The sequence below is a fragment of the Neisseria iguanae genome (assembly GCF_003013245.1).
Lineage (GTDB): Bacteria > Pseudomonadota > Gammaproteobacteria > Burkholderiales > Neisseriaceae > Neisseria > Neisseria iguanae.
Genome location: NZ_PXYY01000010.1, coordinates 1 through 48,737, shown reverse-complemented (window position 1 = coordinate 48,737; position 48,737 = coordinate 1). Strand labels below are relative to the sequence as shown.

The 48,737-nt window shown below is 50.1% G+C and carries 39 protein-coding genes and 4 pseudogenes; 30 read left to right on the top strand and 13 right to left on the bottom strand.

The features are described from left to right. A pseudogene (locus C7N83_RS14515) lies at positions 1 to 331 on the top strand (IS1595 family transposase); the annotation flags it as partial. Between the two features lie 644 nt (positions 332 to 975). Here the strand turns inward: C7N83_RS14515 and C7N83_RS14155 are convergent. Both C7N83_RS14155 and C7N83_RS03045 read right to left on the bottom strand, forming a co-directional pair. Further along, positions 976 to 1,191, bottom strand: coding sequence for a hypothetical protein (locus tag C7N83_RS14155; protein WP_146135081.1), 216 nt, complete (start codon positions 1,189 to 1,191; stop codon positions 976 to 978). Between the two features lie 148 nt (positions 1,192 to 1,339). Beyond that, positions 1,340 to 2,524 carry a phosphoglycerate kinase gene (locus C7N83_RS03045; RefSeq protein ID WP_106740543.1) on the bottom strand — a complete coding sequence of 395 codons (1,185 nt, stop codon included), beginning with the start codon at positions 2,522 to 2,524 and terminating at the stop codon, positions 1,340 to 1,342. A 222-nt stretch (positions 2,525 to 2,746) separates the two neighbouring features. Here C7N83_RS03045 and C7N83_RS03040 point away from each other — a divergent pair, with 222 nt between their 5' ends. From C7N83_RS03040 to C7N83_RS16525, 3 genes are all read left to right on the top strand, one after another. Then, positions 2,747 to 4,066, top strand: coding sequence for a M16 family metallopeptidase (locus C7N83_RS03040; protein WP_106740541.1), 1,320 nt, complete (start codon positions 2,747 to 2,749; stop codon positions 4,064 to 4,066). Positions 4,067 to 4,113: 47 nt separating this feature from the next. Beyond that, entirely contained in the window at positions 4,114 to 5,415 is a 1,302-nt protein-coding gene (locus tag C7N83_RS03035; protein ID WP_106740540.1) for a M16 family metallopeptidase, read from the top strand. A gap of 149 nt (positions 5,416 to 5,564) precedes the next feature. Continuing rightward, a complete protein-coding gene (locus C7N83_RS16525) occupies positions 5,565 to 5,699 on the top strand; it encodes a hypothetical protein (RefSeq protein ID WP_281256728.1) in 135 nt (44 codons plus the stop codon). Positions 5,700 to 5,846: 147 nt separating this feature from the next. On the opposite strand, the gene C7N83_RS03025 is transcribed toward C7N83_RS16525, so the two are convergent. Together C7N83_RS03025 and C7N83_RS03020 are read right to left on the bottom strand one after the other, a co-directional pair. Further along, the gene (locus C7N83_RS03025; RefSeq protein ID WP_106740537.1) at positions 5,847 to 6,317 is read right to left on the bottom strand and encodes a CYTH domain-containing protein; all 471 of its coding nucleotides are present in this window, start codon (positions 6,315 to 6,317) and stop codon (positions 5,847 to 5,849) included. Positions 6,318 to 6,332: 15 nt separating this feature from the next. Beyond that, complete coding sequence (locus C7N83_RS03020) at positions 6,333 to 6,758, bottom strand: CopD family protein (RefSeq protein ID WP_106740535.1); 426 nt, start codon at positions 6,756 to 6,758, stop codon at positions 6,333 to 6,335. Positions 6,759 to 7,007: 249 nt separating this feature from the next. Between C7N83_RS03020 and C7N83_RS03015 the strand changes: the two genes are divergently transcribed. Together C7N83_RS03015 and mnmE are read left to right on the top strand one after the other, a co-directional pair. Beyond that, the gene (locus C7N83_RS03015; RefSeq protein ID WP_106740533.1) at positions 7,008 to 7,283 is read left to right on the top strand and encodes a hypothetical protein; all 276 of its coding nucleotides are present in this window, start codon (positions 7,008 to 7,010) and stop codon (positions 7,281 to 7,283) included. A 150-nt stretch (positions 7,284 to 7,433) separates the two neighbouring features. Beyond that, on the top strand, positions 7,434 to 8,798 hold the full coding sequence (mnmE, locus tag C7N83_RS03010; protein WP_106740532.1) for a tRNA uridine-5-carboxymethylaminomethyl(34) synthesis GTPase MnmE: 1,365 nt from the start codon (positions 7,434 to 7,436) through the stop codon (positions 8,796 to 8,798). Between the two features lie 28 nt (positions 8,799 to 8,826). On the opposite strand, the pseudogene C7N83_RS15140 reads toward mnmE, so the two are convergent. Then, positions 8,827 to 9,150: pseudogene (locus C7N83_RS15140) on the bottom strand (IS481 family transposase); the annotation flags it as partial. 486 nt (positions 9,151 to 9,636) lie between these two features. Here C7N83_RS15140 and metG point away from each other — a divergent pair. The 11 genes and pseudogenes from metG (at position 9,637) to C7N83_RS16885 (ending at position 21,272) form a co-directional block, all read left to right on the top strand. Then, positions 9,637 to 11,688, top strand: coding sequence for a methionine--tRNA ligase (metG, locus tag C7N83_RS03000; protein ID WP_106740530.1), 2,052 nt, complete (start codon positions 9,637 to 9,639; stop codon positions 11,686 to 11,688). A gap of 731 nt (positions 11,689 to 12,419) precedes the next feature. Beyond that, positions 12,420 to 12,842, top strand: coding sequence for an ACP-like domain-containing protein (locus tag C7N83_RS02995; protein ID WP_211296563.1), 423 nt, complete (start codon positions 12,420 to 12,422; stop codon positions 12,840 to 12,842). A gap of 432 nt (positions 12,843 to 13,274) precedes the next feature. Beyond that, entirely contained in the window at positions 13,275 to 13,607 is a 333-nt protein-coding gene (locus C7N83_RS02990) for a zinc ribbon domain-containing protein YjdM (protein ID WP_106740529.1), read from the top strand. A gap of 479 nt (positions 13,608 to 14,086) precedes the next feature. Further along, the gene (locus C7N83_RS02985; RefSeq protein WP_106740527.1) at positions 14,087 to 15,196 is read left to right on the top strand and encodes an ABC transporter substrate-binding protein; all 1,110 of its coding nucleotides are present in this window, start codon (positions 14,087 to 14,089) and stop codon (positions 15,194 to 15,196) included. 169 nt (positions 15,197 to 15,365) lie between these two features. Further along, on the top strand, positions 15,366 to 16,403 hold the full coding sequence (locus C7N83_RS02980) for a FecCD family ABC transporter permease (protein ID WP_106740526.1): 1,038 nt from the start codon (positions 15,366 to 15,368) through the stop codon (positions 16,401 to 16,403). Positions 16,404 to 16,467: 64 nt separating this feature from the next. After that, positions 16,468 to 17,690, top strand: a pseudogene (locus C7N83_RS02975) (ABC transporter substrate-binding protein). 11 nt (positions 17,691 to 17,701) lie between these two features. Further along, on the top strand, positions 17,702 to 18,496 hold the full coding sequence (locus C7N83_RS02970; RefSeq protein WP_106740524.1) for an ABC transporter ATP-binding protein: 795 nt from the start codon (positions 17,702 to 17,704) through the stop codon (positions 18,494 to 18,496). A gap of 30 nt (positions 18,497 to 18,526) precedes the next feature. Then, positions 18,527 to 18,958 carry a plastocyanin/azurin family copper-binding protein gene (locus C7N83_RS02965; protein WP_106740522.1) on the top strand — a complete coding sequence of 144 codons (432 nt, stop codon included), beginning with the start codon at positions 18,527 to 18,529 and terminating at the stop codon, positions 18,956 to 18,958. 350 nt (positions 18,959 to 19,308) lie between these two features. Beyond that, entirely contained in the window at positions 19,309 to 20,184 is an 876-nt protein-coding gene (locus C7N83_RS02960; protein ID WP_106740520.1) for an ATP-grasp domain-containing protein, read from the top strand. A 397-nt stretch (positions 20,185 to 20,581) separates the two neighbouring features. Next, positions 20,582 to 21,067, top strand: coding sequence for a hypothetical protein (locus C7N83_RS02955; RefSeq protein ID WP_106740519.1), 486 nt, complete (start codon positions 20,582 to 20,584; stop codon positions 21,065 to 21,067). Then, positions 21,021 to 21,272, top strand: coding sequence for an ACP-like domain-containing protein (locus tag C7N83_RS16885; protein WP_425437486.1), 252 nt, complete (start codon positions 21,021 to 21,023; stop codon positions 21,270 to 21,272). Before C7N83_RS02955 ends, C7N83_RS16885 begins: the two co-directional genes overlap by 47 nt. 502 nt (positions 21,273 to 21,774) lie before the next feature. On the opposite strand, the gene C7N83_RS02950 is transcribed toward C7N83_RS16885, so the two are convergent. Together C7N83_RS02950 and C7N83_RS02945 are read right to left on the bottom strand one after the other, a co-directional pair. Beyond that, a complete protein-coding gene (locus tag C7N83_RS02950) occupies positions 21,775 to 22,023 on the bottom strand; it encodes a BolA family protein (RefSeq protein ID WP_106740517.1) in 249 nt (82 codons plus the stop codon). A gap of 319 nt (positions 22,024 to 22,342) precedes the next feature. After that, a complete protein-coding gene (locus C7N83_RS02945; RefSeq protein WP_106740515.1) occupies positions 22,343 to 22,735 on the bottom strand; it encodes a glycosyltransferase family protein in 393 nt (130 codons plus the stop codon). 319 nt (positions 22,736 to 23,054) lie between these two features. Between C7N83_RS02945 and lldD the strand changes: the two genes are divergently transcribed. After that, positions 23,055 to 24,242 (top strand): FMN-dependent L-lactate dehydrogenase LldD, encoded by a 1,188-nt coding sequence (lldD, locus tag C7N83_RS02940; RefSeq protein WP_106740514.1) that lies wholly within the window; start codon positions 23,055 to 23,057, stop codon positions 24,240 to 24,242. Between the two features lie 95 nt (positions 24,243 to 24,337). Here lldD and C7N83_RS02935 read toward each other — a convergent pair whose 3' ends face one another. The 3 genes from C7N83_RS02935 to murA all read right to left on the bottom strand — a co-directional run bounded on the left by C7N83_RS02935 (position 24,338) and on the right by murA (position 30,415). Further along, entirely contained in the window at positions 24,338 to 26,011 is a 1,674-nt protein-coding gene (locus C7N83_RS02935) for a purine-cytosine permease family protein (RefSeq protein WP_106740512.1), read from the bottom strand. A gap of 94 nt (positions 26,012 to 26,105) precedes the next feature. Further along, entirely contained in the window at positions 26,106 to 28,679 is a 2,574-nt protein-coding gene (gene mutS / locus C7N83_RS02930; protein ID WP_106740511.1) for a DNA mismatch repair protein MutS, read from the bottom strand. Positions 28,680 to 29,161: 482 nt separating this feature from the next. Then, positions 29,162 to 30,415 carry a UDP-N-acetylglucosamine 1-carboxyvinyltransferase gene (gene murA, locus C7N83_RS02925; RefSeq protein WP_106740509.1) on the bottom strand — a complete coding sequence of 418 codons (1,254 nt, stop codon included), beginning with the start codon at positions 30,413 to 30,415 and terminating at the stop codon, positions 29,162 to 29,164. A 346-nt stretch (positions 30,416 to 30,761) separates the two neighbouring features. Between murA and C7N83_RS02915 the strand changes: the two are divergent. Beyond that, positions 30,762 to 31,693, top strand: a pseudogene (locus C7N83_RS02915) (ABC transporter transmembrane domain-containing protein); the annotation flags it as partial. Between the two features lie 189 nt (positions 31,694 to 31,882). Here the strand turns inward: C7N83_RS02915 and mltA are convergent. Then, entirely contained in the window at positions 31,883 to 33,208 is a 1,326-nt protein-coding gene (mltA, locus tag C7N83_RS02910) for a murein transglycosylase A (RefSeq protein WP_106740508.1), read from the bottom strand. Between the two features lie 354 nt (positions 33,209 to 33,562). Between mltA and efeU the strand changes: the two genes are divergently transcribed. The 10 genes from efeU to potE all read left to right on the top strand — a co-directional run bounded on the left by efeU (position 33,563) and on the right by potE (position 45,426). After that, positions 33,563 to 34,393, top strand: coding sequence for an iron uptake transporter permease EfeU (gene efeU / locus C7N83_RS02905; protein WP_106740506.1), 831 nt, complete (start codon positions 33,563 to 33,565; stop codon positions 34,391 to 34,393). 203 nt (positions 34,394 to 34,596) lie between these two features. Continuing rightward, a complete protein-coding gene (efeO, locus tag C7N83_RS02900) occupies positions 34,597 to 35,754 on the top strand; it encodes an iron uptake system protein EfeO (protein WP_106740505.1) in 1,158 nt (385 codons plus the stop codon). A 192-nt stretch (positions 35,755 to 35,946) separates the two neighbouring features. Further along, complete coding sequence (locus C7N83_RS14510; protein ID WP_170064779.1) at positions 35,947 to 36,096, top strand: hypothetical protein; 150 nt, start codon at positions 35,947 to 35,949, stop codon at positions 36,094 to 36,096. A gap of 261 nt (positions 36,097 to 36,357) precedes the next feature. After that, positions 36,358 to 36,564 carry a hypothetical protein gene (locus C7N83_RS02895; protein ID WP_146135079.1) on the top strand — a complete coding sequence of 69 codons (207 nt, stop codon included), beginning with the start codon at positions 36,358 to 36,360 and terminating at the stop codon, positions 36,562 to 36,564. Between the two features lie 77 nt (positions 36,565 to 36,641). Then, complete coding sequence (efeB, locus tag C7N83_RS02890; RefSeq protein WP_106740501.1) at positions 36,642 to 37,910, top strand: iron uptake transporter deferrochelatase/peroxidase subunit; 1,269 nt, start codon at positions 36,642 to 36,644, stop codon at positions 37,908 to 37,910. 596 nt (positions 37,911 to 38,506) lie between these two features. Then, entirely contained in the window at positions 38,507 to 39,916 is a 1,410-nt protein-coding gene (gene ftsY / locus C7N83_RS02885) for a signal recognition particle-docking protein FtsY (RefSeq protein WP_425437487.1), read from the top strand. Between the two features lie 182 nt (positions 39,917 to 40,098). Next, entirely contained in the window at positions 40,099 to 40,365 is a 267-nt protein-coding gene (locus C7N83_RS02880; protein ID WP_106740499.1) for a DUF3079 domain-containing protein, read from the top strand. 159 nt (positions 40,366 to 40,524) lie between these two features. Continuing rightward, positions 40,525 to 41,472 (top strand): EamA family transporter RarD, encoded by a 948-nt coding sequence (gene rarD / locus C7N83_RS02875; RefSeq protein ID WP_245911103.1) that lies wholly within the window; start codon positions 40,525 to 40,527, stop codon positions 41,470 to 41,472. A gap of 404 nt (positions 41,473 to 41,876) precedes the next feature. After that, positions 41,877 to 44,042 carry an ornithine decarboxylase gene (locus C7N83_RS02870; RefSeq protein WP_106740496.1) on the top strand — a complete coding sequence of 722 codons (2,166 nt, stop codon included), beginning with the start codon at positions 41,877 to 41,879 and terminating at the stop codon, positions 44,040 to 44,042. 67 nt (positions 44,043 to 44,109) lie between these two features. Beyond that, positions 44,110 to 45,426, top strand: a complete 1,317-nt coding sequence (gene potE, locus C7N83_RS02865) for a putrescine-ornithine antiporter (RefSeq protein WP_106740495.1) — start codon at positions 44,110 to 44,112, stop codon at positions 45,424 to 45,426. Between the two features lie 416 nt (positions 45,427 to 45,842). Here potE and C7N83_RS15135 read toward each other — a convergent pair whose 3' ends face one another. Beyond that, positions 45,843 to 46,100, bottom strand: coding sequence for a hypothetical protein (locus C7N83_RS15135; RefSeq protein ID WP_146135078.1), 258 nt, complete (start codon positions 46,098 to 46,100; stop codon positions 45,843 to 45,845). A gap of 86 nt (positions 46,101 to 46,186) precedes the next feature. Here C7N83_RS15135 and C7N83_RS14140 point away from each other — a divergent pair, with 86 nt between their 5' ends. Then, on the top strand, positions 46,187 to 46,648 hold the full coding sequence (locus C7N83_RS14140) for a hypothetical protein (protein ID WP_146135077.1): 462 nt from the start codon (positions 46,187 to 46,189) through the stop codon (positions 46,646 to 46,648). Between the two features lie 225 nt (positions 46,649 to 46,873). Here C7N83_RS14140 and msrAB read toward each other — a convergent pair whose 3' ends face one another. Beyond that, entirely contained in the window at positions 46,874 to 48,430 is a 1,557-nt protein-coding gene (gene msrAB / locus C7N83_RS02855) for a bifunctional peptide-methionine (S)-S-oxide reductase MsrA/peptide-methionine (R)-S-oxide reductase MsrB (RefSeq protein WP_106740494.1), read from the bottom strand. Positions 48,431 to 48,737 lie beyond the last annotated feature (307 nt).

The window sequence follows — 48,737 nt, the reverse complement described above, 5'->3', positions numbered from 1 at the left end:
GGAAAGGATGCCTTATTTCCGGTTATCAAACAGCAAACAACACCTGACAGCATTGTTTATACCGGTAGTGACAGGGGCTGTGGCGTGCTTGATGCGGGGCAGGTTCAGGCATCAGCGCATCAACCGTTCACAGTTTTTTGCAGACCGTCAAAACCCTATCGGCGGTATTGGAAATTGTTGGAACCGGGCGAAGCGCGTCTTGCGCAAATACAATGGGGTTGGCTGTAAACCTTTCCCGCTGTCCTTGAAAGAATGCGGGTTCCGCTTTAACTTTGGCGTACCGTCCGGGCAGCTTGAAATGCTGCGGGAATGGTGTGGTGTTTGGGGTTAATCTGCGTCAGCCCCTTTATTTTTAGTGGCGGATTTGCCATATCTTTCGGCCTGTCCGGCAACCCGTAAAAGTCCTAAAACGGCTCTTCAAGCAAAAAACAAAAACGCGAACAACGCTGGAATTTGTTACATATCAAATTATTATTATCACAATGAAAAGCAATGGCCTGCCGCATCATTCCCTTATTGCCCGAACCCATTGGCCCGCTTGCCCAAGCTGTGCACATTAAAATAGCATGATTTTGCGCCGTGAAAAGCCGTCTGAAAAGTTCGGCAGCATTTCAAACGCCATGATATTAGGAGGTGTCCTCATTTTTTTTGCGTCACACATTTTCGAGCAAAAAAGCACGTACACCAGGCGAAAGACACAGTAAGATGCGCCGTTTACCACCGTGAACGGACACAAGGCCGCCTGAAAAGTTCGGCAGCATTCCAAATGCCATGATATTGGGGAGTGTCCTCATTTCTTTGGCTGGTGGTGTGTTTGTGTTGCCCGAATACCGTAGTCAGGAGATAGGCAAACTTTTGGTACAGTAGGTTTATCTGCCGCCCGTGTCATAAAACCGACCGGCATTGGGATAACGGCGAAACTGTGTCGGTGATGAAACAGGATTTGTGATTGGCGGATAAAAAAAGCCGAACGGTTCATGCTCGCACCTCCGACATCAAAGCGGATACGGTTAATTTGCCGTATAAATCGGCGGTGTCAAAAGCAGATTGATGACTGTATGGGCTTAAAACAGGGAAATTTCTAGTTTCTTGAATAGTCGGAACATCGTTTATTTCAACGAATACGCGACAGATATAGGAAATCGGATTTGTTCGCGGTTGCGGTGTGATGATGTAATAACAAATTGACATTTCAGATTCCTTGAAAATTCGGTTAATCGGAACTTGTCAAGGGCTTTTGTTTGTGATTTACACTCCCTTAACGGAGTGCAATATATAAGGCCATCTGAAACGCTGTTTAAAAAAGTGTTCAGACGGCCCCAACTTATCCTCAGTCAAATCATCTTATTGCTCCACGTTGCTCCAACACCGCAACGGCCGGTAATTCTTTACCTTCCAAAAATTCCAAAAACGCGCCGCCGCCGGTGGAAATGTAGCTGATTTGGCCGGTAATGCCGAATTTGGCAACTGCCGCCAAGGTATCGCCGCCGCCGGCAATTGAGAAGGCTTGGCTCTCGGCGATGGCTTTAGCCACGGCTTTGGTGCCGCCGGCGAATCGGTCGAATTCAAACACGCCGACCGGGCCGTTCCACACGATGGTGCCGGCGTTTTTCAAAAATTCGGCCAAGGCTTGAGCCGATTGCGGGCCTACGTCTAAAATCATGTCGTCTGCGGCCACATCGCCGATCGGTTTGGTTTCGGCGGCTGTGCTTTCGGCAAATTCTTTGGCGGTCACGACATCGGTCGGCAGAGGTACGGAGCCGCCTTTGGCCGCCATTTTGGCCAAGATTTTTTTTGATTCTTCCACCAAGTCGGCTTCAGCCAGCGATTTGCCGATGGCTTTGCCTTCAGCCAGCAGGAAGGTGTTGGCAATACCGCCGCCCACGATGAGCTGGTCCACTTTGTCGGCCAGTGATTCCAAAATGGTGAGTTTGGTCGATACTTTGCTGCCGGCGACAATCGCCACCAACGGGCGCACCGGTTCTTTCAAGGCTTTGCCCAAAGCGTCAAGTTCGCCCGTCATCAATATACCTGCGCAGGCCACCGGTGCGGATTGTGCCACGGCTTCGGTCGAGGCTTGGGCGCGGTGGGCGGTGCCGAATGCGTCGTTGACGAATACGTCACACAAAGCGGCATAGGCTTTGCCCAGCTCTAAATCGTTTTTCTTTTCGCCTTTGTTGATGCGCACGTTTTGCAGCATGGCAATCTCACCGGCTTGCAGTTTAGGCGGGTTTTCACGCCAGTCGTTCAGCACGTTGACTTCTTTGCCCAAGAGTTTGCCCAAATGCGCGGCCACAGGGGCAACATCGTCTTCCGGCTTAAATTCGCCTTCGGTCGGACGGCCGAGATGGGTCATCACAATTACTGCCGCACCGTTGTCCAAGCAGTAGCGGATGGATTTGAGCGAAGCCCGGATGCGGGTGTCGTCGCTGATTCGGCCGTCTTTAAACGGTACATTCATGTCGGCGCGGATAAGGACGGTTTTGCCGTTGACGTTTTGTTCGGTCAGTTTCAAAAATGCCATGATGCTTCCTTTGTTTGTATAGAATGGAAAAAAACGGATGAAAACACAACCTAATTATCCGCCATCAAAGAAGTCGGGTAAAGGTGTGACGTCAAACAGACAATCCGCGCAAAAACCGGTTGGGGCCGTCTGAAAAGCCAGACTGTGAAACTGTGCAAACGCACTTTATCATTTTGATTGAAATGTTTTATGATTGGTTTGATTGCAAAGATTAGGAAAACCATGTTAAGCAAAACCGTCTGGCTGGCTATGCTGGCCATTGCCGCGCCTGTGTGGGCGAAAACCTTGTCACAAACCCTGCCTAACGGCCTGAAAGTCATCGTCAAAGAAGACAAGCGTGCGCCGGTGGCGGTATCGCAGCTTTGGTATAAGGTCGGCAGCGTCGATGAAAAACCCGGCAAAAGCGGTTTGAGCCATGCGCTGGAACACATGATGTTCAAAGGCACGCCATCGGTACCGGCCGGCGAATTCCACCAACGCGTGGCAGCCTTGGGCGGCAAACACAATGCCTACACCAACCGCAGCGAAACCGTGTATTACGAGAACATTTCCGCCGCCAACCTGCCGGAAGTGTTGAAGCTTGAAGCCGACCGTATGCAAAATCTGAATTTCAGCGACAAAGACTTTACCAACGAAATGAGTGTGATTCGTGAAGAGCGCCGCCAGCGTACCGAAGATACCGCGTCGGGCAAAATGTGGGAGCAGGTTTTTTTAAGCAGTTTCACCAAGCCTTCTATGCGCGCCAGTGTGATCGGCTATATGGACGATTTACACACCCTCAAAGCAGACGACTTGCGCGGTTGGTACCGCCAATTTTACGCCCCCAATAATGCTACGCTGGTGATTGTCGGCGATGTCGATGCCAGGCAAACGATTCAGACGGCCTCGAAATTATTCGGCAGTATTCCCGCCAAAAACCTACCACAGCGCAACGATTTGAGCGAACCGGCCGAACGGGAGCCGGTGTTTGCCGAAACCACATCCGCCATGACCCGTCAGCCCTTGGTGGCTTTGTCTTATCGGGTGCCTGCGCTGCAAACGCTTAACGACAACCTGCCTTACGCGCTCGATGTATTGAGCGATATTTTGTCGGGCAACTCATCGAGCCGTTTGGATAAAAATCTGGTGCGTGGCAAGCAAACTGCTTTGAGCGTGGGCGCCAACTACGATATTTTAAGCCGCGAAATGCCGCTGTTTAATATCGTTGCTATACCGGGCAGCGGCGTGAGCGAACAGGATTTGTTGGCCGCCATACGCGCCGAAATCCAAGATATTGCCGACAACGGCGTAGATAAAGACGAACTCAAACGCGTCAAAACCCGAATGGCCGGCAGCGAAATCTACGCCCGCGATTCCATGACTTCACAGGCTTCGCTGATGGGACGCTTGGAAACGCGCGGTTTTAAATACACCGACGAAGCCGAAATCCGCCGCCGCCTGCAAAAAGTGACCGCTGCCGATGTGCAGGCGGCCGCGAAACTCTTGACCGACAAACGTTCGAGCGTGGTGGTGGTGAAACCGCAGGCGCAATCTACAAAATAATCAAGGCCGTCTGAAACATTCAGACGGCTCCAACAGAAAGTTTTAACATGCATTTCAAAACCTTTATACTGGCGCTTGCTGCCTTGCCGTTGACCACCCAAGCGGCGGTGGACATCCAGCGCTGGACGACATCGGAAGGCACCCAGATTCTGTTGGTCGAGCGGCGTGAAAACCCGATTGTCGATATGAAAATCAGCTTCAAAGGCGCAGGTAGTGTGTTCAATCCGCAGGGCAAAAGCCAAGTGGCCGAATTTACTGCCGCATTGTTGACTGACGGCACGAAAACGCTGGACGAAGAAGCATTTAACGAAAAAGCCAACGACATCGCCGCCAACATCGGCAGCGACAGCGGGCATGAAACCGCCACCATCAGTTTCCGCAGCTTGAGCAAAGCTAAGAATCTGAAGCAAACCGTGGCTTTGGTCAACGAATCCTTAACCGCGCCGCGCTTTGACCCTGCCGTATTTGCCCGCCGCCAAAAGCAGGCCGTGACCGCCTTGCAGCAGCAGGAAACCGCGCCCGATTTTACTGCCGGACGCGCGTTTACCAAGCTTGCTTATCCGAGCCACCCCTACGGTAAAGATGCTTATGTGACGGTTGACAGCCTTAAAGCCGTGACGCTTGACGACATCCGCGCCTTCCACCGCACGCACTACGGCAAAAACAATGCGGTGGTGGCGATTGTCGGTGATGTCAGCCGCCGTCAGGCAGAAAAAATGGTGCAAACCGCATTGAAAGGATTGCCGCAAAAAAGCCGCGCGGACAGCAGCATTGCGCCGGTGGACAAGCAAACCGCCCAACGCCGCGACATTCCGTTTGCCGGCGAACAGGCGCAAATTATTCTGGGTATGCCGCTGATTAAACGCCACGATCCGGATTATTACGCGCTGGTGGCAGGCAATTATATTTTGGGCGGCGGCGGCTTCGACAGCCGCCTGATGAAGCGCCTGCGTGACCAAAAAGGCTATACCTACGGCGTATACAGCAGCTTGGTACCGCTGACCGAAGCCGGTGTGTTCCGCATTGGCTATTCGACGCAAAAGAAAAATACCCGCGCATCTTTGGCCGATGTGCGTGCGGTGGTGGAACAGTTCATTGCCGAAGGGCCGACCGAAGCCGAGTTGGAACAGGCTAAAGCCAACATCATCGGCAGTTTTCCGCTGCGCTTCGATTCCAATGCCAAACTGCTGGACTATTTGAGTTTGATCGGTGTGCATAATTTGGAAAGCAGCTATTTGGAAGATTACCCGAAAGCAGTCGGACGGCTCACGACCGCGCAAATCAAAGACGCATGGCAGCGCCGGGTGAAATTCAGCGATTTGCATATTGTGGTGGTGGGTGCGCAATAGCCGGTACCTTTGCAGAAAAGAGCGGTACCGTCAATCTGTAAACCGTCATCCCGCCTGTGCGGGAATGACGGAGATGTCGGCCGTCTGAATCTGAAAGCGTGGCATCGCAGCCGTCCGGTGTGTCAATGCGGTACGGATTGAATATCGGCATGCGATTCGCCGCTTTGAAACCAAATCTGTCGCATACCGCAGTGTTCCAACGCAATCAGGCACGCGGGATAGCAGCGTACCGCTTCGAGCGCAATTTCGAGCGCAATCTATTCATTGCCGTGCGGGTGAAATAAAAACGCGCCTGCTTCTTCAGAATGGCAATAGCGCGTGATGTTAACCATATCCGCCGCGCTTAACAGGATGGACATAGCGGCGGATATGCGGTCCGGCGGCGACGCGGATAGGGCGCAGAGTAACGACAGGACAGGCAGCAGGCGCAATTAACGCGCCCAAGTGGCGTAAGGGTGTTTGCTCAGATAGGCATTGGTGAATTTGCCGTCGGACGTGATTTCGTTGCCCAGCCAGTCGGGGCGGGCAAATGCGGCATCTTCAGACGGCAATTCGATTTCCGCCACAACCAGCGGCGCGTTGTCGCCGGAATATTCGTCGATTTCGTAGACAAAACCTTCAAATTCGACGCGGTAACGGCGTTTTTCCATCTTGAACGGGCACATCGCCGCCATCATCGTTTGCGCGTGTTCCAGCGGAATTTCATATTCAAATTCGCTGCGGCTCATATCGGAAATATAGCCCTTCAGCGTCAGCCACGCTTGATGATTGATAATGCGCACGCGGATGGTACGCTCTTTTTCCACACTCAAATAGCCTTGCTGCAGCATTTGCGGCGCGGATGCGGTGTGCCGCCAATCATCGTTTTTCAATAAGAAACGGCGTTCGATTTCAACAGACATATTTCAGACGGCCTTTCAAAAAGGTTTGAACACAACAAGATACAGCGCGCCAATCATCAGCAATACCGGCACTTCGTTAAACACGCGGTAAAACTTATGCGAGTGGCGGCAGGCGTGTTGTTCGAAGCGGTGGAGGTGTGCGCGGCAGATGTGTTGGTAGCCGATGAGCAAAATACCCAAGGCTGCTTTGCCGTGTACCCAGCCCATAGACCACCAGCCGGTGACAAACGGAATCACAAAGCCGCAAATTACGGCCAAAATCCCCAGCGGTGACATAAATTTATACAGCCGCTGCGCCATGCCCAACAGCCGCGTATATTCGGCGGATTCGGTTTGCGGATTGACCTGCGCCAGATTCACATAAATGCGCGGCAGGTAAAACAGTCCGGCAAACCAGGAAATCACAAAGAAAATATGCGCCAGTTTTAACCATAAATACATTTTTCAGACAGTCTTCTTATCAGATAAACATTATTGTAGCCTTAAATCCACATCTGCCGCCAAAATCCGCACCATTTTTTGCTGACAAAACGCATAACCGACAATTTTATGGGACGAAATTCCCGCCCCAACCGTTATTTTCGGTTTGCCGCATACCATTTTTCAGCAGATTTTGCTAAAATGGCAAAGATATACCATGCGATTATGCAGATGCGGATAATTCCCCCACGCTTACGGAAAAATAAAGACATGAAACAATTCGAAATCAACAGCGGCGTAAAAAAACGCCTCAACGATTATCTGGCCGCCAATCAAACCGACCTGAAAACCGTCATGGACAACCCAACCACCAACGGTGAAGTGGCCGCGATTATCCACGAAGGCCTGCCGATGATGGTACGCAAAATCTATCCGTTGGAAAAGATGAAGGATTTCTTCTGGAATAAAAAAGACCTGATGGTTGAATTCGTTGCCATGCGTCTGGCCGCGGCGGACAAAGCCAAACCGGCGAAGAAAAAACGCTGATAAAGGCTTGAGGCCGTCTGAATACTGATTCGGAACTTTTCCCAATCAGTATCTGCCGGCAAACAGTTTACCTTATAGCAAATGCCGTCTGAAACCCTTTTCAGACGGCATTTGCTATAATCTTGCTTATTTATCCGAAAAGAGACGGCCATGTCCGCACCCAATCCCACCATAGCTGCCATTGCCACCGCGCCCGGCCGCGGCGGCGTCGGCGTAATCCGCTTGTCCGGCAAAGATTTGCTGCCTTTGGCGCAGGCATTGAGCGGAGGTAAAACACCCAAGCCGCGCGCGGCTTTGTACACTGATTTTCTCGATGCCGACGGCCAAACCATCGACAACGGCCTGATGCTCTACTTCGCCGCGCCCGCCAGTTTTACCGGCGAAGATGTTATCGAATTGCAAGGCCACGGCGGACCGGTGGTAATGGATATGCTGTTGCAGCGTTGTTTCTCACTCGGTGCCAAAGCTGCCGAGCCGGGCGAATTCACCAAACGCGCCTTTCTTAACAACAAACTCGATTTGGCGCAAGCCGAGAGCGTGGCCGATTTGATTGATGCTTCGAGCAAAGCCGCCGCCCGCATGGCATTGCGCTCGCTCAAAGGCGCTTTTTCACAGCACATTCACGCGCTGGTCGATGACTTGGTTACGCTCAGAATGCTGGTTGAAGCCACGCTGGATTTTCCCGAAGAAGACATTGATTTTCTTAAAGCCGCCGACGCACGCGGCAAGTTGCAGAATTTGCAAAGCCGTCTGAAAACCGTGTTGGCCAGTGCCGAGCAGGGTGCGATTTTGCGCGAAGGCATGAACGTGGTGTTGGTCGGTGCGCCCAATGTCGGCAAATCCAGCCTGCTCAACGCCTTGGCGGGCGATGATGTGGCGATTGTCACCGACATCGCAGGCACCACCCGCGACACCGTGCGCGAGCAGATTACCCTCGACGGCGTACCCGTACACATCATCGACACTGCCGGTTTGCGCGATACCGATGACGTGGTCGAGCAAATCGGCATCCAGCGCAGCCAAAAAGCCGTTCAGGAAGCCGATGTCGCGCTGATTCTGATCGATCCGCGCGAAGGCATCAATGCCAAAACCCAAGCCATTCTCAACGGCCTGCCCGACGGTTTGAAAAAAATCGAAATCCACAACAAAACCGATTTGACCGGCGATACGGTGGAAAAAGTTTCAGACGGCCTCACGCAAACGGGTGCCGACACTTTAATCAGACTTTCCGCCAAAACCGGCCAAGGTTTGGATTTGCTCAAACAGGCGCTGTTGCAGGAAATCGGCTGGCAGGGAGAAAGCGAGAGCCTGTTTCTCGCCCGCAGCCGCCACCTCACCGCATTGCACGCCGCCGAAGTCGAGCTGGAAAACGCGGCATTGTGCGGTAACGACCAAATCGAACTCTTGGCCGAACATCTGCGCTTGGCACAAGTGGCGTGCAGCGAAATCACCGGTGAATTTACCGCCGATGATTTGCTGGGCGTGATTTTCTCGCGTTTCTGTATCGGCAAATAAAATCAAGTATAAGAAACAGCCGCGTTGTTTATACAACAGATTGAGAAAAATAAGTCTGTAAAATCTCAAAAGGCGTATCAACTTTCAACCCCTTATTCGGCTTAACCGGATGATAAAAATTCACAAAAACGGCATAATTCCGTTGCCGGTGTCCCGAATCCTTAAACGGAAACTTATCATGCCACATTTCCATTAAAGTACGGATAACCTGCTCTGCTTCACTGTTGGTTTGCGGTCCGGCAATACGGGTAAACTTTTGACCGCTATTGTTTTGCACACAGGCAGCCGCAAACGGATGTGCCGCATTGCCCCGATATTCCATGCCGTTATCCGGGTAAGCATATCCGATGGTATCTATTTCAGACGGCCTTTTATGGAGCTAAACATTATTGATGTGACGGAAAGGATGGCGTGATGGAAATTTTACCGGTTTTATTTCCCCCTGCTTTTCCTAACTGCCTGCCAACACCGGACACCGACGGCCACGCAGGACGCCCCGTTCCCTGCCACCTCCTGCCGGCAGAATCTCTGCACCCGCAAATACGCTCCCGTTTTCTCCACCATCGGGCAGGGCAGGTGGGGTAGCCGTTTGGCAATCCGGGCAAGCGAGACAAGATATCCATGCCGGCCTCGGCGCGCGTGACAGCCTGTGTTGGGCCGTTATCTCACCATAACCCGCATCAAGGCCGTCTGAAAAGACATGGAATGAATCATGGATTCCAATTAAATCAGCACAAGGCAAGGCCATGCCGGTTTAAATTGAACCTGCGGTAATGCTCAGACGGCCTTTTACGGTATAATCCCCCATCTTTATTTGATTGTTTCCAAAGCATAAACCATGACACGAAAAATTCTAGTGACTTCCGCCCTGCCGTATGCCAACGGCAGCATCCATCTGGGCCACATGGTCGAACACATCCAAACCGACATTTGGGTGCGCTTTCAAAAATTGCGCGGCCACGAATGCTACTACTGCTGCGCCGACGATACTCACGGCACCCCGGTGATGCTGGCGGCGCAAAAGCAAGGTTTGCAGCCGGAAGACATGATTGCCGGAGTGCGCGAAGCGCATTTGGCCGACTTTACCGGCTTCAGCATCGGCTACGACAACTATTACAGCACCCATTCACCTGAAAACAAAGCGTTTTCAGAAAAAATATACCGCGCCCTGAAAGCCAACGGCAAAATCGAAAGCCGCGTCATCGAGCAGCTTTTCGACCCTGAAAAACAAATGTTCCTGCCCGACCGCTTTGTGAAAGGCGAATGCCCGAAATGCCATACCAAAGACCAATACGGCGACAACTGCGAGTCCTGCGGTACCACTTATGCCCCAACCGAGCTGATTAACCCGTATTCCGCCGTATCCGGTGCCGCGCCGGTGTTGAAAGAATCCGAGCATTTCTTCTTCAAATTGGGCGAATGTGCCGATTTTCTGCAGGAATGGACGTCTGGCAACAATGCTTTGGGCAAACCGCATTTGCAGCCCGAAGCCTTGAACAAAATGAAAGAATGGTTGGGCGGAGACGGAGAAACATCGTTGTCGGATTGGGATATTTCCCGCGACGCACCTTATTTCGGCTTTGAAATCCCCGATGCGCCAGGCAAATATTTCTATGTGTGGCTGGATGCGCCGGTGGGTTACATGGCATCGTTCAAAAATCTTTGTGACCGCACCGGCTTGGATTTTGATGAATTTTTCAAAGCTGACAGCCAAACCGAGATGTATCACTTTATCGGCAAAGACATACTGTATTTTCATGCCTTGTTTTGGACAGCGATGCTGAAATTCTCCGGCTACCGTACTCCGAGCGGCATTTTCGCCCACGGCTTTTTAACCGTTGACGGCCAAAAAATGTCGAAATCGCGCGGCACGTTTATCACCGCCAAATCCTATTTGGATCAAGGCCTGAATCCGGAATGGATGCGCTACTACATCGCCGCTAAACTCAACAGCAAAATCGAAGACATCGATTTGAATTTGAACGACTTCATCAGCCGCGTCAACAGCGATTTGGTCGGCAAATACGTCAACATCGCCGCCCGCGCCAGCGGCTTTATCGCCAAGCGTTTTGAAGGCCGTCTGAAAGATGTTGCAGGCAGCGCATTGCTGGCCAAACTCGCCGCCGGGAGCGAAAACATCGCCGGGTGTTACGAAAACCGTGAATATGCCAAAGCCCTGCGCGACATTATGGCGCTGGCGGATATCGTGAACGAATACGTTGATGCCAACAAACCGTGGGAATTGGCCAAACAGGAAGGACGGGATGCGCGTTTGCACGAAGTGTGCAGCGAGCTGATTAATGCCTTTACCATGCTGACTGCCTACCTTGCGCCGGTATTGCCGAAAGTAGCCGAACAAGCCGCCAAGTTCCTCAATCTGCCTGAGATTACATGGGAACATACCCGCCAAACTTTGGGCGGGCACGCCATCAACAAATACGAACATTTAATGCAACGCGTGGAGCAAAAACAAGTGGATAATTTAATCGAAGCCAACAAACAAAGCATTCAGGCCGCAGCCGTTCCGGCTGAAGCCGGCAAATTCGTCCCTGTGGCCGGGCAAGCCGGCTTTGACGACTTTATGAAAATCGACATGCGCGTGGCCAAAGTATTGAACTGCGAAGCAGTGGAAGGCAGCACCAAACTGTTAAAATTCGACCTTGATTTCGGCTTTGAAAAACGCGTGATTTTCTCCGGCATCGCCGCTTCCTACCCGAATCCGGCCGAACTAAACGGCCGTATGGTGATTGCCGTTGCCAACTTCGCCCCGCGCAAAATGGCCAAATTCGGCGTATCCGAAGGCATGATTCTGAGCGCGGCCACGGCTGACGGCAAGTTGAAACTGTTGGACGTTGATGCAGGGGCACAGCCGGGTGATAAAGTCGGCTGAGGTTTTCTGCAAGGAAAAATGTCGGTCATATGACCGACATTTTTATGTTATTCGTGCATGGAGAAAATGAGTTATATGGCTTCGGTTATTTTTAATGTGCCTGGAATAATTAAAATAAAATCCACATGCCCATATAGAAGAAAAAATATCAAAAATTTTTACAACCTGATATTGTAATTTTCGCTTATCTTTCCCCATTCTTGGCAGCAATGAAGTCCATATTGGTGACAAGTTCTATTTGGCGGGCTTATCATTACTGCCATAATGGAATTATTTTTCTATGTACTTTATTCGTGTATTTTATTTTTCAGCAATAATGCAGAAAGAGAAAAAGGGCAGTCAATAACGGTAATTTTCATGATAGTTACCAATATAAAGTCATAAAAGGATGAAATTTGGCTTAATTTTACCATTTGGGTGGGACGGTATGGATTACTTTCAATGATTTATTTAATGATAATTAAAGTACAAGTGTAAATAAAAGTATACTGATAACTTATTTGATAATCATATGTTGTCTTAATAAATGTAAGAAATTATTTCAAAATAGTGTTTGTGTTAACACAAACACCAAATCAGCAATAATGCTTTACCGTTATGCAGTACTAAGTTTGATTTTCTTCTTATATTGCTTATATAATGCAAGCCAAGATAAAGCAATCTTACTGAGAAACATAGGATTGTTTGATAACCGAATCATTTTTCGTTTTACCTTATTTTAAGGAGTTGTTATGAAAACAGTTCAATTTGTTGCTCCATTATTTGTACTTGGTATGTTATTCTCAAGCGTAGCATCTGCTGAAATGATACAGCCTGATGAAGCCCGTGAAATCACTACCAAAGTCAGACAAGTAACCTATAATTGTAGTATAGGTGGTCGTGTAGGCGTGACATATGGATTTGATAAACAAAAATATCCAACCTATGCTCAAGCTCGTTTAGGTGGTAAAAATCGTTTTTTACCCATCAATTGGCAACATTCAGATGTCGCTACTGATTCTTTTTCTTTCGGTGATGAAAATACTTGGACAATTGGCGGTTCATCTCTTACGTTAGGTAGCTATCACAACTCAAATGTTTTGATCTTGAGTCCTGGTTCAAAAATTAGTTACAAAAACTGCAAAGTTGCCAGCATTAAAAAAGTAAAGGGTTGATGATCCATTATTGAGCAAAGTAAAGGAAGAGGAAAATAGGCATATTTTTTTGAGATAGTGTTACCGGTGGTGGCCATTGTGTTCAGTAAATTATTTGGTTGGCTGGTAATTTTACAAGATGGCTTGAGTCCGCCTAAATCACCGGATGGCGAGTTTGTCCCTAAAAGCTCTTCAATTAATGTAATGCTTCTTAATTGCATTCGGTGGTTATCTGTTTGGAAAAATAAGAAATTAGCCTTTCCTAAACTTATGAAATTTTCAAATGTTTGTTTAATAGAAATATCAAAATAATAGGGCGTAGCTCGGCCATATTTGGCTATGTTTCCAAGATAATTTAAATGCTTGCATCATCAAAGGCCGTCTGAAAGATTTTTTCAGACGGCCTTTTCCTTTATAATCCGCGTATTCAAAAAACATTTATAAGGAACCGCCATGTCGCTCCCATCTTGTCCGCAATGTCAATCCGAATATACTTACGAAGACGGCGAAATGCTGGTCTGCCCAGAATGCGCCCACGAATGGTATGCAGGTGAAGCGGTTGCTGAAGAGGCGTTGGAAGTCAAAGATGCCAACGGCGCGGTATTGGCCGACGGCGATACTGTGGTGCTGGTTAAGGATTTGAAAGTGAAGGGCAGCTCGTCGGTGATTAAGCAGGGCACGAAGGTAAAAGGTATTCGTTTGCAGGAAGGCAGCCACAATATTGGTTGCAAAATCGATGGCTTCGGTGCGATGAACCTGAAGTCCGAGTTTGTCAAAAAGGCTTGATTTTGTTAAAATAAATGCCTGTATTGACTGTGTGGTGAAGGCCGTCTGAAACTTTTCAGACGGTCTTTGTTTTATTTGCATTCACGGTATTTGCTTCTTTTTTCATTATAGTAAATGAGTTTGCATATACACAGTGCGGGACCTTTGCAAAACGAGCAAATTTTCAGAAACCTGTAATCCGCCATTCCAGCGCAGGTGGGAATGACGGGAATAGGTTTCTTTCTCAAATTGGGTTTTGCAAAAATCTCAGTCCATTCCAAACCATCATTCATAGATAAAAGCCTGATGGTGGCGTGTATCGTTGCATGGTTAAAGTTGATTAACCAAGCTTTTCACCTATGCAACAGGTAATTATCAGATATACCGCAAACTTTTCAGACGGCCTTTTCATCACTTCTTCACTTGATTTATCATTTTTTTTTCCGTATATTTTAATGAAACAGAAATCATTTTTATTAATTAGTCAAAAGGAATGTCCGATGAAACTTGTGCACCTGTCTTCCCTTGCCGTGGCCGTGGCTTTGTCGCTGGGTACGGTGTCCGCTTATGCCAAACCGGTTCAGATTACCGACGTGGCCGACCGTAAAGTGACTGTAGACTTACCGGCGAAACGCGTGGTATTGGGCTTTTATTATCAGGATTATATGGCCATCGGCGGTAAAAACGCGCTGAATAATGTGGTCGGTTTTTCCAAAGCCGTGTGGTCGGATTGGGCTCCGCCAAGCTGGGCTGCGTTCAGCAAAGCCGTGCCGAAGTTGAACCGGCTTACCGACGTGGGTGAGGTGGAAGTCGGCACTTTTTCGATTGAAAAAGTATTGGCTTTGAAACCGGATTTGCTGGTGTTAGCGGATTGGCAGTATCAGGCTTTGGGTTCGGATTTGGACCGCATCAATAAAGCCGGTATTCCGGTGGTGGTGTTGGATTACAATGCTCAAACTGTTGACAAACACATCAAGTCGACCCACATCATCGGCACGCTGACCGGCCAGCCGCAAAAAGCCGCCAAGCTCGCTGCCGATTACAAGCGCATTGTCGATACCATTCAAAGCCGCGTGAAAAAAGCCGGTTTGCCGAAGCCTAAGGTGTACACCGAATTCGGCAACAAAGGTCCTGCCGAACACAGCTTTACTTTCGGCAAGAGCATGTGGGGTTCGATGATTACTTTGGTAGGCGGTGACAACATCGCCGCCAAAGCGGTGGAATATTACGGCCCGATTAATCCGGAATTGGTGTTGGCCGCCAAGCCTGATGTGATTGTGATTACCGGCCGCGAAACGGAAGTGAAGAAAAACCCGCAAGCGATGGTGTTGGGCTGGGGCATCAACAAAGCCGACGCCGAACGCCGCTTGGTCGGTTTCACCAAACGCCCGGGCTGGCGCAATCTGCCGGCGGTGGAAAACAACCGCGTTTACGGTGCCTACCACGCCAACTCGCGCACGCTTTCAGACGGCGCATCGATTCAGTTTATGGCCAAAGCGATTTATCCGCAGCTCTTTAAAGACTTGAATCCTGAAAAAACCTATCTGGATTTCTACCGTCAAAACCTGCCGGTAGTGCCGCACGGTACGTTCTATATTTATCCGAAATAAAACGGACAATTTGAGGATACGGCGGGTAGTGTGCAAGCTGCCGCCGTATCGCTCTTCAGACGGCCTGATGATTTGACATGTGGTGGACAGAGTCCGTTTTTTCAGGCGGTTTTACCTTAAGGCCGTCTGAAAAAACGGTTTCTTACTTTATCTCTCTTTTAAACATTTTATGATGCCCCTTACCGCCGCCGATATTGTCAAAAACCAGCGCGCCCTCGAGCGAAAACGCTGGTTGGTTGTTTGTTCTTTTTTGGTTGTCAGCCTCATCGGCTTCGTGTTCGACATTGCTACCGGCCCTTCCATGCTGCCGGTGAACGAAGTGGTGAAATCGCTGCTGAACATGCAGGGCGTGCATGAAATGAGCAAGGTGATTGTGTACGATTTGCGTCTGCCGATGGCGGTGATGGCCTTGGTGGTCGGCGCGGCTTTAGGTGTGGGCGGAGCGGAAATCCAAACGTTGCTGAATAACCCGATGGCCAGTCCGTATACGCTGGGCTTGGCAGCAGCGGCCGGTTTGGGTGCGTCGCTGGTGATTGCCTTTGGCGGCTTCGGTTTGCCGCATGCGTTTGCCGTGCCGATTGGTGCGTTTGTGATGACCATGCTGGCGGCGGGGGTTTTGTTTGCTTTTGCGTCTGTCCGCCGCTTCAATTCCGCCATGCTGGTGTTGGTGGGGATTGCCTTATTGTTTTTGTTTCAGTCGGTTTTGTCGCTGATTCAGTTTATCGCTGCGCCGGAAATTTCGCAGCAGATTTTGTTTTGGCTGTTCGGCAGTCTGACCAAGGCAACGTGGGAAACGGTCATCGTGACCACCGTCGTAACCGCTGTGTGTGTGAGCTTGCTGGCCAAAGACGTGTGGAAACTCACCGCCCTGCGTTTGGGTGAAGAACGCGCCGCCGGTTTGGGCATCAACCTGCAACGCCTGCGTATTCAAACTTTGGTATTGGTGGCGGTAATGACTGCCACCGCGATCAGTTTTGTCGGCGTAATCGGCTTTATCGGCTTGGTGGCGCCGCATGTGGCACGCATTCTGCTCGGCGAAGACCAACGCTTTTTCCTGCCCGGCTCTATGCTGGCGGGCGCGGCGTTTTTGTCGGTAGCAAGCGTGTTGTCGAAAGTGATTGTTCCCGGTGCGCTGTTCCCGGTGGGGATTGTGACCTCGTTTGTCGGCGTGCCGTTTTTCTTTTGGATCGTGTTAACCAAACGATGATATTTTTCAGACGGCGTTCTATGGCATCAGGCCGTCTGAAACTGTTTGATAGAGAGATAAATCAATGAAACCAGTTTGCCGTATTTTAGCCGCGGCCGTGTTCTGCCTTGCCGCATTCGCCGTGCAAGCCGAAGAGAAGACGCTCACCGATGTGCGCGGGCGTAAATTGCACGTCGATGTGCCTGCCAAACGCGTGGTACTGGGCTTTTATTATCCTGATTATATTGCTGTGACTGGTGCCGATAAGTTTGAAAACGTGGTCGGTATTTCGCGCGAATTTTGGGAAAAATTCAACCCCGGCAGTTGGTCGCTATACAGCGCCAAAATTCCTTCGCTGCAAAATACCGGCGACATCGGCAATGTGAACACCGGTACCTTTTCGTTTGAAAAAACCTTGGCGGTGAAGCCCGGTGTGGTAGTGTTGGCCGATTGGCAGTATGACACGCTGAAAGAAGAAATGCCGCGTTTTGAAAAAGCAGGTATTCCGGTAGTAGTGGTCGATTTCAATGCGCAAACGGTCGAACGCCATACCGCCAGCGCCAAGCTTTTCGGTGAAATCGCCGGCACGTCCGAGCGTGCCAAACAAGCTGCTGACGAATACGCACAAGGCATGGCCGACATTCAAAAATGCGTGGCCGAAGCGGGCAAGCCTAAGCCGAAAATCTACATCGAGTTCGGTGATAAAGGCCCTGCCGAACACAGCTTTACTTTCGGCAAAAACATGAGAGGTGCGATTGCCGACACGGTGGGCGGCGACAATATTGCCGCGCCGTTTATCAAAGATTGGGGGCCGATTAACCCGGAGCAGTTTTTCACTGCCAAACCCGATGTGGTGATTATTTCCGGCACCGAAGTCGGCCTGAAGCAGCAAACTTCTATGGCAATGGGCATTGACATTGCCGCCGATGAAGCGCAAAAACGTCTGGCAGTTTTTACCGAACGCGCCGGTTGGTCAGACATTCCTGCCGTTAAAAACAGCCGCGTATTCGGCATTTACCATACCGCTTCGCGTTCGCTGTCAGATTTGGCTTCTGCCCAATTTATCGCCAAAGCGCTGTATCCCGAAGCCTTTGCCGACGTGAATCCGGAAGAAACTTACCGCGGATTCCACCACAAATATCTGCGGTCGAGCCACAAGGCACGTTCTTTATCCGCTTGGGCTGCGATGGTTTGGAAGACTGCAAAAACCAAGCCGCTGCTGATACTGCCCCTGCCAAGCCCGAACCTGTCGTTGAAGCATCCTTGTGGCAGCGCATTAAAAACTGGTTTGCCACCCCCTTTGCTTAAGGCCGTCTGAAATGATCCGACTTGAAAACGTATACATCCGCCGCGGCAATTTTGTAGTGGCCGACCAAATCAATCTCGGCTTCGGGCCGGGCAAAGTTTACACCATCCTCGGCCCCAACGGCACGGGCAAATCGTCGCTTTTGAAAACCCTGTTTGGCGAAGTGGCGCATCAAGGCAGCATTCGCTACAAAGACGAGCATTTGAGCAAAACCAACCTGCAAAGCTGGCGCAAACGCATAGGCTACATGCCGCAAAACACCTTTACCGAAGCCGCGCTGACCGCCTTGGAAGTGGTGCTGCTCGGCCGCATGGACGGCTTGGGGCTGTATGTGGGCGACGAAATGCTGCACGAAGCGGCGGGTATTATGGAATCGCTCGGCATTGCCCATTTGGCGCACCATGACGTAATGAACTTGAGCGGCGGCCAGCGGCAATTGGTGATGTTTGCCCAAGTGATGATGCGCCGGCCGGAAATCCTGTTGCTCGACGAACCTGTCTCCGCACTGGATATGCACCACCAAATCAACCTGCTCGAGCGCGTGGCCGACTACACCCACGCCAATGGTCTGACCACGCTGATGGTGTTGCACGATTTGAGTTTGGCCGCCCAATTTTCAGACGGCATTGTGCTGATTGGCGGCGGCAAAGTCCATGCCGAGGGCGCACCGAAAGACGTGTTGCAGCCGGAATTAATCAGCGCGCTGTATCAAGTCGATGTCGAATTGCTTTACGATCGTTTCGGCGCGCCGGTGATTCGTCCTTTACGGAATAGGACGTCTGAAAAAAATCAAACGTTTACCGCTTAATGTGTTTGAATCAACGATAAGGAAACTGAAATGAAAAAATCCCTGTTTGCTTTGCTGCTGACCGCTTCCGTCAGCGCGTTTGCCGCCAACTACGAAGTGAAAATGCTCAACAACGGTGCCGAGGGCGGCATGGTGTTTGAGCCGGGCTTTGTCAAAGCCGCGGTCGGCGACACCGTCACCTTCAAGCCGACCCACAAAGGCCATTGGGTGCAGAGTAAAGCCGTGCCTGAAGGCGTGGAAGGCTTTTTGTCGGAAGAAGATAAAGAATTTACCCTAAAACTGACCAAAGAAGGCGTGTATGTTTACACCTGCCCGCCACACCGCCTGATGAACATGAGTGGTGTGATTCAAGCCGGCAAAGCCGTTAACAAAGCCCAAGCGCAAGCGGCAGTGGAGGAAATGGAAAAACGCGCCATGCAAAACAAAGGCCGCCTGAAAAAATATTTGGAACAAGTGAAATAAAATAAGGCGGGATTTCCTGCCTTATTGATGCCCGGCAATAGTAGAACCGATAAGAACCGGTACAAGGCAGCCTGACGCAGGCCGTACGGCAAGGCAGACCAACGCGGTACTGTTTTTTAGGGCGTATCCTCATTTTGTCTGCATCGCCGATTTTCGAGCAGAAAAGCGCGTATGCAAGGCGATACTCATTTTACACGCCGCGCCGGTAAAACCGGCCGGCGTGGCAAGGCTGGATACCTTGCGCACATTTTTAATGCAGCAGACGGGTTTTATGCCGGAAAGATGGCACATGATAAAATGAGGACACGCCCTAGTGATTTTACGGCAACAAACCATTAAAAAGACAAACTATGCTTACTTTAACCACTTGCCGCCGCTATACCGAGCCGCCACCGGATTTAATCCCCTTGGCACATGCCCTGCGGCAACGCGGCATTGCCACGCAGTTTGCCCCTTGGCAAAACGAGCCGCGTACCCCGTTTGTCCTGCCTTTATGCGCATGGGATTATGCCGACCAACCTGCCGCGTTTGCCGCATGGACACATGCCGTTCTCGGTAATGGACAGCATTTTCTCAATCCGCCCGAACTGATGCGCTGGAACATGAACAAACGCTATCTTACCGATTTGGCCGCTCAGGGCATCCATGTGATTCCGACTGAATTTCTACCTTGTGACGGACGGTTTAGCGAGGCACACAACCAGGCTCTGCAACAGATTTTATCGGCCAAACAATGGCCTGAAGCGGTGGTAAAACCTGCTATCGGTCAGAGCGGCAAAGGCGTGTGCAAAATCCGTATAGGCGAATCTTTGGGCGCGGAATGGGCGGATATGAACGTTTCAGACGGCCTGATGGTGCAGCCGTATGTCCGCGAGATCGAGCAGGCAGGCGAAACTTCGCTGGTATGTTTCAACGGCAGCTTCAGTCACGCCGTGCGCCGCCAGCCGCCGCAAGGCGAATGGCGCGCCAATTCCGCTTACGGTGTCGCCATCCTGCCCGCGAATCCGCCTGATTTTGTGGTGCAGGCCGCCGAAACCGTGTTGCGTACCCTGCCGCAAATGCCGCTGTACGCCCGCGTTGACGGCACCATCATCGGCGATACCTTCCTGCTGAATGAATTGGAAGTGATCGAACCGGCGTTGTATCTGCACACTTGCGACACCGCCACTGCGCAGTTTGCCGATGCGGTGGCGGCTGGGATTGAAGACATCCGGGGCAGACAGTAAATCTATTTTTTGCTATTAAGAAGAGCCGCTGAAAAGAACAGGCAGGTTGGACCGAACCCCAACATTATCCGGCATTGAAAGAATTGATGTGCGGTTTGATATAACCTTGGTTGTCAGTACGGGTTGTGTAGAGCCGAATTTGGATTGGCTGTCTTTCTTAACCCGATCTTACCCCGACGGATATCTTTGTCTTTGCCCGGCGGGGTCTCAGTACCTGCAGGGTTAAATTGGCGGTAAACCTCGTATATCTGCATTCCGCGCAGCAATCTTGCCGGAGCTTTGGTGTCTGTTTACTATTAATATTCAGAATCTTATTGTAATTTTATGATTTTTCTCCCTGATTTCCCCGATATAAATGTACTATATTACCTTTAAATTAGTTGAAATAAGGAGGTTAATGATGTTAATGCGTGTATTTCGTACATTATTAGCTTTATCAATAACATTAAGTGCTGCTCCGTTGGCAGCCAGTGCAAGTAGCGATAAACCTGTGAAAACCGTTAATGTGCGTTTCAATCCGGGTACGACATCTGCCATATATAAAGGAAATATTAAAGGTTATCAGTTTCACAGTTACCGGTTCCATGCACAAAAAGGACAAGTTCTGAATATCAGTTTGGATAAAAGCAATCCGAACATTGCCGTATCCGTACGTTATTTGGGAAAAAATTCAGATAGTGAATTTCTAACAGCATCTGACCAAGTTCTTCCTTTTACAGGCCATTATGAGGTACGTATTTTACAAACCCGAAATGGAGCTAGAAAAAACAATAGGTTACGTCAGTATGCCGTTACGATTTCAATAGTGGGTTCCGGCAGCAAAACGGCGGCAGCGAATGGTGCGAAGACTGAGGATTCCCATACCAATTGGATCACGTACTAAATGCCAGGTCGGCAAACAAGTATCCGTCCGCTATAAAAGGGGAAAAGCTACTGCCCCGGCCTCAGCCGCACTGAAAGTGAATGGCAAGATTTTCAATATGGTGTATGACAATGAAAGCAATGCGGATGATACTGTTTTCAGCGGTCAAGGTTTCAGATGGAGCGTCAATAAGGTAACTGCCTCAAACGTATATAATCCAGCATAATGGTTTTCTGACTCGGAAAAAACGGTTTTAATAAACGGAAAAAAAGAAAAACTTGATGAAATTATTAGTAAAAATTACGAACCTAAAAGTTAAACGGCAGTTGGTTCCGGCCGTTTTGATAAAACAGCAGCCATCAATAAAGCTGCTGTTTTTTAACGGGTTTAACCGGCGCTAATTTTTAATCATGACGACAAACAAATTTGATGCCGTCTGAAATCTCAGAATCGTTATTCCCGCCTGCGCGGGAATAACGATTCTGAGATTTCTGTTGTCCTGATTGAGCTAAATAGCACTATATAAATCTTCTTAAAATACAAAAAGCCACCGTTGGTTGTAATACAGTTTTTTAAGATTTTTGGATATTAGTATACCGAAATCCATGATTTTTTTGGAAATAGATATATAAGAAATATATAAATATAATAAAATTGACGGGCGGTCGATCCGTATCATACTGGAAATCAGATTGACTTTATCAGGCGGTATTGATTATGCTGTTCAATCAAGATTGCTTCTGAGCCCACTCTGTCGGGGTGGCGGCAACCGAAATCGACAGCGCGTGTAGTTCGTTACTTTCCAATTTTTCTTTCAAGCCGTCTTTAATCAGGCGGTGGCGCGCCAAGCGGGCTTTGCCTTCAAATTCGGACGACACAATCACGGCGAAAAAGTGGTGGCCGTCGCCTTCCACCTCAACGTGTTCGCATTTGGCCACGGCCTCAATCATGGCTTTGACTTGCTCGGGTGTTAACATGGTACGTTCCTTTGTTTCAAGATGGTGGTTGCATTATACAGAATAATTGCTCAAATTGAATGGGAAAAGCCCGTCCGAAAAGCAAGCCCATTGTTCGGACGGTCTAAATCATCAACCATGCACCCACATGTTTTCCACCATTTTATCCACAGGTTTGGTACAACCGTTTGCTAGCTAACCGGCTACTGCCGCAGCAGTATCGGGAAAGTGTATCGGTGCGGGATTCGGGCGTTGCAGCCGGTTATGGAAGGTGGCCGGATCGGAATGATGCTTTAATATCGGCCGCTGCCGTTTTTTGCAAGGCTTTGGCGTTATATGATTATCCAGCGGACGAACCAGTAGTTTTTTTTCCCGAAGCTATTACTTCGCTGCACAAGCCGAAACCGGCATTCGTAATGACACTGCTGCATTCGGTTATGTTGCGCGGAAAGGCGGTGCGTGAAAAGGGATGCACCTTGATCAGGCCGTCTGAAACCATTTTATCCACAGCTGCATAAACCCGAAAACGCTGTTGTGGTGCGCTGCGAAGCCAAGTTTGAACCTGCCCCAAATTTTCAAACGGCAGATACACCAGCACAAACCCTTTATCATCCGCCGGATGCGGATTGGCCGGAATCAACGGTGGCAAAATCGGTTGGCCGAATGCCTGCCAATAATCATCAGCGGGCGCAAATGCTTTCAAACCGTAAGGCAGAAGCGGTGGCGGCAGCATTCTTGATAACACCCGACAATTCCAAAAGGGTGTTCAGACAAAAAACAAAAAGTGTACACAACGCTGGGATTTTCTACATCCCGCCCGGGCCGTCTGAAACGTTTTATCTTTGATTCATCATTTTTCCATAAATATTCGGACAGCCTTTTATCCTATTAAATCAAAAACTTTCACACATTTTCCTAATCGTTTTTTTGCTTATTTCGCATAAAATGCGTGTGAGCGGATGAAATTTCGTTCAAAAACGATTACAATGGCTTTCAAATTTAAATAAAACTCGAAATCAAACGTATTTAACCCTGTTTTTCGGAGCCGATTTATGATTATTTCATCCGCAAGTGATTACCGCGAAGGCGCACGCCGCCGATTGCCGCCGTTTTTGTTCCACTATATCGATGGCGGTGCTTATGCCGAGCGCACGCTGGAGCGCAATATGTCCGACTTGGCCGATATTGCTCTGCGCCAACGTGTACTACGCGATATGTCCGAGTTGGATTTGAGCATTGAATTGTTTGGTGAGAAACTTTCCATGCCTGTTGCCCTGTCGCCTGTCGGCCTGACCGGCATGTATGCCCGCCGCGGCGAAGTGCAGGCTGCGCGTGCCGCCGATAAAAAAGGTATTCCGTTTACCTTGTCCACCGTATCCGTGTGCCCGATTGAAGAAGTGGTGCCGCAGATTCGGCGGCCGATGTGGTTCCAGCTTTATGTATTGAAAGACCGCGGCTTTATGACCAACGCGTTAGAACGTGCCAAAGCCGCCGGCTGTTCGACGCTGGTGTTTACCGTCGATATGCCGACTCCCGGCGCCCGCTACCGTGATGCCCATTCCGGCATGAGCGGCCCCAATGCCGCCATGCGCCGCTACCTGCAAGCCGTATTGCACCCGCAATGGGCATACGATGTTGGCATTCACGGCAAACCGCACGATTTGGGCAACATCTCCAAATACATGGGCAAAGCCGTCGGCTTGGAAGACTACATAGGCTATCTGGGCGCAAATTTCGACCCGTCGATTTCGTGGAAAGATTTGCAATGGATTCGCGATTTCTGGGAAGGCCCTATGATTATTAAAGGCATTCTCGACCCAGACGACGCGCGCGATGCGGTGAGATTCGGTGCCGACGGCATTGTCGTATCTAACCACGGCGGCCGCCAGCTTGACGGCGTATTGTCATCTGCCCGCGCCATGCCCGCCATTGCCGATGCCGTAAAAGGCGACATCAAAATCCTCGCCGATTCCGGCATCCGAAACGGCTTGGATGTCGTGCGCATGATTGCCCTCGGCGCCGACTGCACCATGATCGGCCGCGCCTTTATCTACGCACTCGCTACCGACGGTGAAGCCGGTGTCGCCAACCTGCTTAACCTGTTTGAAAAAGAAATGCGCGTCGCCATGACCTTAACCAGCTGCCAAAACATCAGCGAAATCACCGCCGATTGCTTGGTTCAGGCCGAAAATGTATTGAAAAACCCGAATGCCTTGCGTGAAGTATTGGGTGGCGAGTGATGGGGTTTGATTAAGTTGGTTGATTGAAAAAAGAGCAAAGGCCGTCTGAACAGGAAAGTTTCAGACGGCCTTTCATACTTGTATTTCCTATTCCCCTACCTTCTCCCCGACACTTTCATCCACAAGGCTGTCTGAATGAAATAAGCGGCGGAGAATACGGCCAGCAGCCATTGGAAGGCGGCGGTGTATTGGTGCGGTGATGACGGCAGGTATAGTATGCCGCAGCTGGCCACCATCAGCAGCAGGCTGGCGGCGGCGCCGTAAAAGAGCGGGTGGCGGCCGTTAGGGAATGCTGTTACGGCCGGTTGCGCAGTGGCGGCCAAGCATGTGTCGTCACTGCCGTAAGCCTGATGGTATAAGCGTTCGGACGGCATATCGGTTTGCGGTGCCTGCTGGTAGGCCAAAAAAGTGTAGAGCAGCAAACAGGCTGCCCATAGAGGGATGAACACGGTAAAGAGGTGCATACCGGCAGCCAGCAATACTGCCGCCAAGGCCATGCCGCACACCCATACCGACCATGCGGCACGGTTGTTGTTGTCGCGGCGGCCGGTGCGCCAAAACGGCGCAATGCCCAGTTTCGGCAGGATAAAGTGTTCGGCGGCGATGATGGCACCTACAGGTGCGGTGAGAATATTGAAATAGGCCATCAAGTCCAGCCATTTCAGGAAAATCAGCGGCAGGCAGGCGATAAGGGTGGTGACGGCACCGACCACAGCGGTGGTTTTCATCAGCGACCAACGCGGTAAAAACGCATGAAACGCCAGCCCCGAGCGGTAAAGGCACGGTACGGCGGTGGTAAACGAGGCCACCACCACGGCAGCCGTACCCGCCACACCCAACACCGGCACGACCACGCCGCCGATGTCGAGTTTGCCGATGTCGGTTTGCAGTAAAGCCGCACTGGCGGCGCCAAGCATACCGGCGGTCAGCCATGCGACAAAATGGCCACCGTATGCGGCAAAGGCGGAATACGCGCCATAGCCGGTTTTGCGGGCAAACCGCAGCGTGCTCAAATCGCCCATGCCCAAATGCAGCGGCAGGTTCAGCCCCCATGCAAAGGCGGCAATCTGCCACATGGTCAGCGACCGACTGCCGTCGGGCGTATTGTCTGTCCACACATAGCGCTGCAGCGTTTCATACCCATCCAAACCTTGTGCACTGCCGATGGCTGTGAGATACGGAAAAGCCGCCAGTCCGCACACGGCAAACACGGCAAACAGCCACGGCGCGCAGATTTTGGCAAACTTCGTCACCCGCGAAAAACCGCGCAGTGCCACTCCCATCGTTGCCAAACCGATCAGCAACACCGCCGCCACAAACAAGCCGCTGGTCGGATACCACCGCACCTGTGGAGGTACATCGGTCAGGCCGCGGATGGCGGCAGCGGAAATGGTCATCATGCCGCCGGCAATCACGGCGAAAATCAAGCCGCTCATTAAATTATAGAAAAACACCAGCCGTCGTCCGGCCAAGCGTTCCAAATATTGATACAGCGTCAACCGCGAACGCACCGCCACCGGCGCGCACACCAACGCCCAGCTCAACACCGCTGCCAGATTGCCGATGAACAAGCCGAACAACACGGTTGCCGGTGATGCGCCCCAAGCCGCAAATGCCGCACCGACCACAAACTCACCGCCAGCAATGTGTTCGCTGCTGTAGGCTGCCGCAAAATGACTGCGCCCGAGCAGCCGGTCGGCAGGCACGCGGCTGTGGGAAAACTCGCCTTCATGTGTATCAGGCTGGTGTGTGGTTGGATTTTTTATCATGTAAAACGTGTCCGTCGGCAAACATCAAGCTGCTGCGATTATATCGTAAAGGCCGTCTGAAAAACAGGATTCAGACGGCCTTTCCAATGTGGGCTCAAACCAAACGTTTCAAACGGTAAAGCGCATCCAAGGCTTCTCTCGGTGATAAGTTATCGGGGTTGGTTTCAGCCAAGGCTTTGAGCAATTCGGTTGTATTTTCAGATGGCTTGTTTGCATGTTCTTCATCATGTCTGACATCATCATGTTCAGACGGCATGACTTGGAAAATATCCATTTGCGGCTGCGCGGCGGCGGCTTGGGTTTCCAAATCAGACAGATGTTGTTGCGCGGTTTTCAGGGCGCGGGCGGGCAGGCCGGCAAGTTTGGCGACGGCGATGCCGTAGCTTTTGCTGGCGGGGCCGGGTTGGATTTCGTGCAGAAACACGATGTCTTGTCCTTGCTCCAGTGCGGAAAGATGCATGTTCACGGCGTGGGCATGAGCTTCAGGCAGGCGGGTGAGCTCGAAATAATGGGTGGCAAACAGGCTGAAGGATTTGTTTTTCTGCAGCAGATGTTCGGCAATGGCCTGCGCGAGGGCGAGGCCGTCGAAAGTGGAGGTACCGCGGCCGACTTCGTCCATCAACACCAGTGATTGCTCGGTGGCGTGGTGCAGGATGTAGGCAGTTTCGCTCATTTCAACCATAAAGGTGGAGCGGTTGGACGCCAAATCGTCGCTGGCGCCGATACGCGTAAAAATGCGGTCGATAGGGCCGATTTTGGTGGATTGGGCAGGTACGAAGCTGCCGGTGTGGGCGAGCAGGGTAATCAGCGCGACTTGGCGCATATAAGTCGACTTGCCACCCATATTGGGGCCGGTGAGCAGCATCAGGCGGTGTTTGTGGTCGAAACGGGTATGGTTGGGCGTGAAGTGGCGCACCTGCTCTTCCACCACAGGGTGGCGGCCGCCGTCGATTTCCAACACGGGATAATCGGCAAACTCGGGACAGACGAAACCGCGTGTTTGCGCGAGTGCGGCAAAGGTGGCCAACACGTCCAGTGCGGCGGCGGCTTTGGCGGCTTTCTGCAGTTGTGGCAAGGCAGTCTGAATGTCTTTGAGCAAGGTGTCGAACAGTTGTTTTTCCAAGGCAAGCGCTTGGTCTTGTGCAGTTAAGACTTTGTCTTCAAAGGATTTTAATTCGGGAGTAATGAAACGTTCGGCGTTTTTCAGGGTTTGGCGGCGCTGGTAATCGGCCGGTGCCTGCTCGGCCTGCACTTTGGATAATTCGATGTAAAAACCGTGCACGCGGTTGAACTCGACCTTTAAGGTAGACAAGCCGGTGCGCTCGCGTTCGCGCGTTTCCAATGCCAGCAGAAATTCGTCGCCGTGGTTTTGAATGTGGCGCAGTTCGTCCAATCCGGCATGGAAACCGTGGTTGATCACGCCGCCGTCGCGCAGCCAGACCGAAGGTTCAGGCAAAATCGCGGCCTGTAACTGCTCGGCCACAGGCAGGGTGGCAGGAAACACGTTTTTCAGCGTGGCCAGCAGGCTGCTGCTTTCGGCGGATAATTCCAGCTTTGCCAGCTCAAACAAGCTGTCCCGTAGCGCGGCCAAATCGCGCGGCCGGGCATTGCCGACGGCGATGCGTGCGGCGATGCGTTCGATGTCGGCAATGTTTTTCAGACGGCCTTGAATGCTACTGAATTGCTCGGACAAAGCGGATACGGCTTGTTGGCGGGCACGGATGTGGTCGCGGTTGCGCAAAGGGTGGTGCAGCCACATCGCCAATAAGCGGCTGCCCATGTGGGTGGCGCAATGGTCGAGCGTGGACATCAAGGTCGGCGCTTTTTTGCCGCTTAAGGTTTGGGTGATTTCGAGATTGCGGCGCGTGGCGGCATCCATGCCGATAAACTGGCTGTCGGTTTCGAGCGACAGGCCGTCAAAGTGTTGCGGCATCAAGGTTTGCGTCAGGCGGATGTAGTTGATGAGTGCACCGGCCGCCCCAATCGCCGCAGCGTGTTCGCCGGTGTCCAAGCCGAAGCCGCGCAAATCCTGGCTGCCGAAATAACCGGTTAAGAGTGTTACCGCTGTATCGGGTGCAAACTGCCACGCATTCAGCCGCGTGAGGCTAGCGTTTTCCAAAGGTGGCAGGATTTGGCCGTCTGAAAGCAGAATTTCGGCTGCCTGCAGACGCGCCAATTCGTCGGCCAATTGTGCCGCGTCAACCTGTTTGACTTTGAATTCACCGCTTTGCAGCGATGCCCACGCCAAGCCGATGTGCTTTTTGGTGTGGTTAACCGCCACGATGCGGTTGGTTTCTTTATCTTCCAAAAAGGCCGAATCGGTGAGCGTACCGGGCGTGACAATCCGCACTACTTTGCGCTCTACCGGCCCTTTGCCCGCGCCCACTTCTCCGACCTGCTCGCAAATCGCCACGCTTTTGCCCATTTTCACCAAACGCGCCAAGTATTGTTCGGCAGCATGAAACGGCACACCGGCCATCTTAATCGGCTCACCGTCCATCTGTCCGCGTGTGGTGAGCGTGATGTCCAAAAGTTTGGCCGCCTCCACCGCATCATCGAAAAACAGCTCGTAAAAATCGCCCATGCGGTAAAACACCAGTTTGTCGGCATGCTGCGATTTGATGCCGAGATATTGCTGCATCATCGGCGAAACGGTGGGTTTGCTCATAATAAAAGCCTTGTGGAACGTGGGTTAGGGGAATGGCGTATTGTAACAAAAAACCGATTTTTGATGAAAAAGATAGTGTATAGCACCTTCAAATATATTTACATTTCTTGACTTTGAAATAATGCGCACCCTGAATTTTTTCAGGGTGTTTTTTCTTTACTTCGGTTTAGATTTCTTACATTCAACGGTTTGGGGCACGCGCGAACCGGACACTGTTGCTTCGCAATGTGCATTTGCTGGCGCAAATGACACCGACGCACCAACCCACCTCCGAACCAAGCCGTCTGAAAAAATGCAGAATGCCGGAAAAGATCGGAATAGGATGGGTAGGCTGTAAAACCCGCAGTGTCCTTCTTCCCCAATCTCTTCCCGCCGAAGGACGGGAACAGATTCGTGTGGTAATCAAAGATTCTGTTTGAAAGAAAGGCCGTCTGAAAATCTTTGCAGAATTTTCAGACGGCCTATTGGTTCAAATAAAATCTTCAACCGCTCACGCGTTCGATTTTCGCGCCGACACCGCCGAGTTTTTTCTCGATGTGTTCGTAGCCGCGGTCAAGGTGGTAGATGCGGTCGACGATGGTTTCGCCGGCGGCAACCAGCCCTGCTATCACAAGGCTGGCAGAAGCACGTAGATCGGTCGCCATCACGGTCGCCCCGGAAAGGGCCTCTACGCCTTTGACAAAAGCAGTATTGCCTTCTATGGTGATGTTTGCGCCCATGCGGTTGAGTTCGGGTACATGCATGAAACGATTTTCAAAAATAGTTTCGACCACCCTGCTCTGACCTTCAGACACAGCATTCATGGCCATAAACTGTGCCTGCATATCTGTGGGAAAACCGGGATGGACAACCGTTCGGATGTCAACGGCTGTCGGACGTTGGCGCATATCAATGGTAATCCAGTCGTCGCCTGCTTCGATCACGGCACCGGCTTCAACCAGTTTGTCCAACACCACTTCCATGGTTTTCGGTGCGGCGTTATGCAGGGTCACTTGGCCGCCGGTCATCGCGACGGCACACAAAAACGTACCGGCTTCGATGCGGTCGGGCACAACGCTGTGTTCGCAACCGTGCAATTCTTTCACCCCTTCGACCGTCATGGTGGCGGTGCCGATGCCGCTGATTTTCGCGCCCATTTTCACCAAGCATTCGGCCAAATCAACCACCTCCGGCTCGATGGCGCAATTTTCCAATACGGTGGTGCCTTCGGCCAGGGTTGCGGCCATCAATAAGTTTTCCGTGCCGCCGACGGTAACCACGTCCATCAGTACGCGCGCGCCTTTCAGACGGCCTTTGGCTTTGACGTAACCATGCTCAATGGTGATTTCCGCGCCCATGGTTTCCAAGCCTTTCAAGTGCTGGTCAACCGGACGCGAACCGATGGCGCAGCCGCCCGGCAGACTTACTTGCGCTTCGCCGAAACGCGCCAAAGTCGGTCCCAATACCAAAATCGATGCGCGCATGGTGCTCACCAATTCATACGGTGCGCAGGTGTTGTTGACCGTGCCGCCGTTGATTTCGAATTCGTGTACGTTGTCGGTCAACACGCGCGCGCCCATGCCTTGCAGCAGCTTTTGCGTGGTTTTCACATCAGCCAGCATCGGCACGTTTTTCAGGCGCAGCGTGCCCGAAGTCAGCAGCCCGGCACACATCAGCGGCAGCGCGGCATTTTTCGCGCCGGATATAGTAATTTCGCCGTTTAACGGGCCGTTGGCAGAGATTTTGAGTTTGTCCATAGAGAGTGTTCGCTTTATCAATCGCCAAAATACAAGGTTTTGGCGTAAAAATTAGGTTTTATTTGGAATTATAAGGATTTTCGCTGCTTTGTGGACATAGCGGTAAAAATTTTATCCAGACGTGAAAAAGGCCGTCTGAACGGTTTTGCTGAAATTGTGTCGATTTCGTGTGCAAAAAGGGTTCAGACGGCCTGTTTTATTTCAGCCGAATGTTTCAAGCTGCCAAATCAAAAATCCGGTCGGCAGATTCTACGGTTTCTTTTCGTTGGGCTGGCCATGCTTTTGGTAAACGGCAGATTTTTCAAATGATTGTTAACGGCTTTTTCATTGGCAATATCCAAATGACTGGGTTATCGACCATGTGATCGTAACCGCCGACCGTAATTTACTGGTTACTCTGGCTTTAGGTTTCGGCTTGCTGATGTTGGTGCAGCAAGGTGTGTCGCTGCTGCAATCTTGGGTGGGAATACACTTTGCTACAATGCTAAGTATGCAGTGGAAATCGAATATTTTTAAGAGGTTGCTGGACTTGCCGACGGATTATTTCAGCAAGCGGCATTTGGGTGATGCGGTGTCATGTTTTAGTGCGGCCGATAACATTCAAAACACGCTCACGTCTACTTTTTTCGTGTTGATTCCCAACAGCCTGATGGCGGTATTTACGTTCACGCTGATGTTGGTGGCGTACAGCCCGAAGCTGACCATGGTGGTATTGGTGACACTGCTGATTTATATTTTTAATCCGCTGGGTTGCTTATTATCCGCTGCGGCGTGCCACGGAAGAAAATATTGTACACGCCACCAAGCAGAACACTTAATTTTATAAAAACCATACGCGGCGTGCAGACAGCCAAGCAGTTCGGCAAAAGCACGCAGCGGTACGGTACATGGATGGGCTTGTTTGTGGATACGGTCAATACAAGGCTGACGGCGCAGAAGCCGGACATTTGGTTCGGCTTTGCCAACACGTTTTTATTCGGTATGGCCAATATTCTGATTGTGTATTGGGAGGCGCTGGATATTTTGGACGGGGTGTTTACCGTAGGTGTGTTTATGGCTTTTTTAGCCTACAAAAGCCAATTTGAAAGCCGCATCGGTTCGCTGGTTAATCAGTTTGTAGAAGTAAAAATTCTGTCGCTTCACGGTGAGCGTTTGGCCGATATTGTGTTGACCGAAACGGAAAGCGGGCGCACACCGGACACCGGTATTCCCAATCTGGAAGGCGGCATTGGGATCCGCTTGGAAAATGTGTCATTCCGCTATCCTGCAACAAGGCCTGAATATGCAGCCAAACTGGCGATACCTCCTACTACAGCCCTTGGGATACCTACGGAGCCTCCAACAATTTCCAAATTTTGAATAGTCAATTCACGCATCTTGAGTTCCTTTCTCTATTTTAAAAAAACGGCTAATCGATGAAGAAAACGTCAATAATATGAAAAAAAGATAGACATAAATTGAGGCATGTTACGGACGATACTCCGGTGCCATGCCGTTGGGCAGCAATTGCCACACGTAGCCGGTGGTTTTCTGTTTGCCTGCAACATTGCCGGCTTCGTCGCCGTAACCCCAGAAATAGTCCACGCGTACAGCGCCTTTAATCGCGCTGCCGGTGTCTTGCGCCATAATCAGGCGGTTGAGGGCTTTGTTGGTAACCGGGTGGGCGGTGGCGACGAATAAAGGCGCACCCAGTGTGATGTAGTGGCGGTCGACGGCACCGGCGTATTCGCCCATCAACGGCGTACCCAACGCACCGATCGGGCCGTCGTCGCTGTTGCCTTCCAGTTTACGGAAAAAAATGTAGCTTGGGTTTTGACCCAAGATTTCAGCCAAGCGGTGGGTGTTTTGCTGCATGTAGGTTTTGATGCCCTGCATGGTGGTTTGGTCCAAAGGCAGGTAGCCGTGATCAGCCATGTAGCGGCCGATGGAAACGTAGGAATATTCGTTTTTATCGGCAAAACCGAGGCGCACGTATTCGCCTTTCGGGGTTTTCAGACGGCCTGAACCTTGGATGTGCATGAAAAACAGTTCGACCGGATCTTCAGCGTACCCTAAAATCGGTGCTTTGCCATTGAGTGCACCGGCGTTGATTTGCGCGCGGGTGTAATATGGAATGAATTGGCTGCCGGCGAAACGACCTTTAATCGAAGTTGAGCGGGCGGTAATCGGGAATTGCGACAGGTTGGCGGTGTGGGTGCCGTCGGCGGTAATCGCGCCGGTGTTTTGGCCGGTTTGGCGCACGCGCACGATGCCTTTGCTGTTGCGCTGGGCAGATGACAGCGGCACCGAAACAAAATCGTACGGAATGCCGTAAATCGGGAAACGCGCTTTGTTGGTCTGCGCGGTGTTGCCGTGTAATACCGGTTCGTAATAGCCGGTTACCGTGCCGGCCTGTGAGCCGTTGCCGCTCACCTGCCACGGGGTGAAATAGCGTTCGAAAAACGATTTGGCGGCGGTTTGATCCAAAGGTGTTTGCGCAGCTTGGGCACACACGTCCTGCCAGCCGTTGCGGTTTTTCAGCTTGTCGCAGCCGAGTTTGAACGATTGCAGGCTTTTGACGAAATTCTGACTGTTCCATTGCGGCATGGTGTTGTGCGGCACGGCGAGATAAGCGGCATTGCCGCCCGGTGTGACGGTGGTGCCGGCAGGGTGCGGTGTACCGGTCGGTCGGTCGGGGCCGCTGATAACGGTTTGGTCGATGGTCGGTAATTTTTTGACGCTCTTGCTCGGACAGGCAGCCAGCAGCGCAGCGGTGATACCCAATAAGGCAGTGCGGAACAGGGTTTTTTTCATGGCTTTTGAGTCGTTAAGGCCGTCTGAACACGGGTTTCAGACGGTATGAAAAACAAGGGAAACAGCATCGTGGCAATATTGCCGCCAGCCTGCGGGGTTTGATTCTAGCACAGAATCGCCGCGCGTCTGCGATAGGCTGCTGAAAAGCATTACGCTTGAATGGACAAGCGGAAAGGATGTCTGTCGCGGAGGCTTGCGTTGTCAAGTGGTTAGCATGCGATACATTAAAAAATTTAAATGGCTTACAACACTTTAAGAAATAAAAATAATTTGCATTTGCTTATCAATAGGCCTATATTGACAGGCCAAGTTGGATAACCACATTAATCTTACATTTCTCGAAAGCCTTTGGCCATGTTGATTGCTTTTCTGATTATGCTGCGCGAAGGCATTGAAGCCGCGTTGATTGTCGGTATTGTCGCCGGGTTTTTAAAACAGTCAGGACACGCGCACCTGATGCCCAAAGTGTGGTTGGGTGTGGTATTGGCGGCTTTTTTGTGTTTCGGTTTGGGTTGGGGTATTCATCGGGTCACGGGTGAAATTCCGCAAAAGCAGCAGGAATTGGTGGTTGGCGTGATTGGCTTGGTGGCGGTGGCGATGCTGACGTACATGATTTTGTGGATGAAAAAAGCCGCCAAATCGATGAAACGCCACTTGCACGATTCGGTTCGGGCGGCCTTGAACCAAGGCAGAGGACAAGGCTGGGCGTTGGTCGGCATGGCTTTTTTGGCGGTGGCGCGTGAAGGGTTGGAGAGCGTGTTTTTCCTGTTGGCGGTGTTTCAGCAAAGTCCGACGGCAGCCATGCCCGTCGGTGCGGTGGCAGGGTTGGTGGCGGCTGTGGTGATTGGTTTTTTGCTGTATCAGGGTGGTATACGTCTGAATTTGACAAAATTTTTCCACTGGACAGGTGCGTTTCTGATTTTAGTGGCCGCCGGCCTGCTGTCCGGTTCGCTGCGTGCGCTGCATGAGGCAGGTGTGTGGAATCATTTGCAGGGAATTGTGTTCGATTCGTCAGCCTATCTGCATGAAGACAGCCCGCTCGGTGTGCTGCTGGGCGGTTTTTTCGGCTACACCGACCACCCGACGCAGGGCGAAATGCTGGCGTGGCTGCTGTATCTGATACCGGTAATGATTTGGTTTTGGCATGACGCGCGGGATGTTTCCCAAACCGGGCTGCCGCAGTAATTTCAGACGGCCGGAGACTTTTGCAAAATCCCTATTCTTGACACATTTCTCCGTGCTGTTTCTTGAACGTCTGGCCTTATTCGTGATATTTCTGCACATTCCGCGCTTGTCCGGTTTTAGAACGGTACCCAAATCCGGCGTGTGACCAAGGTTTCGGCCTGTTGTGTGTTTTTCAACAAAAATATGAAAAAAGGTATGCAAAAATGAAGACATTGAATCTGACTGCTTTATCCGTGCTTTTGGCTTTGGGTGTAACCGGCTGCCAACCGCCTGAAGCTGAAAAATCTGCCGCCGCCAGTGCACCGGCCGCCAATGCCGACGGTTCGGTAAACGTGGCGGTAAACGATACTGCCTGCGAACCAATGGAATTGACCGTACCCAGCGGCCAGACCGTGTTCAACATTAAAAATAACAGCGGCCGCAAGCTGGAATGGGAAATTCTCAAAGGAGTGATGGTGGTTGACGAACGTGAAAACATCGCGCCGAGCTTGTCCGACAAAATGACCGTTACCCTGCTGCCGGGCGAATACGAAATGACCTGCGGCCTGCTGACCAATCCGCGCGGCAAGCTGATTGTGACCGACAGCGGTTTCGTCGATAAAGGCAACGAAGCGGACATGGAAAAATTGGCGCAACCCTTGGCTGGTTACAAAGCTTATGTGCAAAACGAAGCCAAGGAATTGGTCGCAAAAACTGCTGAATTTGTGGCTGCGGTGAAAGCCAAAGACATTGAAAAAGCCAAATCGCTGTTCGCGTCCACACGTTATCATTACGAGCGCATCGAGCCGATTGCCGAATTATTCAACGAACTTGATCCTGCTATCGACGCGCGTGAAGACGATTTCAAAGACGGTGTGAAAGATGCCGCATTTACCGGGTTCCACCGTATCGAATATGCGTTGTGGGTAGAAAAAAACGTGGGCGGTGTGCAGGAAATTGCCGATAAGCTGAATGAAGACGTTCAGAAGCTGCAAAAGGAAATCGACACGCTGAACTTCCCGCCAAGCAAAGTGGTCGGCGGCGCTGCGGTGTTGATTGAAGAAGTAGCGGGCAGCAAAATCAGCGGCGAAGAAGACCGTTACAGCCGCACCGATTTGAGCGACTTCCAAGCCAACGTAGAAGGCGCGGAAAAAATCATTGAATTGTTACGCACACAGATTGCCGAAAAAGATCAAGCCTTGCTGGATAAAGTCGATGCCAATTTCAAAAAGGTTAATGAAGTCTTAGCGAAATACAAAACTGCCGACGGCTTTGAGTCATACGACAAACTCAGTGAGACCGACCGTAAAACCCTACAGGCACCCATCAATACTTTGGCCGAAGAGTTGGGTAAATTACGCGGTACTTTAGGCTTGAATTAAGATTTTGAAAAGACAGGAAAAAGCAGGTGAAGGCATGGGAAATGGTCCGGCCTCCGTCTGTTAATTTAAAATATAATAGTCTGTTTTATAAGAGCTGTTTTTATATATTGAATGATTTTTCAAAAAAAAACCAATGCATAGAAAAGCCGTCTGAAAGACAGGGAATCAAGATAAAACCGCAGGTGTTTTTATATGGAGCGGACGCTCTTTCCGGCGGTATTTTTATGGCTGGTGCGCACTGTGCATGCAGGTCAGCCTGCCATTGTTTTGTTTATCGGTTTTCGGTTAGGTAAAAAATCGGTCATCAGTTGCAAAATGATTTCAGACAGCTTCACCAACTAGGTTGTCTGAAATATTCTGCGTTTGCTGTTTAATGGGTTTTTGATATAGATAAAGACACCATGCAGCCGGATTTTCCCGAGGCGTGGCAAAAGCGATTTAATTTTTTTAAACATACGGCACTAATCCGCCGGTACTGACTTTCAAGTCAGCTTTGAAGTTTTTGCCGTTTCACGGGCAATGTTTCTGCTGCTACAATTTTTTGCCTTGTGTCTAGGCACATGCTGCTTTTTTGTGCGGAGTATTCGGCGTAGGAGTCTGTTGTTGGTTGCGCCTTTTTTGGCACTGTATTTCGGCAGTTTCATGTTGCTGGCGCATCTTTATCCCCATGCCGAACACGGTGTTTATATGACCTTAGGCCCCCCAACCATGATGTCCGCGTTCGGAATGGTTCGCATGGTGATTGCCAACCGCGCTTTTTATCTGCAGAAAGTGAAGGGTTCCAAAAGCCGGAATCCGTTTGAAAAATAATTTCAGATGTCTCCGCCTGCTTCAGGCCGTCTGAAACCGGCAGTTCCGATTTAATATTTTATTTATAGAGTAAAGATATGAGTTCAGACCAACCTGCCCAACCGGCAAAACGAGCCCTGTTCAAAACTGCTTTGGCTGCCGGTGCATTCGGTGTGGCCGGCGGTTATTTTATGGGTGAACGCCGCGGCAATCAAGCCACCATTGAGCATTACGCCCGCCACTCCGCCCAAAGATACGATTGCCGAGGTGCGCATCAGGCCGGTATCACCACGCCGCACCAGCTTTTTGGCATCATGTGTGCCTTTGATGTGACGGCGGCCGATGTGAAACAATTGGAAAAGCTGTTTCGCACGCTGACCGCACGCATTGAATTTCTCACCCAAGGCGGCGAATACCAAGACCCTGGTGAGAAAATGCCGCCGGCCGGCAGCGGCCTGCTCGGTAAAACATTCCGTCCCGACGGTTTGACGATTACCGTCGGTGTCGGCAGCAGCCTGTTTGACAGCCGTTACGGTTTGGCAGACAAAAAACCGCGGCATTTGCAGGAAATGCGCGATTTTTCCAATGACAAGTTGCAAAAAGATTGGTGCGACGGTGATTTGAGCATTCAGTTTTGCGCGTTTTCTCCCGAAACCTGCCAGGCAGCCCTGCGCGATATTTTGAAACACACTGCGCCGTTTTCCATCATTCGTTGGAGCATTGACGGCTTTCTGCCTAAGGCCGAACCCCAGGCACTGGCTGCGCGTAATCTCTTAGGCTACCGCGACGGCACGGGCAACCCTGATGTGGCCGATCCGAAAATCGCCGATCAAGTCTTGTGGACAGGTGTGGCAGCCAACAGCCAAGATGAGCCGCAATGGGCGAAAAACGGCAGCTACCAGGCCGTACGCATAATCCGTCATTTTGTGGAATTTTGGGACCGTACACCGCTGCAAGAGCAAAACGCCATTTTCGGCCGCGAAAAATATAGCGGCGCTCCACTTGACGGGAAAAAGGAAAGCGACACCGCTGACTTTGCGAAAGACCCCGAAGGTAAAATCATACCCAAAGACAGCCACATGCGCATTGCCAATCCGCGTGATGCCGAATTTATGAAAAAACACCTGTTGTTTCGCCGGGCCTTCAATTATTCACGCGGCCTGTCCAAAGCGGGGCAGCTTGATGTCGGGCTGATTTTTATCTGTTATCAAGCCAACCTTTCAGACGGCTTTATCTTCGTGCAAAACTTACTCAACGGCGAACCGCTGGAAGAATACATCAGCCCGTTTGGCGGCGGCTATTTCTTCATTCTGCCGGGATTTGAAAAAGGCGGCTTTTTGGCGCAAGGCCTGCTGGGGCTGGGGTAAACCGAATCCGATGCCGGGTGCGTAGAAAGACTTTGGTATTGTTCGACATTGCGCGGTTGGCAAACACATTGGGAAAAATGTGCCGAAGATTGCGTCTGCCAAGGCCGTCTGAAAAACCATTCAGACGGCCTTTTCCCTATTCAAAACGATTGCCGTCTGTGATTGAATCCAACCGATTTGATTATGCGCGGCATACTGTTTATCTCCAAAAAATACGCTACAATAGCCTCTCTTTCCCAAGCATTTTATTCTAAGGAAACGCCATGCTCGATTTCTTCCGCCGTAAAAAACAGGAACACACCGCCCATGAAAAAGCGGCGCAACCCGAACGTTACGATCCCGGGCAAACCGTGACAAACACAATCAATGAACCGCCTCAATCGGTCGAAGACATGCTGTCCGTGCTGGGAAATGCATTTGCCAAGGAAGCGGCGGAGAAAGCGAAGACTGCGCCTCCTGCTGAAGATTTATCAGTTGAATCAATTGAAAATAAACAGGTTAGGCAAGAAAAAATTGTGCAATCAACGACAACGGAAACGCTTACCGAAAGCATTGCGCCAGAAGTGGAAGCCATTACCGCAACGCCGTCTGAAAACATTTCGTCTGAAAACATTTCGCCAGCCATCCAAGCAGTGGGCGGACCTTTGCCACAGGGCGAGCACACAGAAGAAATCATCTCAACCGACGATGGCAAAACGGTGATTGATTATGTGCAAATACCGGAAGACGCCAAGATCGCATCCGTCACGCCTGAGCCGGCGGAAGAAATCGCCAATAAAGACGAAGCGGTGTTTGAATCTGTTAAACTCGAACCTGTTAAAGAAAAAGCGTCTTTAGCTGAAGTACCGGCACAACAGAAAGCAGTGGAAGAATCGACGGTTAGAGCTTGGGATTCTGTGTTTTCCGAAGCAGAAAAAGCAGAAAATCAAGCAGCGGAAGCCGAGCCTGCAGAAACGGTAAGTGGGCAGGAAAGCATTGGGATATTAGCCGAAACAATCGAATCAATGCCGTCTGAAAACCTTGTTGAAAATGCCGCCGCCGCGACAGCAGCAGTTGCCGCACAGGCTTTGCAGGAAGCAGACAATACGCAAAACAAATCAAGCTGGGCTTCCCGCCTGAAACAAGGTTTGGCCAAGTCGCGTGACAAAATGGCCAAATCGCTGGCGGGCGTGTTCGGCGGCGGAAAAATCGACGAAGATTTGTATGAAGAGCTCGAAACCGTTCTGATTACCAGCGACATGGGCATGGAAGCCACCAATTACCTGATGAAAGACGTGCGCGACCGTGTGAGCTTGAAAGGATTGAAAGACAGTGGAGAATTGCGCGGCGCGTTGAAAGATGCTATTTACGATTTGATTAAGCCTTTGGCGCAGCCTTTGGTGTTGCCCGACAGCAAAGGGCCGTTTGTGATTATGCTGGCCGGCATCAACGGTGCCGGTAAAACCACTTCTATCGGCAAACTGGCGAAATATTTCCAATCGCAGGGCAAATCGGTGCTGTTGGCGGCGGGCGACACCTTCCGTGCGGCGGCGCGCGAGCAGTTGCAGGCATGGGGCGAGCGCAACAACGTGACCGTGATTTCGCAATCCACCGGCGACTCGGCGGCGGTATGTTTCGATGCAGTGCAGGCGGCCAAAGCGCGCGGCATTGATATTGTGTTGGCTGATACCGCCGGCCGCCTGCCGACACAGTTGCACCTGATGGAAGAAATTAAAAAAGTAAAACGCGTGCTGCAAAAAGCCATGCCCGAGGCACCGCATGAAATCATCGTGGTGTTGGATGCCAATATCGGCCAAAACGCTGTCAATCAAGTTAAAGCCTTCGACGAAGCCTTGGGTCTGACCGGCCTGATTGTCACCAAACTCGACGGCACGGCCAAAGGCGGCATTCTTGCCGCCTTGGCCGGCAACCACCCGATTCCCGTACGCTACATCGGCGTAGGCGAACGCATTGACGACTTGCGTCCGTTTGACGCGCGCGCATTTGTGGATGCTTTGCTGGATTAGGATTAAGTGTCATCCTTGTCGGAGGCCGTCTGAACAAGTTTCTGTGGAATTTGTTCGGGCGGTCTTTACTTTGTCTTAAAATGGAAATGTAAAACTATATATAAAAAATTATATATTGTTAAAATCTTTTATAATGCCGATTTATGAATATAACAATAATCTTGATCTAAGGATACACAGACATGGCTAAGAAGTTCCCGATTTTTCCCAAGGCGCCGGAGCGGATTTGCTGGGGTTGCGACAAATATTGTCGGGAGGATGATTTGCAGTGCGGCAACGGTTGCGAACGCATTCAACACCCGATTGAGCCGGACGGTCGAGATTGGTATAAAACCGGCGACTGGAGCAATCTTTTGAGCGACGAGCAGCAAATCAAGCTGGGTTTGAAAGAAGCGCCGAAAGTCACCAAGCCGCACATCAAGCTGCTGTTGAGAAATAAAACGGTTTAACGATTTGCAGGCCGTCTGAAATTTTTCAGACGGCCTTGCGGTTTTTTTGTTAAATTCAGATTAAACCGACAAAATGATGCCCGATAATAACGGTCTGAAGTTGGTTGCATTTTGCAAAGGTCCCGGCCTGTTATACTTTTTATTCAAAGCGGGCGTAAAATGTCCGCCTGTTTTCTTTTATCCATTATCCGTACACACCGCATGAATACCCAAACCGACGAATACCGCAAGGGCCTGTTGTACGCATTGGGCTGCTACCTGATTTGGGGCATGTTTCCGCTCTATTGGTATCCTGTTACCGGCACGGCCATCGGCGCCGATCAGATTTTGGCGCAACGCATTTGCTGGTCGGCGGTGTTCGCGCTGTGTATATTGGTCATCAAAGGGCAGGCCGTTACGCTTTGGCAGGCAGTGCGCAACCGTAAATTGCTACTGACCTTTGTCGGCTCGGCGTTTGCCATTTCGCTCAATTGGCTGGTTTATCTTTGGGCGATTACCAACAACCATATTCTCGACGCCAGCTTGGGCTATTTTATTTCGCCACTGGTGAATGTGTTGTTTGGTTTTCTGTTTTTCAAAGAAAAGCCCAACCGAACGCAACTTTTGGCGGTTGTGCTGGCGGTGGTCGGGATTTTGTGGCTGGTGGTGCCGGCCGGATACATTCCGTGGGTGTCTCTTTTGTTGGCCGGCAGCTTCGGCATTTACAGTCTGTTGCGCAAACGCGCGCCGTTGGATGCGTTAACCGGCATGACGTTGGAAACGCTGGTGCTGGTGCCGTTTGCGCTGGCGTATCTGTTTTGGGTGGCGCAACGGGGAGGTTTGGTGTTCGGCAGTTTGGCGCTGCTGCCTTTGGCAGTGTTGATCGGTTCGGGGGTAGTGACGGTGTTGCCACTGCTTTTATTTGCTGCAGGTGCCAAGCGCATTTCCATGAGCGATTTGGGCATGATTCAATATGTGTCGCCGAGCATGCAGTTTTTCTTGGGGCTGATTTTGTTCGGTGAGGCATTCAGCCTGCAAAGATTCACCGGCTATGCGTGGGTGTGGCTGGGAATTGCGGTTTATCTGTTCGGTGCGGTGTTGGCGAAAAAGAAAGCCCGTGTCATCTGAGAAATTTGTAGACTTAATTAAAGGCCGTCTGAAAGATGTTTGATTTTTCAGACGGCCTTTTCATTTGTTTTATTGTTTTATTTTTCTTTGAGGCGCATCAAAATTGTTGGAAATAATTATATTCTAACACAATAGTTTAATATTCAAATATTTTTGGCATAAATTCAAATCTCAAATAAATATCTGATATTTTTTATCAAAAAGTAAGAGGCTGGTTCTTTTTTCCGGTTTGGCGGGCGGTTACTCTGATTAGAAAACGACTGATATCGGGAGTAGAATGATTCCGCAGTTTTCTGCAACCCCCAGGTTGCTTTGCATCATAAATGATGGCGATTATGTGAACGGTTTTTCAATTATGATGCATGCTATTATTGTATTAACTATATGATTTTAGGAATGATATCATGAAACAACTCAAAGTCGCGGCCAGTCAGCCAACCCTTGCCGGCTTTATCAGCGAATATGAAATTGTCGATGTCCGTGCTACAGATTTCACCAATATCGCTGCTGCCGTTTCTTCTGTGGAAGATGCAGAATTTACATTGGCAAGAATAGAAGAAACCGGTTTTGACGTCCCCTTTTTTATTGCGTTGCAACCAAATGAAATGCTGCCTGAAGATATTTTGCCCAAGCTCAGCGGCGTTATCCAATTAGGCTACGGCAACCGCCATTATTACGGCAAGCAGATTGATGCCGTTGCCGACAATTATGCGGAAAATCTTGCGCCTCCTTTCTTCAAAGCGCTTAAAAACTATACCAAACGCGGTTATTCCGCATTTGATTGTCCCGGCCACCAGGGCGGTCAGTTTTTTGCACAACATCCTGCCGGCCGCGAATTTTTCCATTTCTTCGGCGAAAACGTATTCCGTGCCGATTTGTGCAATGCCGATGTCCGCTTGGGTGATTTGCTGATTCACGAAGGTCCGGCCTGCACGGCGCAGCAGCACGCTGCCCAAGTGTTTAATGCCGATAAAACTTATTTTGTATTAAACGGTACATCTTCTTCCAATAAAGTGGTTACCAGTGCCTTATTGGCAAAAGATGATTTGGTATTGTTTGACCGCAATAACCATAAATCCATCCATATGGGTGCTTTGGTGATGAACGGGGCTTTGCCTGTTTATCTGCAAACTGCCCGTAATCCGTACGGTTTTATCGGCGGGATTGATGAGGCCTGTTTTGATGAGCGGTACATCCGCGAAGAAATCCGCAAAGTCGCCCCCGAACGCGCCGATTTGCCGCGGCCGTTCCGTTTGGCTGTGATTCAACTCGGTACGTATGATGGTACGATTTATAACGCCAGACAGGTTGTCGATAAAATCGGCCATTTGTGTGATTACATTTTGTTTGATTCTGCATGGGTCGGTTATGAGCAGTTTATTCCGATGATGCGCGATTGTTCGCCGCTGCTGCTGGAATTAAACGAAAACGACCCCGGTATTATCGTGACGCAATCGGTACACAAACAACAATCCGGTTTTTCGCAAACTTCGCAAATCCACAAAAAAGACAAACACATCAAAGGCCAGAAACGTTATTGCAACCACAAACGTTTCAATAATGCGTTTATGCTGCAGGCCTCAACCAGCCCGTTCTATCCGATGTTTGCATCTTTGGATGTGAATGCCAAAATGCACGAAGGAGAAGCAGGTTTGCGCTTGTGGCGCAAATGCGTTACGGTCGGCGTGGAAGCACGTAAATTATTGTTGAAACATTGTTCTATGATTAAGCCGTTTATTCCGGATATGGTGGACGGTAAATTATGGCAGGACGCTCCAACCGAACAAATTATTGAAGATTTGCATTACTTTAAGTTTGAACCGAATGCGAAATGGCATTCTTTCCCCAATTATGCAAAAGACCAATATTTTGTGGATCCGTGCAAATTATTGCTGACCACGCCCGGCATTAATGTGGAAACAGGCGAGTATGAAGATTTCGGTGTGCCTGCCACGATTTTGGCCAATTTCCTGCGCGATAACGGCATTGTGCCTGAAAAATGCGATTTGAACTCCATTCTGTTCCTGCTGACACCTGCTGAAAATTTAACCAAAATGCAGCATTTGGTGGCGTTGGTTGCACGGTTTGAAGAGCACATCAGAAATGACAGTTTGATGAAAGAGGTGGTGCCTACTGTTTACAGCAAAAATGAAACTTATTATAAAGGTTATACTATCCGCCGCCTGTGTCAGGAAATGCATGATTTCTACAAACGCAACAATATGAAAGAGTTGCAGCGTCAGATGTTCCGTCATGACGGCTGGCCCAAACAAGCCATGTCGGCATACGATGCGCAGCAATGTCTGATTCGTAACGAAGTGAAATTGGTGCGTTTGAGCGAAATTGCCGGGCAGATTGCTGCAGAAGGCGCGTTGCCTTATCCGCCCGGCGTATTGTGTGTGGTACCCGGTGAGGTTTGGGGCGGTGCCGTACAAAAATATTTCCTGGCCTTGGAAGAAGGAATCAACTGTCTGCCCGGATTCGAGCCGGAAATTCAGGGGGTCTACTTGAAAGAAGAAGCAGACGGCAGCCGCCGCGCTTATGGCCATGTGATTGACAAACAACAATAACCTTATTCAGGCCGTCTGAAAAGGCGATTGCTTTCAGACGGCCTGAAAGAAGAAAGCGAGTATTATCATGTCATCAGATAAAAGTAAGATGAGTGTGGTGCAGTTAACCATTCTCACAGTCGTAAATATGATGGGTTCGGGCATCATTATGCTGCCATCCAAGCTGGCCAAAGTCGGCACGATTTCCATTTTGTCTTGGTTGGTAACGGCGGCCGGATCCATGTGTCTGGCGTATGCGTTTGCCAAATGTGGCCGCTTCAGTACCAAATCCGGCGGTATGGGCGGTTATGCCGAATATTCGTTTGGTAAAAGCGGTAATTTTATGGCGAACTATACTTACGCCGTATCCTTGCTGATTGCCAACGTTGCCATTGCAATTTCTGCAGTCGGGTATGTAGCTGCTTTGGCCAGTTGGACATTGTCGCCGTTTCAAGCAGCCTTAGGTGCGATTATTTTAGTGTGGCTGACCATGGCGGCCAACTTCGGCGGTGCCGGTATTACGGGTAAAATCAGTGGTTTTACCGTATGGGGTGCGATTATTCCCGTGATTGGTGTTTCCCTTATCGGGTGGTTTTGGTTCAGTCCGGGCATGTATGCCGAATCATGGAACCCGCATAATATGCAATTATTTGATGCGATTCCTTCTTCAATTGCCATTACCTTATGGGCATTTCTAGGCTTGGAATCCGCGTGTGCCAACTCGGAAGCAGTTGACAACCCTGAAAAAAATGTGCCGATTGCCGTGTTGTGGGGCACTTTGCTGACTGCTGTGATTTACATTATTTCCACCAATGTTGTGGCGGGGATTGTGCCTAATGCGGATTTGGCAGCGAGCGATGCGCCCTTTGGCTTGGTATTTGCCGCCATGTTTAATGATACCATCGGCCAAGTAGTGATGGCATTACTCATCGTGTCCTGCGTCGGTTCGCTGCTCGGATGGCAGTTTACCATTGCCCAAGTGTTCAAAACGAGTGCGGATGAAGGCTATTTTGTACCACAATTCGGCAAAGTAACCGCCACCAACACCCCTGTTTTGGGCATGTGCATCATTGCTTCAGTGCAAACGGTTTTGGCATTAATGACTATGGATGAAGGTTTGAGCAAACAATTTGATATTTTGGTCAATCTGGCGGTTGTCACCAATCTTATTCCGTATATTTTGTCGATGTCTGCGATTATCGTGCTACAAAAAGCAAGCAATGTGCCGCATAAAGAAATGGTGTTTACCAGCATCATCGCCTTTATCGGCAATCTGTACAGCTTTTATGCTTTGTACGGGTCCGGGCAGGAAGCCATGTATTGGGGCAGCATGGCGGTATTTGCAGGCTGGGTGTTGTACGGCAAAGTTGTCTCCACCAAATATGATTTGAAACAGCCTTTTTAAACCGTGCCGGTTTTCAGGCAGTCTGAGATACAGCAAGTGACAACGTCTTTTACACATCTGTTTTCTGCATGAACGGGAAAGTATAAACAATCGATATTTTCCTATGCAACAAGTACTTTGAACAAAAAATCGGAAAACGTTACCGATTTGGTCTATTGGACATTTGGGATGATTTTTCATCCCAAATGTCCAATAGACCGAAAATATCAGAGTGATTCAAAACGCCGGACAGACATGCCTGACCGACAAAGGCTGTCTGAAAATTTTCAGACAGCAGCCGATTCGCATTTGAAGTGCAACTTTCATGAACAAAAAAGACAGTATGCGGTAGGTAGTATACTGTCTTCCCTGACAAGAAAGATTGCAATGAGCTACACACCTGACCCAAGACGAATGATACCGCATCCGGCACCATCTCAACCAGCAAAGCCCCGCAGAAATTGCCAGAGTTCAACCGCAGCAAAAACAGCATTATTCGGGAAATCAAACAACACCAAGGCAAAAACAGCGTATACAAAGCAGGTGAAGCACAAAACCGTTACACCGCCAAAAGCAGCAAAAGCGAAAGCCTTACAGAATACATCAATATCCTGTTCGTCCTGAAACTCAGCTCCGAGCAGATTTTCGGATATCTGAAAAAGCATCACCGCATCAAAACGGCACCACAACATCATCTACCACTATATACACAAAGATGCAGCCTGAGGCGGTACACTTCGGCAACTCCTGCGCCTTTGCAGCAAACCTTACCGTAAAGCGTATGGCAGCAAAAACGGGCGCGTGGCCAAAATGCCCGACCGGGTCGGTATCGAGCACCGTCCGACCATTGTTGTCCAACGCATCCGCATTGGAGACCGGGAAGCAGATACTTTTGATCACAAGAGTGCGCTTAACCTTGGTTGAGCGCAAAACGAAATACGTCATCATTAAGAAGATGGACAATTTCAAAGTAGAAGATACACAAAAAGTGATGACTCAGGCATTGTGCAAGTACCGTGACGGGGTATTGTCCATTACTATGGATAACGGCAAAGAATTTTACCGGCACAAGAAAGTAGCCAAGGTGCGCCTAATGCCCAAACCGATTTCTGCCGTCTCTATCATTTATGGGAAAAAGGTTGTCATGAAAACACCAACGGGCTCATCCGCCAATATTCCCCGAAAAAGCCCGATTTCAGATTGCCCGGCAACCGGCAAATCAAAGTGGTTCAAGATGCTTTGAATCACAGACTTAAGAAAAACACTTGGTTATGAAACACCAAGTGTTTTTTTATTTTCGGGAAAGTTAACCTCTTACTTCCAAGTATTGCTTTTCAAATGCGGATCTAAGGCTGTCTTAAATAGCTCGTGTAGGATTGGCTCAAGAGCTATTTTTCAGACGGTATGGAACGCAATCAATGATAGGCAGGCTGTCTGCTTCGGCCCCATCTTAAGATTTCAGCCAACATTATTTCGCCAAATGTTTCAAATGACCGTAACCTTGTGCGTCCATTTGAGCCAAGGGAATAAATTTCAAACTGGCACCGTTGATGCAATAGCGCAGACCACCTTTATCGGGTGGACCGTCAGTGAAAACATGGCCAAGATGGGAGCCGGCAGCACGGCTGCGTACTTCGGTACGGCGCATATTGTAACTAAAGTCTTCATGTGAGGTCACAGAGGCAGCTTCAATCGGGCGGGTAAAACTCGGCCAGCCGCAGCCGGAATCATATTTGTCGGCAGAGCTGAACAAAGGTTCTCCACTGACAATGTCGACGTAAATACCGGGTTCGAACATGTGGTCGTATTCGTGGCTGAACGCGTATTCGGTTCCTGCCTGCTGGGTAACACGGTATTGTTCGGGGGTGAGGGTTCGTTTCAATTCGGCTTCACTCGGTTTGCGGTAGTTGGCCGCATCAAATTTTTTGCTTGCGGGTACCGGGCTGTCTGCAAGCGGTTCGTCAGCTTTACGGATGTCAATGTGGCAATAGCCGTTAGGATTTTTGATGAGGTAATCCTGATGATATTCTTCAGCTTCGTAAAAATGTTGCAACGGCTTATTTTCCACCACTAAGGGAGCGTTGTATTTTTTCTGTTCACGCTTCAGCGCCGCTGCAATGATATCAGCTTCGGCAGGATCAGTATAGTAGACACCGGTACGATATTGCGTACCGCGGTCATTGCCTTGTTTGTTGAGGCTGGTGGGGTCGATAACGCGGAAGTAGTATTGCAGGATTTGATCCAAGCTTAGTGCATCGGCATCATAGGTTACACGTACGGTCTCGGCATGACCGGTATTACGGTGGACAACGTCTTCATAGCTGGGGTTTTCGGTACGGCCGTTGGCATAACCTGATACTGCATCTACTACACCTTTGATACGTTGGAAATAGGCTTCCAAACCCCAGAAGCAACCGCCGGCAAGATGGATGGTTTTCAAATTCATGGCTTTTACCGCCTGATTGGTAGGTTTGTTGAATACGGTTTTCAGACGGCCTATATCTGCCTGAGGGTCTTGAATCAATGCTTTAGCCTGCGCTTCATTGATACTGCCTTTTACAATACGGGCAAGCTTGCCGTGTTTGTCAAGTACTGCCCAAGAGGGATATACACTGATATTCAGGCTTTTAGCCAAGCTGCCGCCAGGATCTACTGCCAGCGGCAGCTTGGGATAATCTAATCCCTGATACCATTTTTGAAATTCGCCATTGGGTTTTTCACTCAAAAAACCAGGGGAGGCGACGGTAATCAGGTTGGCCGTCTGAAAATCTTTACTTTGCGCCCATTGTTCAGTTTTGTCTAACTCTGACAGACACAGCGGACACCAGCTTGCCCAAAATTTAACCAATGTCGGTCTGTCTTTTTTCAGACGGCCTATCGGTTTGCCTTGTGCATCTTGAAATTTTTCGATTTGCCGGACTATGCTCTCGGCATGGGCTTGAGTGGGCCGCCAAAATAAAAATACGGCAGCAGCTGCCAAGAGAAATAATGGCAATAGCCAAAAGTGATTAGTTTTTGCTTTCATGGGTATACCCTGCGTATGATAAAGACATATGAATATTCTACATAACTTTTTTACAATGATTTCACAGTAAATTGTTAAATTTACTTAAAACTGCCAAAGACTTTCTCCGGTTATAAACAATAAAATATATATATAGGCCTTAGGAAGGAAATTCATTCTAACGGACTATTTCGTAGCATGTCCGGCAAACACTTATTACAAATTATCTTGGCAGTAATTCAAGCGAAATCCTGTTTCCTTCAATTGTAAAGAAAATATATGCTTAGAGACGCCGTTAAATTTTACCAATCGGTTTTTTGAATAATCC

Excerpts from the sequence above, each read along its gene's own strand:
- C7N83_RS02965 (WP_106740522.1), top strand. The coding sequence starts at position 18,527 with ATGAAAAAATCCCTGTTTGCTTTGCTGCTGACCGCTTCCGTCAGCGCG.
- C7N83_RS02990 (WP_106740529.1), top strand. The coding sequence starts at position 13,275 with ATGTCGCTCCCATCTTGTCCGCAATGTCAATCCGAATATACTTACGAA.
- C7N83_RS14510 (WP_170064779.1), top strand. The coding sequence starts at position 35,947 with ATGGAGCGGACGCTCTTTCCGGCGGTATTTTTATGGCTGGTGCGCACT.
- C7N83_RS02960 (WP_106740520.1), top strand. The coding sequence starts at position 19,309 with ATGCTTACTTTAACCACTTGCCGCCGCTATACCGAGCCGCCACCGGAT.
- C7N83_RS02935 (WP_106740512.1), bottom strand. The coding sequence starts at position 26,011 with ATGATAAAAAATCCAACCACACACCAGCCTGATACACATGAAGGCGAG.
- murA (WP_106740509.1), bottom strand. The coding sequence starts at position 30,415 with ATGGACAAACTCAAAATCTCTGCCAACGGCCCGTTAAACGGCGAAATT.
- efeO (WP_106740505.1), top strand. The coding sequence starts at position 34,597 with ATGAAGACATTGAATCTGACTGCTTTATCCGTGCTTTTGGCTTTGGGT.
- rarD (WP_245911103.1), top strand. The coding sequence starts at position 40,525 with ATGTCCGCCTGTTTTCTTTTATCCATTATCCGTACACACCGCATGAAT.
- C7N83_RS03045 (WP_106740543.1), bottom strand. The coding sequence starts at position 2,524 with ATGGCATTTTTGAAACTGACCGAACAAAACGTCAACGGCAAAACCGTC.
- C7N83_RS02870 (WP_106740496.1), top strand. The coding sequence starts at position 41,877 with ATGAAACAACTCAAAGTCGCGGCCAGTCAGCCAACCCTTGCCGGCTTT.
- C7N83_RS02995 (WP_211296563.1), top strand. The coding sequence starts at position 12,420 with ATGAAAACAGTTCAATTTGTTGCTCCATTATTTGTACTTGGTATGTTA.
- C7N83_RS14155 (WP_146135081.1), bottom strand. The coding sequence starts at position 1,191 with ATGTCAATTTGTTATTACATCATCACACCGCAACCGCGAACAAATCCG.
- mnmE (WP_106740532.1), top strand. The coding sequence starts at position 7,434 with ATGTCCGCACCCAATCCCACCATAGCTGCCATTGCCACCGCGCCCGGC.
- C7N83_RS03020 (WP_106740535.1), bottom strand. The coding sequence starts at position 6,758 with ATGTATTTATGGTTAAAACTGGCGCATATTTTCTTTGTGATTTCCTGG.
- C7N83_RS02985 (WP_106740527.1), top strand. The coding sequence starts at position 14,087 with ATGAAACTTGTGCACCTGTCTTCCCTTGCCGTGGCCGTGGCTTTGTCG.
- C7N83_RS16885 (WP_425437486.1), top strand. The coding sequence starts at position 21,021 with ATGGTGCGAAGACTGAGGATTCCCATACCAATTGGATCACGTACTAAA.
- mltA (WP_106740508.1), bottom strand. The coding sequence starts at position 33,208 with ATGAAAAAAACCCTGTTCCGCACTGCCTTATTGGGTATCACCGCTGCG.
- msrAB (WP_106740494.1), bottom strand. The coding sequence starts at position 48,430 with ATGAAAGCAAAAACTAATCACTTTTGGCTATTGCCATTATTTCTCTTG.
- C7N83_RS02945 (WP_106740515.1), bottom strand. The coding sequence starts at position 22,735 with ATGCTGCCGCCACCGCTTCTGCCTTACGGTTTGAAAGCATTTGCGCCC.
- mutS (WP_106740511.1), bottom strand. The coding sequence starts at position 28,679 with ATGAGCAAACCCACCGTTTCGCCGATGATGCAGCAATATCTCGGCATC.
- metG (WP_106740530.1), top strand. The coding sequence starts at position 9,637 with ATGACACGAAAAATTCTAGTGACTTCCGCCCTGCCGTATGCCAACGGC.
- C7N83_RS03025 (WP_106740537.1), bottom strand. The coding sequence starts at position 6,317 with ATGTCTGTTGAAATCGAACGCCGTTTCTTATTGAAAAACGATGATTGG.
- C7N83_RS02880 (WP_106740499.1), top strand. The coding sequence starts at position 40,099 with ATGGCTAAGAAGTTCCCGATTTTTCCCAAGGCGCCGGAGCGGATTTGC.
- potE (WP_106740495.1), top strand. The coding sequence starts at position 44,110 with ATGTCATCAGATAAAAGTAAGATGAGTGTGGTGCAGTTAACCATTCTC.
- efeB (WP_106740501.1), top strand. The coding sequence starts at position 36,642 with ATGAGTTCAGACCAACCTGCCCAACCGGCAAAACGAGCCCTGTTCAAA.
- C7N83_RS16525 (WP_281256728.1), top strand. The coding sequence starts at position 5,565 with ATGCGATTCGCCGCTTTGAAACCAAATCTGTCGCATACCGCAGTGTTC.
- lldD (WP_106740514.1), top strand. The coding sequence starts at position 23,055 with ATGATTATTTCATCCGCAAGTGATTACCGCGAAGGCGCACGCCGCCGA.
- C7N83_RS02970 (WP_106740524.1), top strand. The coding sequence starts at position 17,702 with ATGATCCGACTTGAAAACGTATACATCCGCCGCGGCAATTTTGTAGTG.
- C7N83_RS02950 (WP_106740517.1), bottom strand. The coding sequence starts at position 22,023 with ATGTTAACACCCGAGCAAGTCAAAGCCATGATTGAGGCCGTGGCCAAA.
- C7N83_RS03040 (WP_106740541.1), top strand. The coding sequence starts at position 2,747 with ATGTTAAGCAAAACCGTCTGGCTGGCTATGCTGGCCATTGCCGCGCCT.
- C7N83_RS02955 (WP_106740519.1), top strand. The coding sequence starts at position 20,582 with ATGATGTTAATGCGTGTATTTCGTACATTATTAGCTTTATCAATAACA.
- C7N83_RS15135 (WP_146135078.1), bottom strand. The coding sequence starts at position 46,100 with ATGATGTTGTGGTGCCGTTTTGATGCGGTGATGCTTTTTCAGATATCC.
- C7N83_RS03015 (WP_106740533.1), top strand. The coding sequence starts at position 7,008 with ATGAAACAATTCGAAATCAACAGCGGCGTAAAAAAACGCCTCAACGAT.
- C7N83_RS02980 (WP_106740526.1), top strand. The coding sequence starts at position 15,366 with ATGATGCCCCTTACCGCCGCCGATATTGTCAAAAACCAGCGCGCCCTC.
- C7N83_RS03035 (WP_106740540.1), top strand. The coding sequence starts at position 4,114 with ATGCATTTCAAAACCTTTATACTGGCGCTTGCTGCCTTGCCGTTGACC.
- efeU (WP_106740506.1), top strand. The coding sequence starts at position 33,563 with ATGTTGATTGCTTTTCTGATTATGCTGCGCGAAGGCATTGAAGCCGCG.
- C7N83_RS14140 (WP_146135077.1), top strand. The coding sequence starts at position 46,187 with ATGGCAGCAAAAACGGGCGCGTGGCCAAAATGCCCGACCGGGTCGGTA.